At 71.7% G+C, this 56,027-nt stretch carries 55 protein-coding genes, 1 pseudogene and 1 riboswitch (1 of these 57 running past the window's edge); of the genes and pseudogenes, 42 read left to right on the top strand and 14 right to left on the bottom strand.

Annotated features, from left to right (window positions below; all coding sequences use genetic code 11):
- The 5 genes and pseudogenes from O7605_RS00005 to O7605_RS00025 form a co-directional block, all read left to right on the top strand.
- Positions 1-233 (top strand): annotated as a pseudogene (locus tag O7605_RS00005) (AAA family ATPase); the annotation flags it as partial.
- A 73-nt stretch (positions 234-306) separates the two neighbouring features.
- Entirely contained in the window at positions 307-1,575 is a 1,269-nt protein-coding gene (locus O7605_RS00010; RefSeq protein WP_269737321.1) for a cytochrome P450, read from the top strand.
- Between the two features lie 43 nt (positions 1,576-1,618).
- Positions 1,619-2,179, top strand: coding sequence for a peptide deformylase (gene def / locus O7605_RS00015; RefSeq protein ID WP_164445161.1), 561 nt, complete (start codon positions 1,619-1,621; stop codon positions 2,177-2,179).
- Between the two features lie 4 nt (positions 2,180-2,183).
- Positions 2,184-3,110, top strand: a complete 927-nt coding sequence (fmt, locus tag O7605_RS00020) for a methionyl-tRNA formyltransferase (protein WP_269737322.1) — start codon at positions 2,184-2,186, stop codon at positions 3,108-3,110.
- Positions 3,065-4,510, top strand: a complete 1,446-nt coding sequence (locus O7605_RS00025) for an RsmB/NOP family class I SAM-dependent RNA methyltransferase (RefSeq protein ID WP_443083848.1) — start codon at positions 3,065-3,067, stop codon at positions 4,508-4,510. The genes fmt and O7605_RS00025 overlap by 46 nt, the downstream gene beginning before the upstream one ends.
- Before the next feature lie 185 nt (positions 4,511-4,695).
- Here the strand turns inward: O7605_RS00025 and O7605_RS00030 are convergent, their stop codons facing one another.
- Positions 4,696-4,953, bottom strand: a complete 258-nt coding sequence (locus O7605_RS00030; protein WP_269737324.1) for a flavin reductase — start codon at positions 4,951-4,953, stop codon at positions 4,696-4,698.
- Positions 4,950-5,207: a hypothetical protein gene (locus O7605_RS00035; RefSeq protein WP_269737325.1), complete on the bottom strand. Its 258-nt coding sequence runs from the start codon at positions 5,205-5,207 to the stop codon at positions 4,950-4,952. The genes O7605_RS00030 and O7605_RS00035 overlap by 4 nt, the downstream gene beginning before the upstream one ends.
- Before the next feature lie 270 nt (positions 5,208-5,477).
- On the opposite strand from O7605_RS00035, the gene O7605_RS00040 reads away from it, so the two are divergent.
- Positions 5,478-6,224: a DUF5753 domain-containing protein gene (locus tag O7605_RS00040; protein ID WP_269737326.1), complete on the top strand. Its 747-nt coding sequence runs from the start codon at positions 5,478-5,480 to the stop codon at positions 6,222-6,224.
- Positions 6,212-6,406, top strand: coding sequence for a DUF397 domain-containing protein (locus O7605_RS00045; RefSeq protein WP_269737327.1), 195 nt, complete (start codon positions 6,212-6,214; stop codon positions 6,404-6,406). Before O7605_RS00040 ends, O7605_RS00045 begins: the two co-directional genes overlap by 13 nt.
- 353 nt (positions 6,407-6,759) lie before the next feature.
- On the opposite strand, the gene O7605_RS00050 is transcribed toward O7605_RS00045, so the two are convergent.
- Together O7605_RS00050 and O7605_RS00055 are read right to left on the bottom strand one after the other, a co-directional pair.
- Positions 6,760-7,644, bottom strand: coding sequence for a septum formation family protein (locus tag O7605_RS00050; RefSeq protein WP_269737328.1), 885 nt, complete (start codon positions 7,642-7,644; stop codon positions 6,760-6,762).
- Positions 7,645-7,730: 86 nt separating this feature from the next.
- The gene (locus tag O7605_RS00055; RefSeq protein WP_269737329.1) at positions 7,731-8,618 is read right to left on the bottom strand and encodes a septum formation family protein; all 888 of its coding nucleotides are present in this window, start codon (positions 8,616-8,618) and stop codon (positions 7,731-7,733) included.
- Between the two features lie 246 nt (positions 8,619-8,864).
- On the opposite strand from O7605_RS00055, the gene rpe reads away from it, so the two are divergent.
- The 6 genes from rpe to ribH all read left to right on the top strand — a co-directional run bounded on the left by rpe (position 8,865) and on the right by ribH (position 14,355).
- Positions 8,865-9,545, top strand: a complete 681-nt coding sequence (gene rpe, locus O7605_RS00060; RefSeq protein WP_269737330.1) for a ribulose-phosphate 3-epimerase — start codon at positions 8,865-8,867, stop codon at positions 9,543-9,545.
- 1 nt (position 9,546) lies between these two features.
- A complete protein-coding gene (locus O7605_RS00065) occupies positions 9,547-10,527 on the top strand; it encodes a response regulator (RefSeq protein WP_269737331.1) in 981 nt (326 codons plus the stop codon).
- A gap of 57 nt (positions 10,528-10,584) precedes the next feature.
- A riboswitch (FMN riboswitch) is annotated at positions 10,585-10,757 on the top strand.
- Positions 10,758-10,905: 148 nt separating this feature from the next.
- Positions 10,906-11,967 (top strand): bifunctional diaminohydroxyphosphoribosylaminopyrimidine deaminase/5-amino-6-(5-phosphoribosylamino)uracil reductase RibD, encoded by a 1,062-nt coding sequence (gene ribD, locus O7605_RS00070; protein WP_269737332.1) that lies wholly within the window; start codon positions 10,906-10,908, stop codon positions 11,965-11,967.
- A gap of 2 nt (positions 11,968-11,969) precedes the next feature.
- Positions 11,970-12,590 (top strand): riboflavin synthase, encoded by a 621-nt coding sequence (locus tag O7605_RS00075; RefSeq protein ID WP_269737333.1) that lies wholly within the window; start codon positions 11,970-11,972, stop codon positions 12,588-12,590.
- Positions 12,587-13,849: a bifunctional 3,4-dihydroxy-2-butanone-4-phosphate synthase/GTP cyclohydrolase II gene (locus O7605_RS00080; RefSeq protein WP_269737334.1), complete on the top strand. Its 1,263-nt coding sequence runs from the start codon at positions 12,587-12,589 to the stop codon at positions 13,847-13,849. Before O7605_RS00075 ends, O7605_RS00080 begins: the two co-directional genes overlap by 4 nt.
- 5 nt (positions 13,850-13,854) lie before the next feature.
- Positions 13,855-14,355 carry a 6,7-dimethyl-8-ribityllumazine synthase gene (gene ribH, locus O7605_RS00085; RefSeq protein ID WP_269737335.1) on the top strand — a complete coding sequence of 167 codons (501 nt, stop codon included), beginning with the start codon at positions 13,855-13,857 and terminating at the stop codon, positions 14,353-14,355.
- A gap of 107 nt (positions 14,356-14,462) precedes the next feature.
- Here the strand turns inward: ribH and O7605_RS00090 are convergent, their stop codons facing one another.
- Entirely contained in the window at positions 14,463-15,323 is an 861-nt protein-coding gene (locus tag O7605_RS00090) for an ABC transporter substrate-binding protein (protein WP_269737336.1), read from the bottom strand.
- Between the two features lie 137 nt (positions 15,324-15,460).
- Between O7605_RS00090 and O7605_RS00095 the strand changes: the two genes are divergently transcribed.
- The 12 genes from O7605_RS00095 to O7605_RS00150 all read left to right on the top strand — a co-directional run bounded on the left by O7605_RS00095 (position 15,461) and on the right by O7605_RS00150 (position 26,768).
- Positions 15,461-15,724 (top strand): phosphoribosyl-ATP diphosphatase, encoded by a 264-nt coding sequence (locus O7605_RS00095; protein ID WP_088947482.1) that lies wholly within the window; start codon positions 15,461-15,463, stop codon positions 15,722-15,724.
- 47 nt (positions 15,725-15,771) lie between these two features.
- Complete coding sequence (hisG, locus tag O7605_RS00100; RefSeq protein ID WP_269737337.1) at positions 15,772-16,617, top strand: ATP phosphoribosyltransferase; 846 nt, start codon at positions 15,772-15,774, stop codon at positions 16,615-16,617.
- 71 nt (positions 16,618-16,688) lie between these two features.
- The gene (locus O7605_RS00105) at positions 16,689-17,171 is read left to right on the top strand and encodes a PH domain-containing protein (RefSeq protein WP_269737338.1); all 483 of its coding nucleotides are present in this window, start codon (positions 16,689-16,691) and stop codon (positions 17,169-17,171) included.
- Positions 17,172-17,473: 302 nt separating this feature from the next.
- Complete coding sequence (gene infC, locus O7605_RS00110) at positions 17,474-18,124, top strand: translation initiation factor IF-3 (RefSeq protein WP_269737339.1); 651 nt, start codon at positions 17,474-17,476, stop codon at positions 18,122-18,124.
- A gap of 20 nt (positions 18,125-18,144) precedes the next feature.
- On the top strand, positions 18,145-18,339 hold the full coding sequence (rpmI, locus tag O7605_RS00115) for a 50S ribosomal protein L35 (RefSeq protein WP_093404274.1): 195 nt from the start codon (positions 18,145-18,147) through the stop codon (positions 18,337-18,339).
- 32 nt (positions 18,340-18,371) lie between these two features.
- Positions 18,372-18,764 (top strand): 50S ribosomal protein L20, encoded by a 393-nt coding sequence (rplT, locus tag O7605_RS00120; protein ID WP_093404272.1) that lies wholly within the window; start codon positions 18,372-18,374, stop codon positions 18,762-18,764.
- Between the two features lie 65 nt (positions 18,765-18,829).
- Positions 18,830-19,627, top strand: coding sequence for a TrmH family RNA methyltransferase (locus tag O7605_RS00125; RefSeq protein WP_269737340.1), 798 nt, complete (start codon positions 18,830-18,832; stop codon positions 19,625-19,627).
- Positions 19,628-19,840: 213 nt separating this feature from the next.
- Complete coding sequence (gene pheS, locus O7605_RS00130) at positions 19,841-20,908, top strand: phenylalanine--tRNA ligase subunit alpha (RefSeq protein ID WP_269737341.1); 1,068 nt, start codon at positions 19,841-19,843, stop codon at positions 20,906-20,908.
- Between the two features lie 36 nt (positions 20,909-20,944).
- Positions 20,945-23,521, top strand: a complete 2,577-nt coding sequence (gene pheT, locus O7605_RS00135; protein WP_269737342.1) for a phenylalanine--tRNA ligase subunit beta — start codon at positions 20,945-20,947, stop codon at positions 23,519-23,521.
- A 231-nt stretch (positions 23,522-23,752) separates the two neighbouring features.
- On the top strand, positions 23,753-24,955 hold the full coding sequence (locus O7605_RS00140; protein WP_269737343.1) for a nucleotide sugar dehydrogenase: 1,203 nt from the start codon (positions 23,753-23,755) through the stop codon (positions 24,953-24,955).
- Entirely contained in the window at positions 24,955-25,734 is a 780-nt protein-coding gene (locus O7605_RS00145) for a glycosyltransferase family 2 protein (protein WP_164445141.1), read from the top strand. The genes O7605_RS00140 and O7605_RS00145 overlap by 1 nt, the downstream gene beginning before the upstream one ends.
- Before the next feature lie 8 nt (positions 25,735-25,742).
- Entirely contained in the window at positions 25,743-26,768 is a 1,026-nt protein-coding gene (locus O7605_RS00150; protein WP_269737344.1) for an NAD-dependent epimerase/dehydratase family protein, read from the top strand.
- A 31-nt stretch (positions 26,769-26,799) separates the two neighbouring features.
- Here O7605_RS00150 and O7605_RS00155 read toward each other — a convergent pair whose 3' ends face one another.
- Positions 26,800-27,918, bottom strand: coding sequence for an IS630 family transposase (locus O7605_RS00155; protein WP_269737345.1), 1,119 nt, complete (start codon positions 27,916-27,918; stop codon positions 26,800-26,802).
- 227 nt (positions 27,919-28,145) lie between these two features.
- On the opposite strand from O7605_RS00155, the gene O7605_RS00160 reads away from it, so the two are divergent.
- The 9 genes from O7605_RS00160 (at position 28,146) to argH (ending at position 39,911) form a co-directional block, all read left to right on the top strand.
- Entirely contained in the window at positions 28,146-28,856 is a 711-nt protein-coding gene (locus O7605_RS00160) for a hypothetical protein (protein ID WP_269737346.1), read from the top strand.
- A gap of 5 nt (positions 28,857-28,861) precedes the next feature.
- Positions 28,862-32,278, top strand: coding sequence for a P-loop NTPase (locus O7605_RS00165; protein WP_269737347.1), 3,417 nt, complete (start codon positions 28,862-28,864; stop codon positions 32,276-32,278).
- A gap of 152 nt (positions 32,279-32,430) precedes the next feature.
- Entirely contained in the window at positions 32,431-33,432 is a 1,002-nt protein-coding gene (argC, locus tag O7605_RS00170) for an N-acetyl-gamma-glutamyl-phosphate reductase (protein WP_269737348.1), read from the top strand.
- The gene (argJ, locus tag O7605_RS00175) at positions 33,429-34,595 is read left to right on the top strand and encodes a bifunctional glutamate N-acetyltransferase/amino-acid acetyltransferase ArgJ (RefSeq protein ID WP_269737349.1); all 1,167 of its coding nucleotides are present in this window, start codon (positions 33,429-33,431) and stop codon (positions 34,593-34,595) included. The genes argC and argJ overlap by 4 nt, the downstream gene beginning before the upstream one ends.
- A gap of 114 nt (positions 34,596-34,709) precedes the next feature.
- On the top strand, positions 34,710-35,597 hold the full coding sequence (gene argB / locus O7605_RS00180) for an acetylglutamate kinase (RefSeq protein ID WP_269737350.1): 888 nt from the start codon (positions 34,710-34,712) through the stop codon (positions 35,595-35,597).
- On the top strand, positions 35,594-36,883 hold the full coding sequence (locus O7605_RS00185) for an acetylornithine transaminase (protein ID WP_269737351.1): 1,290 nt from the start codon (positions 35,594-35,596) through the stop codon (positions 36,881-36,883). Before argB ends, O7605_RS00185 begins: the two co-directional genes overlap by 4 nt.
- Complete coding sequence (gene argF / locus O7605_RS00190) at positions 36,880-37,806, top strand: ornithine carbamoyltransferase (protein ID WP_269737352.1); 927 nt, start codon at positions 36,880-36,882, stop codon at positions 37,804-37,806. Before O7605_RS00185 ends, argF begins: the two co-directional genes overlap by 4 nt.
- 55 nt (positions 37,807-37,861) lie before the next feature.
- A complete protein-coding gene (locus O7605_RS00195; RefSeq protein WP_269737353.1) occupies positions 37,862-38,389 on the top strand; it encodes an arginine repressor in 528 nt (175 codons plus the stop codon).
- Between the two features lie 58 nt (positions 38,390-38,447).
- Positions 38,448-39,911: an argininosuccinate lyase gene (gene argH, locus O7605_RS00200; RefSeq protein WP_269737371.1), complete on the top strand. Its 1,464-nt coding sequence runs from the start codon at positions 38,448-38,450 to the stop codon at positions 39,909-39,911.
- Between the two features lie 104 nt (positions 39,912-40,015).
- Here the strand turns inward: argH and O7605_RS00205 are convergent, their stop codons facing one another.
- The 3 genes from O7605_RS00205 to O7605_RS00215 are packed head-to-tail and all read right to left on the bottom strand — an operon-like array spanning position 40,016 to position 42,236.
- Positions 40,016-40,738: a hypothetical protein gene (locus tag O7605_RS00205; protein WP_269737354.1), complete on the bottom strand. Its 723-nt coding sequence runs from the start codon at positions 40,736-40,738 to the stop codon at positions 40,016-40,018.
- The gene (locus tag O7605_RS00210) at positions 40,735-41,520 is read right to left on the bottom strand and encodes a hypothetical protein (RefSeq protein ID WP_269737355.1); all 786 of its coding nucleotides are present in this window, start codon (positions 41,518-41,520) and stop codon (positions 40,735-40,737) included. Before O7605_RS00210 ends, O7605_RS00205 begins: the two co-directional genes overlap by 4 nt.
- Positions 41,517-42,236 carry an ABC transporter ATP-binding protein gene (locus tag O7605_RS00215; RefSeq protein WP_269737356.1) on the bottom strand — a complete coding sequence of 240 codons (720 nt, stop codon included), beginning with the start codon at positions 42,234-42,236 and terminating at the stop codon, positions 41,517-41,519. Before O7605_RS00215 ends, O7605_RS00210 begins: the two co-directional genes overlap by 4 nt.
- 124 nt (positions 42,237-42,360) lie before the next feature.
- On the opposite strand from O7605_RS00215, the gene O7605_RS00220 reads away from it, so the two are divergent.
- From O7605_RS00220 to O7605_RS00245, 6 genes are all read left to right on the top strand, one after another.
- Positions 42,361-43,221 carry a sensor histidine kinase gene (locus O7605_RS00220; protein ID WP_269737357.1) on the top strand — a complete coding sequence of 287 codons (861 nt, stop codon included), beginning with the start codon at positions 42,361-42,363 and terminating at the stop codon, positions 43,219-43,221.
- Positions 43,218-43,910, top strand: a complete 693-nt coding sequence (locus O7605_RS00225; protein ID WP_269737358.1) for a response regulator — start codon at positions 43,218-43,220, stop codon at positions 43,908-43,910. Before O7605_RS00220 ends, O7605_RS00225 begins: the two co-directional genes overlap by 4 nt.
- A 100-nt stretch (positions 43,911-44,010) precedes the next feature.
- Positions 44,011-44,628: a DNA-3-methyladenine glycosylase gene (locus O7605_RS00230; protein WP_269737359.1), complete on the top strand. Its 618-nt coding sequence runs from the start codon at positions 44,011-44,013 to the stop codon at positions 44,626-44,628.
- Positions 44,629-44,828: 200 nt separating this feature from the next.
- Positions 44,829-45,197, top strand: a complete 369-nt coding sequence (locus tag O7605_RS00235) for a DUF805 domain-containing protein (protein WP_269737360.1) — start codon at positions 44,829-44,831, stop codon at positions 45,195-45,197.
- A 174-nt stretch (positions 45,198-45,371) separates the two neighbouring features.
- Complete coding sequence (locus O7605_RS00240) at positions 45,372-46,511, top strand: LLM class flavin-dependent oxidoreductase (RefSeq protein WP_269737361.1); 1,140 nt, start codon at positions 45,372-45,374, stop codon at positions 46,509-46,511.
- Positions 46,508-47,131, top strand: coding sequence for an FMN reductase (locus O7605_RS00245; RefSeq protein ID WP_269737362.1), 624 nt, complete (start codon positions 46,508-46,510; stop codon positions 47,129-47,131). The genes O7605_RS00240 and O7605_RS00245 overlap by 4 nt, the downstream gene beginning before the upstream one ends.
- Positions 47,132-47,178: 47 nt before the next feature.
- Here O7605_RS00245 and O7605_RS00250 read toward each other — a convergent pair whose 3' ends face one another.
- The 5 genes from O7605_RS00250 to ppdK all read right to left on the bottom strand — a co-directional run bounded on the left by O7605_RS00250 (position 47,179) and on the right by ppdK (position 55,049).
- Positions 47,179-48,024 carry a universal stress protein gene (locus O7605_RS00250; protein WP_269737363.1) on the bottom strand — a complete coding sequence of 282 codons (846 nt, stop codon included), beginning with the start codon at positions 48,022-48,024 and terminating at the stop codon, positions 47,179-47,181.
- A gap of 66 nt (positions 48,025-48,090) precedes the next feature.
- The gene (locus tag O7605_RS00255) at positions 48,091-48,987 is read right to left on the bottom strand and encodes a universal stress protein (protein ID WP_269737364.1); all 897 of its coding nucleotides are present in this window, start codon (positions 48,985-48,987) and stop codon (positions 48,091-48,093) included.
- Positions 48,987-51,626: a cation-translocating P-type ATPase gene (locus O7605_RS00260; RefSeq protein ID WP_269737365.1), complete on the bottom strand. Its 2,640-nt coding sequence runs from the start codon at positions 51,624-51,626 to the stop codon at positions 48,987-48,989. Before O7605_RS00260 ends, O7605_RS00255 begins: the two co-directional genes overlap by 1 nt.
- 309 nt (positions 51,627-51,935) lie before the next feature.
- The gene (locus O7605_RS00265; protein ID WP_269737366.1) at positions 51,936-52,376 is read right to left on the bottom strand and encodes a hypothetical protein; all 441 of its coding nucleotides are present in this window, start codon (positions 52,374-52,376) and stop codon (positions 51,936-51,938) included.
- Between the two features lie 12 nt (positions 52,377-52,388).
- Complete coding sequence (gene ppdK, locus O7605_RS00270; RefSeq protein ID WP_269737367.1) at positions 52,389-55,049, bottom strand: pyruvate, phosphate dikinase; 2,661 nt, start codon at positions 55,047-55,049, stop codon at positions 52,389-52,391.
- A gap of 129 nt (positions 55,050-55,178) precedes the next feature.
- On the opposite strand from ppdK, the gene O7605_RS00275 reads away from it, so the two are divergent.
- Positions 55,179-55,679, top strand: coding sequence for a GNAT family N-acetyltransferase (locus O7605_RS00275; protein WP_269737368.1), 501 nt, complete (start codon positions 55,179-55,181; stop codon positions 55,677-55,679).
- 49 nt (positions 55,680-55,728) lie between these two features.
- On the top strand, positions 55,729-56,027 hold the start of the coding sequence (locus O7605_RS00280) for a hypothetical protein (RefSeq protein WP_269737369.1). It continues 337 nt past the right edge of the window; the window shows 299 of its 636 coding nt (coding positions 1-299); the start codon lies at positions 55,729-55,731; its stop codon lies off the right edge, out of view.

Below are 56,027 nucleotides of genomic sequence, written 5' to 3' on the forward strand. Positions count from 1 at the left end.
GCCGACTCAGCGCCGCACTGCGCAGCGGCTCCCGGCTGGTGGCGGGCCGGCTGGTCGCCGAGGTCGAGGAACCGGTGGTCGGTGGGGTGAGCGCGGTCGACTACTTCGTCGCGCAGGCCCGGCCCAGCCTGATCCACGACTGGGAGGCGGCCCACGACCTGCACCTGCCGCTGCCCGAGCACGCCCTGCTCGCCGGCGACGCGGTGCTCGCCGGCGAGAGCCCCGCCGGCTGACCCACGTCGGGTGCCGGCCGCGATGGCATCGCCCCGGCATCATGGAGCCTCCGGGACACACCGAGGAGGCCGGATGGAACTCGCTGCGGCGCTTGCCTGGCTGATGTCGCCCGAAGGGCGGGTCCACCCGTACCCGGCGTATGAGTGGCTACGCGCCCATGGGCCGATCGTGCAGGCCGATCCGGGCGTGTTCGTGGTCACCGGCTACGCAGAGGCCGACGAACTCCTGCGCGATGCCCGGATCCGGGTGCTCGATGAGCATCTGCGGGACGGCCTCCTGTCGGACTGGCGTGACAGCCCGGCCGTGTCCTCGATCGCCCGTTCGATGCTGCGGACCAACCCGCCCGACCACAGCCGGATGCGCCGGCTCGCCGCCGGAGCCTTCACCCCGCGCCGGATCGGCACCATGCGCGAGGTGGTCGCGGCGCAGACCGACGAGCTGATCGACGCGATGGCGGCGAACGGCCGGGGCGGCGTTCCGGTCGACTTCATGGCCGAGTTCGCCTACCCGCTGCCGGTCGGGGTGATCTGCGAACTGCTCGGAGTACCTGCCGCCGACCGTCCGCTGTTCCGGCGGTGGACGGCCGACCTGACCGGCGTCCTGGAGCCCGAGATCACTCCGGCGGAGCTGGCCGTGGCCGATGCGGGCGCCACCGAGCTTCGGGACTACTTCACCGAGCTGGTGGCCGCCCGTCGTCGGCACCCCGCCGACGACTTGACCACCGCCCTGGTGCAGGCGCACGACGCCGGTGACCGGCTTTCCGGCGAGGAACTGCTGGCGAACCTGGTGATCCTGCTCGTCGCGGGCTTCGAGACCACCACCAACCTGCTCGGCAACGGGCTGGCGGTACTGCTGGCCCACCCCGGGGCCGCTGACGTGCTGCGTCAGCATCCGCAGCACGCCCCGGCGTACGTGGACGAACTGCTCCGCTTCGACTCACCGGTGCAACTGACCACCCGGACCAGCGGCGAAGCCGTTCGGCTCGGCGGGGTCGAGGTGCCCGCCGGCAGTTGGCTCCTGCTGCTGCTCGGGGCGGCCAACCGGGACCCCCGGCGGTATCCCCGGCCCGAGCGGTTCGACCCGTGGCGGGCGCAACTGAATCCGCTCTCCTTCGGTGCCGGGCCGCACTACTGCCTGGGAGCGGGGCTGGCCCGACTGGAGGCGCAGGTCGCCTTCCCGGCGCTGCTGCGCCGGCTGCCCGAACTGGCGTCGGCCGGGCAGCCCCGGCGACGGATCCGGCTGACCCTGCGCGGGTACGATCACCTGCCGGTCACCGTGGGTGAACCACTGCCCGCCACGGTTGGTGGTGCGCCGGCCGGCACGGTCATCGGCAGTCCGTAGACTGGTACGGCACTACCGTCCCGCCGTGAAGGAGCCAACCCGCGTGACCGTCCAGCCCATCCGTCTGTTCGGGGATCCGGTGCTGCGCACGCCGGCCGATCCGGTGGTCGACTTCGACGTCGAGCTGCGCAAGCTCGTCGAGGACCTCACCGACACCATGCGTGAGCAGGGCGGCGCCGGTCTCGCCGCGCCGCAACTGGGTGTGGGCCTGCGGGTGTTCACCTTCGACGTCGACGACGTGCTCGGCCACCTGGTGAACCCGGTGCTGGAGTTCCCCGACGAGGAGGAGCAGGACGGCCCGGAGGGGTGCCTGTCCATTCCCGGGCTCTACTTCGACACCAAGCGCCGGCAGAACGTGATCGCCAAGGGCTTCAACGGCTACGGCGACCCGATGCAGATCGTCGGCACCGGGTTGATGGCCCGCTGCGTGCAGCACGAGACCGACCACCTCGACGGGGTGCTCTTCCTCGACCGATTGGATCCGGCCGGTCGTAAGGAGGCGATGAAGGCGATCCGTCAGGCCGAGTGGTACGACGCCGCCGCCCCGCCGACGGTCAAGCTGAGCCCGCACGCCGCCGGCAGCCCCTTCGGTCTGGGGCGGTGACCGGATGCGGGTGATCTTCGCTGGTACGCCGGCCGTCGCCGTTCCGGCCCTGGCCGCCGTGGCCGACTCCCGGCACGAGTTGGTCGCCGTGGTGACCCGGCCGGACGCGCCCGCCGGGCGTGGTCGGGGGCTGGTCCGCTCCCCGGTCGGCGCCTGGGCCGACGAGCGCGGTGTGGAGGTGCTGACGCCGGCGCGTCCGCGTGAGCCGGAGTTCCTGGACCGGCTGCGGGAGTTGGCGCCGGACTGCGTTCCGGTGGTCGCCTACGGCGCGCTGGTGCCGCCGGTCGCGCTGGAGATCCCCCGGCACGGCTGGGTGAACCTGCACTTCTCGCTGCTGCCGGCGTGGCGGGGAGCCGCACCCGTGCAGCACGCGGTGCTGCACGGCGACGAGCTGACCGGGGCCAGCGTCTTCCAGCTGGAGGAGGGGCTGGACACCGGCCCGGTCTACGGCACGCTCACCGACGAGATCCGGCCCGGGGACACCTCCGGTGACCTGTTGGAGCGCCTGGCGCACAGCGGGGCCGGGCTGCTGGTCGCGGTGCTGGACGCGCTGGAGGACGGCACCGCCAGGGCCGAGCCGCAGCCGGCCGACGGCGTCTCGCTGGCCCCGAAGCTGACCGTGGAGGACGCCCGGGTGCGCTGGGCCGATCCGGCCTTCGCGGTGGACCGGCGCATCCGCGCCTGCACCCCGGCTCCCGGGCCGTGGACGACCTTCCGGGACGAGCGGGTGAAGCTCGGCCCGGTCACCCCGGCACCGGACGCGCCCGACCTGAAGCCCGGTGAGCTGCTCGTGGAGAAGGCACGGGTGCTGGCCGGCACGGCCACCGTCCCGGTGCGTCTCGGCGAGGTGCGCGCGGCCGGCAAGCGGGCCATGCCGGCGACCGACTGGGCGCGCGGTGCCCGGGTCGGTGCCGGGGAGGAGTTCGCGTGAGGGAGACCGCCGCCCGCCGCAGCGGAGAGCGTCGGGGGCGGCCGCTGGTCGACCGGCCACGGTACGCGGCGTACGAGGCGGTCGCGGCGGTGCACCGCGACGACGCGTACGCCAATCTGGTGCTGCCGGCGATCCTGACCGACGCGGGACTTGTCGGCCGGGACGCCGCCTTCGCCACCGAACTGACCTACGGCACCCTGCGCCACCTCGGCACGCTCGACGCGATCCTGACCGATGCGGCCGGGCGGGACGTGCAGCGGATCGACCCGCCGGTCCGTGACGCGCTGCGCATCGGCGCGTACCAGCTGCTGCACACCCGGGTGCCGGCGCACGCGGCGGTCTCCTCCACCGTCGACCTGGTCCGGGCCGTCGGCCAGGGCGCAACCGGTTTCGCCAACGCGGTGCTGCGCGAGGTCGCCACCCACGACCTCGACGCGTGGGTGACAAGACTGGCGCCGGCGGTCGAGAGCGACCCGATCGGTCACCTCGCGCTGGCCTACAGCCATCCACAATGGATCGTGCGGGCGTTCAGCGAGGCGCTCGGCGGTGACCTCGGCGAGACCACCCGCCTGCTGATCGAGGACAACGAGCGCCCGCCGGTGCACCTGGCTGCCCGACCCGGCCTGGCCGACCCGGTCGACCTCGCCGACGAGGTGGGCGGCGCGCCCGGTGCCTTCTCGCCGTACGCGGTCTACCTCGCCGGTGGCGCCCCGGGCGAGCTGGCGGCGGTGGCCGACGGCCGGGCCCACGTCCAGGACGAGGGTTCCCAACTGGTCGCGAACGCGCTCGCGCTGGCACCGGTGGACGGGCCGGACGGCCGGTGGCTCGACCTGTGCGCCGGTCCGGGCGGCAAGTCGGGTCTGCTCGGTGCCCTGGCGGCGCAGCGCGACGCGCGGCTGACCGCCGTGGAGGTGGCCGAGCACCGGGCCCGGCTGGTCGCCGGTGCCACCCGAGGGCTGCCGGTGACCGTGCTGAACACCGACGGCCGGCTGGTGGGCACCGAGCCGAAACTGCCGGAGGAACACTTCGACCGGGTGCTCGTCGACGCGCCGTGCACCGGGCTGGGCTCGCTGCGCCGCCGCCCCGAGTCGCGCTGGCGGCGGCAGCCGTCCGACCTGTCCGCCCTGACCCGGTTGCAGCGCGAGTTGCTCGCCGCCGGGTTGCGGGCGGCCCGGCCGGGTGGGGTGGTGGCCTACGTGACCTGTTCACCGCACACGGTGGAGACGCACGTGACGGTGACCGAGGCGGCCCGCCGCAGCGGAGTGCCGGTCGACTTCGTTGACGCCCGCACGGTGCTGCCGGCCGGAATGCCGGGCCTGGGCGACGGGCCGACGGTGCAGTTGTGGCCGCACCGGCACGGCACCGACGCGATGTTCCTCGCCCTGCTCCGCCGCACCTGATGCGGCCCCGGTACCGCCCGGGATCCGTTCGTGGCGTGCCTGGTCGGCTGACCGGCACCGTCGTGTTTCCTGGCGTGCTGCGGACCTCGCCGCCGGGATCCGCTTGTGGCGTGCTGCGGACCGGCCGCCCGGACCCGCCCCGGCGCGGCGGTCGGGGGAAGAGCCGCAGCGACCGGGGCGGGTGGCTATTCGGCGGACCGGACGGGTACCCAGTCCGTGAACCGTCGGTGCAGATCCGGGAGCTGTTCACCGGGCGCTAGCCCGGCAAGCTGCTCGGCGGCCTCTTCGCGCAACTCCACCAGGTGCACCATGAGCGCCGGCTTGTCCTCCCGGTAGGTGGCGAGCAGATTCAGCTTCGCCGGCGAGCAGGGCCAGGCGATCCCGCAGGCCCGGCACCGCCACGTCGGGCGGGACGGGACGTGCTCCTCGATCCGGCCGTTCATCCGGTCGCGCTCGCGGCGGCGCAGCGGGGCCGGGAGCGACGCTCGGCGTACGGGACGGGCGGGACGTTGACCGGCCGCATCCCCGCCGGTCGCAGAAACAGCGCTCGTCGCTGCGTCGCGTCCCCGTGCCGGTCGAGCTGGTAGACGTCGACCCAGGCCCACCCGTCGTACGTCGTGCGGTCCAGGTGCCGGATCACCCGGACCAGGATCGGTGTGTGGAACTGCGGGGATGCTGCCCGGGTCAGCAGGTACACGCCGGGGCGGACCCGGGTATGTCGCCCTCCCGCCGGGTCACCAGCCACGCGCCGGCTCTCGCAGGGACATGGGACTTCTCCTCCGTAGTGGTTGGAGAGGGCCGCCCCGGTCTGCTCGCCCAGGGGCGACCCCCGGCGACCCGGCGAGCGGGATTGCCGTCCCAGGCCCGCGCGCGCCGCCCATCAAGACAATTGCCCACCGAATGTGGACGACTACAGGGCGTAGGCATAGGTTCTATAGACGTCAAGGACGTCATGCGGGAGGCGGGCATGAATCAGGCGCTGCGAGCAGCCATGGTGGACGCGGGCGAGACCGCCGAGAGTCTCGCCGAACAGGTCGGCGTGGATCCCAAGACGGTTTCGCGGTGGGTCGCCCCGGGACGGGTGCCGCATCCCCGGCACCGCGCGGCGGCGGCTGCGGCGCTGGGGCGCGACATCGAGGACATCTGGCCGGACGTCTTGAAGCGGCGCGAGCCGGCCTGGCTGCGCCCCTGGGTGGAGACCGAACTCCAGGCGACCGCGTTACGGTCCTTCCAGGTGGCGGTCATCCCGGGGCTGTTGCAGACGCCCGAGTACGCCTCGGCGGTGCTCAGCAGCGGGCTGCTCGCCCCCGACGAGGTGGCCGGCTACGTCGAGACCCGGATGCGCCGGCAGGCGTCGGTCCTGGAACGGCGCAAACCGCCGCTCTTCGTCGCGGTCATCGACGAGTTCGCCCTCCGCCGCGGCGCCCCGGACATCATGCACCCGCAACTGGACCACCTGGTCAACCTGGCGCGGCGGCCCAACATCCTGCTGCACGTGCTGCCGCTGGACGCCGGCCTGCACCCGGGGCAGGCGGGGCCGTTCGTCATCGCGACGACCGAGGACGGCGACGTCGCGTACCTGGACGACCAGGCCGCCGGCCGGCTGACCGACGACACCGCCGCGCTCTGGTCCATTTGGGATACGCTGCGCTCGGTGGCGCTGCCGCGCCGCCAGACCATCGACTTCCTTGAGGCACGATCATGGCTGACCTGACCGGCGCCGTGTGGCGCACCAGCACCCGCAGCAGCTCGAACGGCGGCGACTGCGTCGAGGTCGCCGACAACCTTCCCGGCGTCGTCGGTGTCCGCGACTCGAAGGACCGGACCGGTCCGGCCCTGGCCTTCGCACCGGCGGCCTGGCAGGCGTTTGTCGCCCGACTCGCCGAGCAGCCCTGACCCGACCCGTCCACAGGCGCCCGTCCCCACCGGGGGGCGGGCGCTCCACCGTGACCAAACCGAGCCGCAAGACCCACCACCGCCCGGTCACCTCCCACATTCCGAAATCCCAACGATCCGCCAAGACCTTGGACAGTTTCCGTTAGCGCCTAACGGAAACTTTCCAAGATTGCGCGCGGCACCCGCCGCGGTGACGGCATCGGCGTGCGGGGCGGGCTGCTGTGCGGGGTGAGGGGTGGGGGTGTTGTGCCGTGGGTGGGCTGTCGGTGGGGACGAGGGGCTGAGGCTGTGTCAGGGTCGCGGCTCTGCCGCCACGGCCGAGGGCCGGGGCCCGAGGGGTGTGGCCGGGGGGCTCAGGTGATCGGGAGGGCGCGGGTGCCGGCGCCCTTCACCGAGCGGGTCAGGGTGCGGTCGCTCATCCAGAGGAAACACTTCACCGACCGGTTGCCGCTGCGCCACTCGCCCTCGGCGGGGTGGTAGAAGATGGTGCCGACCCGGAACTGGAGGTTGCCGTCGTCCGGCACCTTCGCATAGCGGGCGATGGCGCCGCGGCAACCACGATGGGCGCGCGCCGGGTTCTCCAGGAACTCCGACCAAGTGCTCTCCGGCGCCTGCCACAGACCGACGAACTCGGCCCGGTGCCGCGCGGTGCACTCGACGGCGACCATCTCGATCACCTCGTCGCCCTCGGTGCGGGCATTGAAGCAGCCGTGCCGCAGCGGTGACGCCTTGTCCAACACGCCGGTCAGGCTGGCTGTGCGCCGAACCGGCACCGGGGTGTCGAGCCCGCGTAGCTCGTGGACGTCGCAGCGGAACCAGCGGGCGCCGCCGGCCCATGCCGGCGGCGAGGGCAGGACGACGGTGAGTCCGATCCGGGCAGCGCGCCAGTCGCCGCCCATGATCCGACGGACCTGCCGGTCGCACTCGCCGAACGCGACGCGCATCCCCTCGCTGCCGACCTCCGGTGGCCGATTCCCGGTCACGTCGGTGAGGGTACCGACGTGCAGGGTCTCGGCCTGGTGCGGCTCGGCGCAGTCCACCGGGGCGTACGCGCTGAGGTAACCGACCTCCTGCGGTCGCCGGTGGCAGGTGCCGGAGTCGGGAGTGAAGGACGCGGGCACCGCCATCGACGCCCAGTCGTCGACCAGGTCACCGTCGGTGCCGGCCGGTCTGGTGCAGCCGGTCGCCGCCAACGCCACCACGGCACCCAGTGCGACTCCGGTCAACCATCGCCGCATCCCCGCCGACCTCCCGCTGCCGCCCGTCGAAGCGGCAGCATACGGTACCGGGATCGGACGGTGCCGGGGACGTTCGCGCGCCGTGCTCACGTCACGGGCAGTCCCCGCGGGCCGACGCCGCGCATCGAGCCGGTGAGCTTGCGGTCGTCGCTCCACAGGATGCACCGCACCCCCCGGTCGCCCTCCTCCCACTCCCGCTGCGAGGGCGGGTAGAAGATGGAACCGGCGCGGTAGGGCAGGTCGGCGTTGTTGGGCACGTCCGCGAAGGCGGCGATCAGCTCCATGCACCGTTTGTGGGCCCGGCCGGCCGAGGCGACGAACTGTTCCCAGCTCATGTCCTGCTCGACGTAGACACCGACGAACTCCGCGCCGTGCGGCTCGGTGCACAGCACCGGTGCCATGTAGTTCAGGCTGTCGCCGATCAGTTTCGGGTCGAAGCAGCGATGCACCAGCGGTGAGTCGCCGATCAGCGCGCCACGCAGGCTGCCGGTGCGGTTGACCGGCCGGGTGTTGTCGATGCTGTCGGTCTCGCTCAGGTCGCACCGGAACCAGCGGGCGCCGCCGTTCCAGGCCGGCACCGACGGCAGGGCGATGTTGAGCGTCAACCGGGCGGTGTGCCAGTCACCGCCGAGCACCAGCCGGGCCCGCTGATCGCACTCCGCCCGGGCGGTACGCAGCGCCGCCGACCCCGGCTCCGGACGCTCGCCCTCGGCGTCGTCGTCGGTGAACGTACCGACGTGGATGGTCTCGGCGAGGTGGTTGCGGGCGCAGTCCACGGTCTCGTACGTGCTCGCCTGCACGACCGAGGTGATCCGGGGCAGGCAGGCGTCGGTGGCCGGGACGAACATCGTGGGTGCCCGCAGTGTCTGCCAGTCGTCGGTGAGGTCGCCGTCGGTTCCGCCCGGCCGCACGCAGCCGCCGAGCACCATCGCAGCCACACTGGCCAGCGCCAGTGCCGCGAGCCACCGTCGCATCGTCCGCCCTTTCCGGGAGCTGCCGCCCGGCTGCCGGCTCCCGCGCCCACCGGCCTGCACGATACCGTCACCGTCCCCGATGGAGTGTTGCCGCGAATGGGTCGTCTGGCCAGTGGAAGCCGAGCTTCATTCCGTTTCACCGGTTCGAAGGGGGTCATTCTGCACCATTGGTCACCTCCGGGTCACCAGGCGTCCCGGTTGCTGGCACGCTGCCGTGGCCGCTGGCCACGTTCGTACACTGGCTCCGTGACCGTACCGCCGCCGATCGTCGCGCCCAGCATCCTCGCCGCCGATTTCTCCCGTCTCGCCGAAGAGGTGCGTGCCGTCGAGGACGCCGCGGACTGGCTGCATGTCGACGTCATGGACAACCACTTCGTGCCGAACCTGACCATCGGGCTGCCCGTGGTGCAGAGCCTGCGGGCCGCCACCAAGCTGCCCTTCGACGTACACCTGATGATCACCGACCCGCGGCGTTGGGCGCCTGGCTACGCCGACGCCGGGGCGTACAACGTCACCTTCCACGCCGAGGCCTGCGACGACCCGGTGGCGTTGGCCCGCGACCTGCGGGCGGCGGGCGCCAAGGCGGGGCTGGCGATCGACCGGGACACCCCGATCGAGCCGTACCTCGACCTGCTGCCGAGCTTCGACACGCTGCTGGTCATGACCATCAAGGCCGGGTTCGGCGGGCAGCGGTTCCTCCCGCAGTTGCTGGACAAGGTCCGCGCCGCGCGCCGGCACGTCGACGCCGGCCACCTGGAGCTGCGCATCGAGGTCGACGGCGGGATCGCCGCCGACACCATCGAACAGGCGGCCGAGGCAGGTGCCGACGCCTTCGTGGCCGGCACCGCCGTCTACGGCGCCGACGACCCGGCCGAGGCGGTACGCCGGCTGCGCGGGCTGGCCGAGCGCGCGGCGACCCGGGCCTGACGTGGAGACCTCCGACGATCGCAAGGACGTGATCCTCGTCGTCGACGACGACGAGGACATCGCCCGCTTCGTCGAGTTCAACCTGCGTCTGCAGGGCTTCGACGTGATCCTCGCCGCCGACGGCCAGGAGGCACTGGAGCTGATCGAACGCCAGCGGCCGGACCTGGCCGTGGTCGACCTGATGATGCCCCGGGTGGACGGGCTGGAACTGACCCGACGTCTGCGCGCCGACCCGATGACCGCCGCCCTGCCGGTGATCATGTTGACGGCTAAGGGAATGACCCAGGACAAGGTTCACGGGCTCAACGCCGGCGCCGACGACTACCTGGTCAAGCCCTTCGACAACGCCGAGTTGGTCGCCCGGGTCAGCTCCACGCTGCGGCGCAACAAGGAGTTCCGGGAGGTCTCCCCGCTGACCGGCCTGCCGGGCAACAGCCGGATCCGCCGGGAGATCGCTGACCGGGTCCGTGGCGGCGCGGACTACGCCGTCGGCTACATCGACATCGACCGGTTCAAGAGCGTCAACGACCGGTACGGGTTCGTCCGGGGCGACGGCTTCATCTCCGCGCTGGCCCGCAGCCTGCACCGGGCGGTGGTCGCGGTGGCCCTGCCGCCGGCCTTCCTCGGCCACGTCGGCGGCGACGATTTCGTCTTCGTGTGCACGCCCGAGCAGGTGCGGCCGCTCACCCTGCGGGTGTCGGCGGACTTCGAGAAGGCTGCGGACGCCCTCTACGATCCCACCGACCGGGAACGCGGTTACGTGGAGTTGAAGGACCGGCGCGGCAACATCCGCCGGGCGGCGCTGGTCACCCTCTCCATCGGGGTCGCGATCTCCGACACCGACAAGCGCATCACCGATCCGCTGGAGGCGATGACGGTCGCCTCCGAGATGAAGACCGTGGCCAAGAGCCAACCCGGCTCGTACGTGGCGGTGGACCGTCGTCGCGGTGTCGCCGACCCCGGTCACCGTCATGTGAAGTAGCTCGCCCGGGTGCCCCGACGCCCCGGCGGGCGTGTAAGACTTTGCTCAGTACCCACCACGCGCTGGCGGGACTCGGTGTAATTCCGAACCGGCGGTGATCCACGGTCCGACCGTGGTAAGCCCGCGACCCGGGAGCGGTTCGTCCGCCCGGTGGACCTGGTGAGAATCCGGGGCCGACGGTTGGGGGCGGCTCGTCCGCGCCCAGACAGTCCGGATGGGAGACAGCGCGCGGGACGGAAGGGGGCCGTGTGGCTCGCCGGGCTCCGGCGTGCGCGCGTCCCGACCGGGGCGGCTGTGCCGTACCCGGACTCCGCCTGCCCGTGGCCACCTGGCCGAACTCCCCGCCCGCGCGTACGAGCGAGAGGGCAACGGCAGGCGATGGCGAGCGTCTCCGTGGACGAGGCGATGCGTCGGGCGATCGAACTCGCGGCGCGCGGGCTCGGCACCACAAGTCCCAATCCCGTCGTCGGCTGCGTGCTGCTCGACGCCGACGGTGAGGTGGTCGGCGAGGGCTTCCACGCGTACGCCGGGGGACCGCACGCGGAGATCGTCGCGCTGGCCCAGGCCGGCAAGCGGGCCAAGGGTGGCACGGCGGTGGTCACCCTGGAACCCTGCGACCACGTCGGCCGCACCAGCCCCTGTAGCACCGCGCTGGTCCAGGCGGGGGTGGCCCGGGTCGTCATCGCGGTGCCGGATCCCAACCCGGTCGCCACCGGCGGCGCGGCCACGTTGCAGTCCGCCGGCATCCGGGTCGACGTCGGCGTCCGCGAGGCCGAGGCGGAGGCCGGCAACGTGGCCTGGCTGACCGCCATGCGCCGAGGCTGGCCGTACGTGATCTGGAAGTACGCGGCGACCCTCGACGGTCGTTCCGCGGCGGCCGACGGCACCAGCATGTGGATCACCTCCGAGGCTGCCCGGATGGACGTGCACGCGCTGCGCGCCACCGTCGACGCGGTGGTCGTCGGCGTCGGCACGGTCCTCGCCGACGATCCCCGGCTCACCGTGCGCAACCTGCGCGACGGCAGTCTGGCCATCCGGCAGCCGCTGCGCGTGGTGGTCGACTCGGCCGGGCGTACCCCGGACGACGCCCGGGTCCGCGACGGCGCCGCCCGCACCTGGGTGGCCACCGCCGCCGAGGTGGGCACCGGCCCGGACGGCGGGGTGGACCTGCCGGCGCTGCTCGCCGCCCTGCACACCCGGGGGATACGGGCGGTGCTGCTGGAGGGCGGCCCCCGGCTCGCCGGGGCGTTCCTCGCCGCTGGCCTGGTCGACCGGGTGGTCGGCTACCTCGCACCCCGGCTGCTCGGCGCCGGGCCAGCCGCGCTCGTCGACGCGGGTGTGAGCACCATCGCCGAGGCGATCGACCTGGAACTCACCGACGTTACGCAGGTCGGTCCCGACCTGCGGATCACCGCGCTGCCCCGGAAGAGGGAGGGCTAGGCATGTTCACCGGCATCGTCGAGGAACTGGGCGAGGTCGTCGGGATGACCCCGACGGCGGAGGACTCGACCCTGGTAGCGGTCCGTGGCCCACTGGTCACCTCCGACGCACGGCACGGCGACTCGATCGCGGTCAACGGCGTCTGCCTGACCGTCGTCGAGGTCGACGGCGGGGTGTTCACCGCCGACGTGATGGGCGAGACGCTGCGCCGCTCGGCGCTGGGCGCGCTGGGTACCGGCGACCGGGTCAACCTGGAGCGGGCCGCCGCGCTGGGCGGCCGCCTCGGCGGTCACCTGGTGCAGGGGCACGTGGACGGCGTGGGCGAGGTGCTCTCCCGCGAGCCGGCGGCGCGCTGGGAGACGGTCCGGTTCCGGTTGCCCGCCGCGCTGTCCCGCTACGTGGTGGAGAAGGGCTCGATCACCGTCGACGGGGTTTCGCTGACCGTCGCCGAGGTGGGCGACGACTGGTTCACCGTCGGCCTGATCCCCACCACCCTGTCGGCGACCACCCTCGGCAGCCGGTCCGTCGGTGATCCGGTCAACCTGGAGGTGGACGTGCTGGGCAAGTACGTCGAGCGGCTGCTGGGCGCTCGCGCGGCCGACGGGGCGGAGGTGCCGGCATGACCTTCGCCGACATCGAGCAGGCCCTGGCCGAGATCGCCGCCGGCCGCCCGGTCGTGGTGGTCGACGACGCCGACCGGGAGAACGAGGGCGACCTGATCTTCGCGGCCGAGCTGGCCACCCCGGAACTGCTGGCCTTCACGGTGCGGCACACCTCGGGCTTCATCTGCGTACCGCTCACCGAGAGCGAGTGCGACCGGCTCGACCTGCCGCCCATGCACCACACCAACCAGGACCGGCGGCAGACCGCGTACACGGTGACCGTCGACGCGCGGGAGGGGGTGACCACCGGCATCTCGGCGGCCGACCGGGCGCACACCATCCGGCTGCTCGCCGACCCGGCCACCGGATCGACGGACCTGGCCCGTCCCGGGCACGTGGTGCCGCTGCGGGCCCGTCCGGGTGGGGTGCTGCGCCGTCCCGGGCACACCGAGGCGGCCGTCGACCTGACCCGGCTGGCCGGGCTGCGCCCGGCCGGGGTGCTCTGCGAACTGGTCAACGACGACGGCACCATGATGCGGCTGCCGGACCTGGAGAAGTTCTGCGCCGAGCACTCGCTGACCCTGGTCACCATCGCGGATCTGATCGCCTACCGGCGGCGTACCGAGAAGCAGGTCGAGCTGGTCGCCGACGCCCGGATGCCCACCGAGCACGGAGTGTTCCGGGCGCTGGGCTACCGCAGCGAGTACGACTCGGCCGAGCACGTGGCGTTGGTGATGGGCGACCTCGGCGACGGCCGCGACGTGCTGGTCCGGGTGCACTCGGAGTGCCTGACCGGTGACGTCTTCTCGTCGGTGCGCTGTGACTGCGGCCCGCAGCTCAACGCCGCCCTGGACCGGGTGGCTCGCGAGGGACGGGGCGTGGTGCTCTACGTGCGGGGCCACGAGGGGCGCGGCATCGGGCTGCTGCACAAGCTCCAGGCGTACCAGTTGCAGGACCAGGGCCGGGACACGGTGGACGCGAACCTCGACCTGGGGCTGCCGGCCGACGCGCGCGACTACGGCACCGGCGCGCAGATCCTCTACGACCTCGGGGTGCGCTCGATGCGACTGCTGACCAACAACCCGGCCAAGCGGGCGGGGCTGGAGGGCTACGGCCTGACCATCACCGGCCGCGAGGGGCTGCCGGTGCGCCCGCACCCGGAGAACGTACGGTACCTGCGGACCAAGCGGGACCGGATGGGGCACCTGCTGGACCAGCTGGACGAGGCCGCCGAAGCGCCGATGGGGCGTACGGTGCCGGGCACAGAGATCGGAGCGTAGGCGAGATGGCGGGTTTCGGGGAGCCGGGTTCGGCTCCGGTCGACGCGGCCGGGATGACCGTCGGTGTGGTCGCCGCAAAATGGCACGGTGACCTGACCGACCACATGCTCGACCGGGCGGTGGCCGCCGCGCAGGCGTGCGGCGCCCGGGCGGTGGTGGCCCGGGTGGCCGGCTCGGTGGAACTACCGGTGGTGGCGCAGGCGCTGGCGCGGCGCTGCGACGTGGTGGTCGCCCTCGGCGTGGTGGTGCGCGGTGCCACCGCCCACTTCGACTACGTCTGCCGGTCGGTCACCGACGGGCTGACCCGGGTCGCCCTGGACGAGGGCAAGCCGGTCGCCCACGGCGTGCTGACCGTGGACACCATCGAGCAGGCCCGCGACCGCGCCGGCCTGCCCGACTCCGCCGAGGACAAGGGCTGGTCGTCGACGGTGGCCGCCCTCGACGCCGCCCTGGCCATCCGCCAGGTCGCCACCTCCGCCAATCAGCGCGTCGGCTTCACCTCCTGACCCCCACCCCCTGCCCGGTTGATCAAGAAGTTCGCGTCAAGAAACCGTGCTCGGGCGACGAAAACTTCTTGATCAACACTTGAGGTGGAGGGCGGGGGAGGGCCGAGTCAGGTGAGGTCGGGGGCCTTGGCGGCCTGGGTGAGCCACTGTTGTTCGAGTTGTTCGAGGACGCCCTCGGCGGCGAGTTGCCCGACCGCCGCGCTGACGCAGCCGGCCAGCGGCGAGTCCTTTGCCAGCAGCAGTCCGAACGCCTCCGGGCTGCCCACCTGGGGCAGTTGTCCGACGACCACCGCGTCGTCGATCTCCCCGCCGGTGAGGTCGAACGCGGTGGGCAGGTCCACCACCAGGCCGTCGATCCGCCCGCCGCGCAGCGCCTTCGTGGCCTCGTCGTCGGACTTGTAGGTCCTCGGTTCGGATTTCGGCCGGACCAGATCGGTGATGGCCTGGTAGCCGGCCGTGCCGGTCCGGGCGCCGAGCCGGGCGTCCCGCAGCTCGGTCAGCGCCCTCCGGTCGGCGATCTTGGAGGACTCCAGCGCGACCACCGCCTGCCGGACCAGGTAGTACGGCGCGGAGAAGTCGACCGCCTGCCGGTGCTCATCGGTCATCGGGTACCTGTCGATGCCGAAGTCGAAGGTCTTCGGCCCGGCGGCGACGGCGGCGTCGGACGGCACCCGGGTCCAGGTGACGTCGTCGCGGGCGTAGCCGAGCTGCTCCGCCACCGCGTAGGCGACGGCGGACTCGAAACCCTTGCCGTTGGCCGGCTGGTCGTCGACGAACCACGGCGCCTCGGCCGGCTCGCCGGTGGCGACGGTGAGGGTGCCCGGCGACTGGGTGGGCAGGCTGTCCTTGGCGCACGCCATCGACACGGTCGGCATGGGCGCGGGCTGGGCCTGCGGCGTGCAGGCGCTGGCCGCGAGCAGGACGGCCGCCGCGGAGGCGAAGGCGAGGGTACGCGGGGTGGTGACCATGGCGGACAGCGTACGACCAACATAGGCGAGGATCGAAGGGTTGTCCCACCGCTCCGCCAGGTGCGCCGGTCCCGTCCACCGGTCACCACCGACCCGGTGCTCGGGGCGACCCTCGGCGACTGCGAGAATCCGTCTCCGTGAAGACGTTCGAGGAGTTGTTCGCGGAGTTGCAGGCCAAGGCCGCGGCCGGCACCCCCGGCTCGGGCACGGTCGCCGCACTGGAGAAGGGCGTGCACTTCATCGGCAAGAAGGTCGTCGAGGAGGCCGCCGAGTCGTGGATGGCCGCCGAGCACGAGGGGCCCGAGCGCACCGCGGAGGAGATCTCCCAGCTGCTCTACCAGGTCCAGGTGCTGATGCTCGCCAGTGGTCTGGACCTGAAGGACGTCTACCGACATCTGTGAGTGCCCCCGCCGTCGACCAGAGACCCGATCGAAGGAGCACTCCCGTCATGCTGCGTGTCGCCGTACCCAACAAGGGCGCGCTGGCCGATTCGGCCGCCCAGATGCTGCGTGAGGCGGGCTACCGCCAGCGCACCGACACCAAGGACCTGGTCTGCCGTGACCAGGCGAACGACATCGAATTCTTCTACCTGCGCCCGAAGGACATCGCGACCTACGTCGGCTCCGGTGACCTGGACGTCGGCATCACCGGCCGGGACCTGCTCATCGACTCCGGTGCGCCGGCCGAGGAGGTGGTCGACCTGAACTTCGGGCGGGCCACCTTCCGGTTCGCCGCCCGTCCGGACGACGTCGACGACGTACGGGAGCTGGGCGGGCACCGGATCGCCACCGCGTACCCGGGGCTGGTCGAGCGGCACCTCGCCGAGCTGGGCGTCAAGGCCGACGTCATCCGGCTCGACGGTGCGGTGGAGAACGCCATCCGGCTGGGTGTCGCCGACGTGGTCGCCGACGTGGTCGAGACCGGAGCCACGCTGCGTCAGGCCGGTCTGGTGGTCTTCGGTGAGCCCCTGCTGAAGTCCTCGGCGGTGCTGGTCCGCCGCACCGGCGCGGCGGCGCACCCGCAGGCCGAGCAGCTGATGCGCCGGCTGCACGGGGTGCTGGTGGCCCGCCGCTACGTGATGCTCGCCTACGACGTGCCGGCCGGGCTGCTGGACCGGGCCAGCTCGCTCACCCCGGGTATCGAGTCGCCGACGGTCTCCCCGTTGCACCGGGAGGGCTGGGTGGCGGTGCAGGCGATGGTGCTCCGCGACGACGTGCACCGGATCATGGACGAACTCTACGAACTGGGCGCCCGCGCGATCCTGGTCACCAACATCCACGCCTGCCGGCTGTGACCGGTGGGTGGGCCGGTACGTCGCTGTGTGGCGGCGGCCGCCCGGGTACGACCGGATGGCAGACTGGTGGGGTGAGTGACACCGACGTGGTCCGGGTGCGGCCCCGGCGAATCCGGCTGGTCTGCTGGGTGTCGGCCATCCTGCTGGTCGTGGTCTTCGCCCTGGTCGCCACCACCCTCACCGGCCCCACCGGTAACGGGTACGGCACCTTCCAGCGCGGCGACCAGTTGGCCATGATCGGGCTCGGGATCATGTTCGCCCTGGGCACCCTGCTGTTCACCCGACCCCGGGTCGAGGCGGACGTGCGGGGGGTGCGGGTCCGCAACATCATCGGCTCGTACGAGCTGCCCTGGGAGGTCGTCCGCGGCGTCCGGTTCGACCGTGGGGCACCCTGGGCGGCGCTGGAGCTCTACGACGACGACCTGCTGCCGGTGGTCGCCCTCCAGGCCGCCGACAAGCAGCTCGCCGTCGACGGGGTACGCGCCCTGCGCCGCCTGCACCAGGCGCACCTGACCGCGCTCGCTGAGCGGGCAGCGGGCCGGCGCCCGGTTTGAGGAGCCGCTGGCCGAGGGTGTAGTGTTGTCGAGTCGACCAGGCTGTCCTAACCGTTAGGACGGCCGTGAAAGCGGAGCGCCTGCTCCCACCCGAGTCGCCGCCTGTGGCGTCCGGGTCCGGTCACCGGTTCCGGGCACGTCCCGGCGCCGGATGCGCGATCCTGTGATCGTGCCGACCGGTCGAGCGGGCCCTGGCATACGCCGGGGCCTTCTACTTTCCGGGCCGGCTCCCACCGGGAGCCGCCGGGTCGGCCACGCATGAAGATCCGACTCGAGGAGGCCCCATCAGCGTCGAACCACGCGTGAACGAGCAGATCCGGGCACGTGAGGTCCGACTGGTCGGCCCCGAGGGTGAGCAGGTGGGCATCGTCCCGCTGGAGCGCGCCCTTCAGCTGGCCGCGGACGTCGATCTGGACCTGGTCGAGGTTGCGCCGATGGCGCGCCCGCCGGTGTGCAAGCTCATGGACTTCGGCAAGTTCAAGTACGAGAGCGCACTGAAGGCGCGCGAAGCGCGGCGTAACCAGCAGCAGACCGTCATCAAGGAGATGAAGCTCCGGCCGAAGATCGATCCGCACGACTACGAGACCAAGAAGGGTCACGTGGTGCGGTTCCTGAAGGCCGGTGACAAGGTCAAGGTGACGATCATGTTCCGCGGTCGCGAGCAGAGCCGCCCGGAGCTGGGCTACCGGCTCCTGCGCCGGCTCGAGTCCGAGATCACGGAACTGGGATACGTGGAGTCCGCTCCGAAGCAGGACGGCCGAAACATGATCATGGTTCTCGCTCCGCACCGGGCCGTTAAGGCCTCCGCGGTCGCCGCCACGGCGTCCCGCGGTGGACCCCGGGAGCGGACCGCGGAGGAGCCCGCCACCGCCGCGGCCGCCGAACCTGCGGTGACCAGTGAGAGCGCAGCAGCCGGTGAGACCGGCACGACCGCTGACACCAGCGGTCAGTAACAGGGGAGAAGACGTTCCACATGCCGAAGATGAAGAGCCACACGGGGATGGGCAAGCGGGTCCGCGTGACCGGCAAGGGCAAGATCACGAAGCAGCAGGCCGGTCTGCGTCACAACCTCGAGAAGAAGCCCTCCACCCGCACCCGCCGGCTGACGGGCGTGGTCGAGGTGGCCAAGGCTGACGTCAAGCGCATCAAGAAGCTGCTCGGCCGCTGACGCGCGCCACCTGAATCCAAGAAGGAGTTGAGATGGCACGCGTCAAGCGGGCTGTTAACGCCCAGAAGAAGCGCCGTACCCTGCTGGAGACCGCGAGCGGATACCGCGGTCAGCGCTCCCGGCTGTACCGCAAGGCCAAGGAGCAGGTGCTGCACTCGATGCAGTACGCCTACCGGGACCGTCGCGACCGCAAGGGCGACTTCCGGCAGCTGTGGATCCAGCGGATCAACGCGGGTGCCCGCGCCAACGGGATGACCTACAACCGGCTGATCCAGGGCCTGCGCCTGGCCGGCATCGAGGTCGACCGCAAGATCCTGGCTGACCTGGCCGTCAACGACGCCGCCGCGTTCGCGGCGATCGTCGAGCTGGCCCGGGCCGCCGTGCAGGCCGAGGGCACCGGCGGCGCGCCCGCCCAGGCCGCCTGAGTCCCACGCAGCGCAGCGAGGCGTCCCTCGGCAACGGGGGACGCCTCGCGCGTGCGGCCGAGACCATGCTCTTCACACCGCGTACGCCCCGGGTGGTGGCCGCGCGCCGACTCCAGCGTCGCCGCGACCGCGAGGCCGCGGGTCGGTTCCTCGCCGAGGGACCGCAGGCGGTCCGGGAGGCGCTGAGCCGACCCCGCACCGTGCTGGAGCTGTTCGGCACCCCGGCCGCCCTCGACCGGTACGCCGATCTGGCGGCGAGCGCCGCCGGCGGCGACGTGCCCGTCTCCGAGGTGACCGACGAGGCCTTGGCCGCGCTCGCCGAGACCGTCGCCCCGCAGGGGCTGGTCGCCGTCTGCCGGCACCTCGACGTGTCCCTGGAGGTCGCGTTGTCACGCGTCCCCCGGCTGGTGGCCGTGCTCGCCGGCATCCGTGACCCGGGCAACGCCGGCACCGTGCTGCGGACCGCCGACGCGGCCGGCGCCACCGCGGTGATCTTCGCGGGTGACGCCGTCGACCCGTACAACGGCAAGTGCGTCCGGTCGTCGGCCGGCAGCCTCTTCCACGTCGACGTGGTACGCGAACGCGACCCGGCCGCAACGCTCACCGCCGCCCGGGCCGCCGGACTGACGGTGCTCGCCGCCACCGGCCACGGCGAATCTGACCTCGACGAGCTGGTCGACGCCGGCCGGCTGGCGGCACCGACCGCCTGGCTGTTCGGCTCCGAGGCGCACGGCCTGCCCGTCGACCTGGCCGAGGCCGCCGACGCCCGGGTCCGGGTGCCGCTGCACGGGCGGGCCGAGAGCCTCAACCTGGCTGCGGCGGCGGCCGTCTGCCTGTACGCTTCGGCCAGAGCACAGCGCTGACCCGAGGTCAGGCGCGCATGACGGAGGAGACGCGGCCCCCATGGTGAACGCACCACGGCGTTCGTTTAGCCAGCCCGCCGGTGTCGGCGGGCGGCGGGCCTGACCTGCTCTCCACACGACTCCCACCGGCGGGCTGCGGCACAGCCGCGCGTCCGTAGACTCGCCTAGCCGCCCGCGAGGGCCGGCGCCGTCGTGAGGGAGTGCCCGTACGCCATGACTTACCGCAACGATCCGTACGACCCGAAGCAGGTCGCCCTGCTGGACCCGGCCGCGCTGGCCGAGGCCGTGACCGAGGCCGAGAAGGCGTTCGCCGCCGCCGGTGACCCGGACGCGCTGGCCGCGGTGCGCCCGGCGCACCTGGGCGACCGGGCCCCGGTCTCGCTGGCCCGTCGCGAGATCGGCGCGCTGCCGCCGGCCGCCAAGGCCGACGCCGGCAAGCGGGTCAACGAGGCCCGCCGGGCCATCGAGCAGGCGCACGCCGCCCGGGCCGAGGTGCTGGAGCGCGAGCAGGCCGAGCGGGTCCTGGTCGCCGAACGAGTCGACGTGACGTTGCCGTACGACCGGCGCCCGCGTGGCTCCCGACACCCGATCACGCTGCTGATGGAGCAGATCAGCGACCTGTTCATCGGGATGGGCTACGAGGTGGCCGAGGGCCCCGAGGTCGAGCTGGAGTGGACCAACTTCGACGCGCTGAACATCCCCGCCGACCACCCGGCGCGGGGGCTGATGGACACCTTCCACATCGCACCGGAGGGTTCCGGTCTGGTGCTGCGTACGCACACCTCACCGGTGCAGGCACGCACCATGCTCAGCCGCAAACCGCCGATCTACGTGGTGGTGCCCGGCCGGGTCTACCGCACCGACGAGTTGGACGCCACCCATTCCCCGGTCTTCTACCAGGTGGAGGGTCTGGTGGTGGACAAGGGCATCACGATGGCGCACCTGCGGGGCACCCTCGACCACTTCGCCCGGGCGATGTTCGGCGCGGGGGCGAAGACCCGGTTCCGGCCGCACTACTTTCCGTTCACCGAGCCGTCGGCGGAGTTCGACGTGTGGTTCCCGGAGCACCGCAAGGGCCCGCAGTGGGTCGAGTGGGGTGGCTGCGGCATGGTCAACCCGCGGGTGCTGCGGGCCTGCGGCATCGACCCGGAGGTCTACTCCGGCTTCGCCTTCGGCATGGGCATCGACCGGACGGTGATGTTCCGGCACGGAGTGGGCGACATGCGGGACCTGGTCGAGGGCGACGTCCGGTTCACCCGGGCGTTCGGCCACGGGGCTTAGTGCGGGCGCGAGTTACGGAGACGGTGGTTACCCATAATGCGAGTTTCTCTCAGTTGGCTGCGGGAGTACGTCGACGTACCCGACCTGCCCGTCGACGAGCTGGAGCGGGCCCTGGTCGACCTCGGCATCGAGGTCGAGTCCATCGTGGACCTGTCCGGCACGGTCACCGGGCAACTGGTGGTCGGCGAGGTCCTGGAGATCGAGGAGCTGACCGGCTTCAAGAAGCCGATCCGGTTCTGCCTGGTGAACGTGGGCGCCGCCAACGGCACCGGTGAGCCGCAGGAAATCGTCTGCGGTGCCCGCAACTTCGCCCCGGGTGACCGGGTGGTGGTGATCCTGCCCGGCGGCGTGCTGCCGGGTGGCTTCGCCATCGGTGCCCGCCGCACGTACGGGCGCAACTCCAGCGGCATGATCTGCTCGGCCCGGGAACTGGGCCTGGGCGACGACCACTCCGGCATCCTGGTGCTGCCCGAGCACGTGGTGGCGGCGCCCGGCGACGACGCCCGTCCGGTGGTCGGCCTCGACGACGTCATCGTCGAGGTGGAGATCACCCCGGACCGGGGCTACCAGATGTCACTGCGCGGGCTCGCCCGCGAACTGGCGCACGGCCTCGGCCTCGACTACTCCGACCGGGGCCGGATGCCCGCGACGCCCGGCACGGCCGAGCCGGCGTACCCGGTCGAGGTGCGCGACCCGGTCGGCTGCGACCGGTTCGCGGCCCGGATGGTGCGCGGCGTCGACCCGGCGGCGCAGACCCCGGACTGGATGCGGCAACGGCTGACCATCGCCGGCATCCGCAGCATCTCGTTGCCGGTGGACATCACCAACTACGTGATGCTCGAACTCGGCCAGCCGATGCACGCCTTCGACGCCGACCGGATCGCCGGCCCGCTGGTGGTGCGCCGGGCGGTACCGGGGGAGAAACTGACCACGCTCGACGGGGTGACCCGCGCCCTCGCCCCCGAGGACATGGTCATCTGCGACGCCGGGCTGCCGAACCCGGTCGCCGCCGAGGGTGACGGCATGCCGATCTCACTGGCCGCCGTGATGGGCGGCGAGACCAGCGAGGTGCTGCCGGGCACCGTCAACGTGCTCTTCGAGGCCGCGCACTGGGACCCGGCGATGGTGGGTCGCACCGCGCGCCGGCACAAGCTGTTCAGCGAGGCGGCGAAGCGTTGGGAGCGCGGGGTCGACCCGGCGCTGCCGCTGGTCGCCCTGGACCGGGCGGTCGGGCTGCTCACCTCGTACGCGGGCGGCACCGCCGGCGAGGAGGTGCTGGACATCAACCACGTCCGGCCGCGTACCCCGGTCACCCTGCCGGCGGACCTGCCCAGCCGGCGGGTCGGTGTGGACTACCCGCCGGCCCGGGTGGTCGCGCTGCTGGAGCAGGTCGGCTGCACCGTGGCGCGCGGCACCGACCGGCTGGCCGAGGAACCGGGCTCGGTGGGGGTGGCCGCCGGAGACGGCGAGGCGCTGAGCGTCACCCCGCCGACCTGGCGGCCCGACCTGACCGATCCGGCGGACCTGGTCGAGGAGGTGGTCCGCCTCGACGGGTACGACAAGGTGCCGTCGGTGCTGCCGACCGCGCCGCCCGGCCGGGGCCTGACCTGGCAGCAGCGACGCCACCGGGCGGTGTCCCGTTCCCTGGCCGAGCGCGGCTACGTCGAGGTACTGGCGCACCCGTTCGTCGCCACCGAGCTGGCCGACCAGCTCGGCCTGCCCGCCGACGACCCGCGCCGCCGGGCGGTGCGGCTGGCCAACCCGCTGTCGGAGGAGGAGCCGCTGCTGCGCACCACGCTGCTCGGCCCGCTGCTCGGCATCGTCCGGCGCAACCTCGGCCGTGGCCTGCGGGACCTGTCCCTCTACGAGATCGGCACGGTCTTCCAGCCTCGGGTGGATGCCGGCAGCCCGCCGCCGATGGGCGTGGACCGGCGTCCTACCGACGCGGAGTTCGCCGCCGCCGACGCGGTGGTTCCGCACCAGCCCCGGCACGTCGCCGTCGTGCTGACCGGTGAGATCGAGCCGGCCGGCTGGTGGGGCGGCGGGCGGGCGGCCGGCTGGGCGGACGCCGTCGAGGCGGGCCGCGCGGTGCTCGCCGCCGCCGGGATACCGGACCGGCAGGTCGAGGTGCGCTCGGCCGAGTACGCCCCCTGGCACCCGGGCCGCTGCGCGGCGCTGCTGGTCGACGGTGCGGTCGTCGGCCACGCCGGTGAGCTGCACCCGCAGGTCGTGGCGACGCTCGAACTGCCGAGGCGGACCTGCGCCATGGAGCTGGACCTGGACGCTCTGCCGGCACCTGCGGTGACGGCCGCGCCCGCTGTCTCCGGCTACCCGCCGGCGCTGATCGACGTGGCGCTGGTGGTGGCCGAGTCGGTACCGGCGGCGCAGGTCCGGCAGGCACTCGTCGAGGGTGCCGGCGAGCTGCTGGAGTCGGTCAGCCTGTTCGACGTGTACGCCTCGGAGCAGCTCGGCACCGGACGCAAGTCACTGGCCTACAAGTTGACCTTCCGGGCTCCGAACCGCACGTTGACGGTCGAGGAGGCGGTGGCCGCCCGCGACGCCGCCGTCGCCCGCGCCGCCGAACGCTGCGGCGCCGCCCTCCGCGGCGCCTGAGCGGCGGGCAAGGGCCCCTTCCCGACGCCTCGTGCGGGGAAGGGGCCCTTGCTCACTGCGGGAGTGGGAGCGGTGTGCGGTCGGTGACGGCGGCAAGGGGGTAGGTGCGGGATCGACCGAAAGGTCAACACCGGTGGCTGTTTGGTTACCCGCGAGTCACGTCTGAGGGGTTAGCCTGCTGTATCCCGACGACCCTGGGATCACACCCGCCACCCCCACGGGAGCCCCCTCATGTCCGATGATCCGCCCGCCTCGGTCGACGTCTGCATCGTCGGTGGTTGTGGCCGGGTGGGCCTGCCGCTGGGCATCGCCTTCGCCGCCCGCGGGCTGTCCGTCGTGCTGTACGACATCAACGCCGAGGCTGTCGCGGGCGTCAACGCGGCCACCCTCCCCTTCGCCGAGCCCGGCGCGGCCGATCCGCTGGCCGAGGCGGTGGCGGCCGGCCGGTTGCGCGCCACCACCGACCCCGCTGCCGTCGGGATCTCGGACCACCTGGTCGTCGTGGTCGGTACGCCGGTCGACGAGCACCTCAACCCGGATCTCGGTGCTGTGCCCCGCGCGTTGGAACGCTGCGCCGAACACCTGCGCGACGGTCAGTTGATCGTGCTGCGCAGCACCGTCTACCCCGGGGTCACCGCGCTGACCGAGAAGTTGCTGGCCGGCAAGGGCCTGCGCGCGGACGTGGCGTTCTGCCCGGAACGGATCGCCGAGGGCCGGGCGATGACCGAGCTGTTCACGCTGCCGCAGATCGTCGCCGCGCGGACCCCGGAGGCGCTGGCGCGGGCGGAAGAGCTGTTCCGGCACCTGACCGACCAGATCGTCCCGCTCGAACCCGAGGAGGCCGAGCTGGCGAAGCTGTTCACCAACACCTGGCGGTACATCAAGTTCGCCACCGCGAACCAGTTCTGGATGATGGCGAACGACTTCGGGCTGGACTTCGCCCGGATCCGGCACGCAGTGGCGTACGACTACCCGCGTGCGGCCGATCTGCCGATGCCCGGTTTCGCCGCCGGGCCGTGCCTGTTCAAGGACACCATGCAACTGGCCGCGTTCAACCGGAACAACTTCGTGCTCGGCCACTCGGCGATGCTGATCAACGAGGGGTTGCCGCTGTATCTGGTGTCCCGCCTGGAAGACCGGTTCGACCTGGCCACCTCGACGGTGGGCATCCTCGGCATGGCCTTCAAGGGCGGCAGCGACGACCCCCGGGAGAGCCTGGCGTACAAGCTGCGCAAGATCCTGGCGTTGAAGACCCGGGAGACGCTCTGCACCGACCCGTACGTGGCCGACGACCGCTTCGTCGACCTGGACGAGGTGTTGCGCCGGGCCGACCTGCTGGTCATCGCCGCACCGCATGAGCAGTACGCCCGCCTGGACACCGACAAACCGGTGATCGACATGTGGGGTCTGACCGGGCAGGGGGTACGGGTGTGATGAATCCCCGGGTCTCGGTGATCGTGCCGGTCTACAACGAGGGCGAGGCGATCATCCGCTGCCTGGAGCGGATGCTGCGTGAACTGATGCTGCCCGCCGAGGTGCTGATCGTGCACGACATGCCCGAGGACACCACGGTCCCGTACGTCGAACGGATCGCGCGTACCGACCCCAGGGTCCGGGCGGTGCTCAACACCTACGGCCGGGGCCCGGCCAACGCGATCCGGTTCGGCATCGACGCGGCCCTGGCACCGGTCGCGGTGGTGACGATGGCCGACGGGTGTGACGATCCCCGGCAGATCGACGAGTTGGCCCGGTTGGTGGACCGGGGGGTGGTGGTCGCCGCGGCCTCCCGGTACATGCCGGGTGGTCAGCAGGTCGGCGGGCCGAGGCTCAAGCGGATGATGTCCCGCTGGGCGGGACGAAGTCTTTACACCTTCGCCCGGGCCGGCACCCGCGACGCCACCAACAGCTTCAAGGCGTACGACACGGCGTTCGTCCGGGAGGTCGGCATCGAGTCGCGGACCGGCTTCGAGATCGGGCTGGAACTGACCGCGAAGGCCACCCGGCTGCGCCTGCCGGTGGCGGAGATTCCGACCATCTGGCTGGACCGTCCGCTCGGCGAGTCCCACTTCGACCTGGGCCGCTTCCTCCCCGGCTACCTGCGCTGGTACCTGTTCGCCTACGGTCGACGGCTGAGCCGGGAGAAGTTGACCGCCCGGGTGCGGACGGCGGCCGTGCCGGCTCCGCGTGGCACCGAGTACGAGAAGACGGCATAGGAGCGTTCGTGGCGAAGATCCTGGTAACCGGTTCGGCCGGCTTCATCGGCGGCTATCTCGTCGCGGAGCTGCTGGACCGCGGCCACGAGGTGGTGGGTGTCGACAACTTCTCGAAGTACGGTCCGGTCGCCCAGAGCCACGAGGGGAACCCCCGGTTCCGGTTCGTGGAGGGGGACGCCCGCGACACCGAGCTGCTGACCGGGCTGCTCGACGGCTGCGACCACCTGGTCGCCGGGGCGGCGATGATCGGCGGGATCTCCTACTTCCACGCGTACGCCTACGACCTGCTCGCCACCAACGAGCGGATCATGGCGGCGACCTGTGACGCGGCGATCCGAGCCCACCGCGACGGCCGGCTGTCCAAGGTCACCTACCTCTCCTCCTCGATGGTGTTCGAGTCCACCGAGCACTGGCCCAGCCGGGAAGGCGACGAGCGACGTGTCCCGCCGCCGCTGTCCTCGTACGGCTTCCAGAAGCTGGCCGTGGAGTACTACGCCCGCGCGGCCTGGGACCAGTACCGGTTGCCCTACACGATCGTGCGGCCGTTCAACTGCGTCGGCGTGGGGGAGGGGCGGGCGCTGGGCCAGGCCGAGGTGCTCTCCGGCAACGTCAAGCTGGCCATGTCGCACGTGGTGCCCGATCTGGTGCAGAAGATCGTCAAGGGGCAGGATCCGCTGCACATCCTCGGCGAGGGCGACCAGGTGCGGCACTACACCTACGGCGGGGACCTGGCCCGGGGCATCGCGCTGGCCATCGAGCATCCGGCGGCGGCCAACGAGGACTTCAACCTCTCCACCGCTGAGTCGACCACCGTGCTGGAGTTGGCCGAGCTGATCTGGCGCAAGATCAAGGGACCGGACGTGCCGTTCCGGTACGTCAGCGACGACCCCTTCCAGCATGACGTACAGAAGCGGGTGCCGGACACCACGAAGGCCCATGAGGTGCTCGGCTTCACCGCCACCACATCCCTGGATGAGATGCTCGACGAGGTCATCCCCTGGGTGACCGACGCGGTCGCCGAGGGCCGCCTCTAGTGCCTTGACCACGAAGGTTCGCGGTGTTGGGTCAGGCTGCGAGGGCGGCGGGTTGGCCCCAGCGTTGTTGGCGTTCGCTGCGGATGCGGGCTCGTTCGCGGCGTTGGGCGGCCAGGACGTCGGGGTGGCGGGCGTTGGCGTTGCGCCAGCGCAGGTAGGTCTGCAGCTTTCGAGTCAGCGCCGGGTGGTTCGGGTGGTTGGAGCCGGCGATGACGAAGGTGCGTAGCGGCCCGAACTGGGCTTCGATCGGGTTGGCCCAGGAGGCGTAGGTCGGGGTGAAGCAGAGCTCGACCTTGTTGCGGGCCGCCCATGCCCGGATCTTGCGGCCTTTGTGCGCGGACAGGTTGTCCAGGATGACGTAGATCGGTGCCCCGTCCGGGCGGGCGGCGCGGATCGACGTGAGTGCGGCCAGGGTGTTCGCGGCGCTCTTGCGGCGCCGGACGACACCCCAGAGCTGGTCGTCGCCGACGGAGTAGCAGCCGTGGAACTGCCGGACGCCGTGCAGCTTGTGGTAGTTCGCGGGCAGCCGGTGCGGATGGCCTGCGGGTGCCCACCCGGCGCCGGGCTGGGGGCGGATCACGAGGGGTCCGAACTCGTCGAAGGCGAACACCCGTTGTGGGAAGTGGGTGCTGACGTACTCGATCCGGGCGAGTTCGGCATCGCGCTGCGGGTCGGTGGACTCCTTCCACGTCTTGGTCCGCTGGAAGGTGATCCGGTGCCGGTGCAGGATCTGCCGCAACCGTTCCCGCCCGATCCGGACCCGGCGGGTGGCATGCAGGCGCAGGTGGTCGGCGAGCTTGCGGATGCTCCACCGGGTGAACGGCCGCCCCAGCTTCTCGGGGCGGGTGTTGGCCGTCTCGACGATGAACTGCTCTTCGTCGCTACTGATGTGGCGGGGACGGCCACCCGCCCACTGAGGGTCCAGGCTGGCCATCCCCATCTCGTTGAACCGGTGAATGACCTGCCGGATCGTGTCCTCATCGGCTTGGACCAAGCGGGCGATCGCCGGCACCGTGTTCCCACCGGCCGAGGCGAGCACGACCATCGCCCGCCGTAGTCGGATCGGAGAACCGGTTCCCCGGCGGGTGATTCTGAGCAGCTGCTGACCTTCCTGGTCACTCAGCCGCCGCACGCGTACAAGATCTGCCACCGCCACAGCCTGACCCGCACAACGCCGCCCGCCCGACAGGCCGCGCGGCGTGTCAACCAACACCGTGAACGTTCGTGGTCACGGCACTAGGTCTCAGAAGGGCCTCCCGCTATGCCTGAGACATAGCGGGAGCCTGCCAAACAGCAGCCGAGAGCTCCCTGTCTTATGATTGTGTCGGTCTTTTTACACTTCCAACCCGTCAGTAGAGCAACCGCCTACAGTCCTTCGTGAACAAGAACGAGGGACTTCTTCATATGCCGGAACCGTCCTCTGATCCGTTGCTGGGCTCGGTCCAAGAGGCCGTCGTTCATGCTTATTATCCGGACCGAGTTCGTACCGCAAGTGGGGCTCGGACCAGGGCACAGGCGGGACAGTCGGTGGTCACCGTGTTCGCCGGGGCACTGGTGGCGACCTTCACCCTGACATCATTGGCGAACGCCCCGCAGTTAACTCGTGCCGGCGGATGCGTTGCCGTGGGTCTGTGGCTACTTGCCGCCGTCCTATACGTGCGTGCGATCGCCACTTCCGTGCCGGTAGGACCTGAAGCCGCGCCAGCGGCACGTGACGCTCGTTCGCTCATCGAGGAGGTCCTCAAGCGTGCTGACCGCGAGGCGCTGCAGATAGATCGGCGGCAGAGCATGGCGAATATCGTATCCGTGCTCGCGCTGGTGGCCACGGTATTCACCTTCACCACCGCACTTCTCATGGAACAACCGGACAAGTCGCGGCGTGGAGTCCTCATTCTCGGTGCGGAGGGCCAAGGGTTGCTTGCCACGCTATGTAACGCCCCATTAGAGCGCCTCGAAGGCGACATCGACGTGACGACATTGGGTGGCCAGTACGTCGCGATCACAGTTCCTCGCTGTGGCACCGATGGGCAGGTGACCTTACGGATCCCGCGCAGCGCGGTGGCAGGGACACTGACTAGGGAGGGCTAGCCAGCATGGCATTGGGGCACGATCCGGCGATCCTGCTGTTGTGCGGCGAACCCGCCCTGTCAGCGGTTGCCACGGACATCATTGAGGCGGCCGTCAACGCGATTGGGCGTTTGCACGAGGAGGGTGGCTCGCTTGATTCCATCGTTCTTGTCGGTGACCTGACCACGAATGCTTCTGCGCCTGAGTTTGAGACCCTCACCGCGCTGGTCGACCGCGTTCTGCGCGAATGCCTCGAGGCGCCTGGACTCCAGGAACTGCCTGTCGTCCTAGCGGCGCCCGGGCCTCATGATCGGCAGCCGCGGGCCTCCTCGCTGGTGACCGTGCGGTCGTTGACCGACTGGTGGCCACAGGTACAGGAGAGCTTTTGGGCAGGCGAGACCCCCGATGTGGAAGAGGTCATCCGGGACAGTTTCGCCCACTTCATCAGATGGTACGAGCATTACCAGCCAGAGTCGGGACGGTGGGATGGCACGCTTCCCGGCGACGTAGGGGTGGTACTTGATGCGGGCGGGGTACGACTTGGACTGGCAGTGGCTAACACCGCATTCCGGATGCTTGCCGTCGATGCCGGTGAGGATCTCGCCACGCTTCATCCGATGCAGATGCCGGCATTCCTGAGAGACACGAACGGGCAGCCGCCAGTAGACGCCTTCGCGCTCGTAACAGCGTTGGCCCCGGCAAATTTCGCGCCGGTTGCGCCGGTTCCCGCTTTTCCGATCGTCGGACGCCCAAGACCGACGTCCGCTGCCGGTTGGAACATGGCTCAACCAGGGGTCAGCCTTCTCATCGCAGGTCGAGACGGGGCCGGGAACGTCCGGTTGACCGACCAGATGCGAGTCCATCGCCTCGACGTGATGGCACCGGTCTCGAATGAGTCGGCAAGCCCGGCACAACCTAAGGTGCAGCCTTCCTCCTCGGTTAACGACGGCGGCGAGCCGTTGCGAACGACTAACGAGGAGCTACTCGGCCTGCTCGGAGCCCTTGATCAATCCATCGCTACCGGCAACGCGGTCCTTGTGGTTACTTCCGGGATCGAGGCCGAGTCGTGCGGCGAGTGGGAGACTGAACTGAGCACTCCTGACGCTCTTTTCGAGGCGTTAGCAGAGTACCTACCAGCGCAGACCGACGGGCGGGTTGCTCTCGCTGAGGTCATGAACCGGCTGCGACAGGTGGATCCAGCCCTTGTCCGCCGCACCGTTGCCGGCATGCTGGTCGACACCGGCTCGGCGATCAACAAGACGGCCATGCGTCTGCTGCTGGCACCGTGGTACCGCATCTACGACTGCACCGGAACGAACATCTTCGCGGCAATAGCGGAACGCGTGCAGGTAGGCGCGGACGTGGTGGTGGTCGACGCTCACGGAGAGGCACCCGGCAGCCTCCGTCCGGAGCTTGAGGTGGTGGCCATGAACGGCATCGCCCCGGGCACCCCTGTCGCTCCGGTGGTCTTCGACATCGACGATCGGGGTCGGGGATCGCGCGCGCGGTGGTTTCGCCAGATGAAGGCGGATCTGATCACGCACCCGGTGGTGTTCGTGTCTAAAGAAATCAACAGCCGGCACATGTCGCTGTACCTGGACGCGCTTGTTGGGGAGGATGGTCCTGCGACGGGACAACCGCCGAGGTTTGTGATCGCGCCGGGGAATGATCCGATAGTCGCCTGGAAGCTTGCTGGCGCTGGTTTTGCACAACTACCGGTCGGGATCACCGAGTTGGCGCGGCACCAACTCGGTACGAGCCGTGAGCCGATCCGTCGCGGCATTCAGCTACGCGCCCGTATGCGAGCTGTGCAGGACCGCAATGCGGGGGTGCAGATGGTCTCCGCCCTGTTGGAGGCGGCACCTGAAGGCGATCCATTCTATCTTAGGGGCACGGACCCGACCTGGGGGGATGTCAAAGAGGCCATTCCCGCGTCGCTGTCGACACTGAGCACGATGCTGAAGGCGGCCGAGGCATCCGTCCCCCAGCGGCCTGTGCTGGTGCTCAACGACCGGTCGGGCACCGGCAAATCGACGACGTTGATGCAGTTCGCGATGGCCCTGCACACGAAGGGTCTAGCGGTGGGGTGGGTAGACCGGGCTACGACTAAGTCTAGCCAGGACGTGTTCGAAGAGTGCATTGCCCTCGGCCTGGATGCCGTGCTCATCGACGACGTCGACATCTTCGGTGCCGAAGCCGCCCGACTTATGACCCGGCTCGGCCGTCGAGGAAATGTGCTCGTCGCCGCGACGATCCGGAGCACCCGCGGGCATCTCCTAGACGAGGTACCCGGTTTGACTCAGGTGCCGCCACTGCGGCTGACCGACGAGGATCTGGACGCGTTGGTGCGCCGCCTCGATACGTATCGCCAGCTCGGCAAGCTCAAGAAGCTGAAGCTGCACGCAGCCAGGATCGAGCGACTGCGCCAAGTCTGTGACCGAGATTTGATGGCAGCGATGGTGGAGGTGATAACCGGTTACCGCTTCGAGCAGCGAGTAAACAGCGAGTTCGACCAACTCGACCAGCGGGAGCGCAACATATATGCCACCGTTTGTATGTTCGAGGCGCTGCAGTATGAGGATCGCTCCCTGACGCTTCCGCAGAATGCGCTGCTTCAGATCGCTTCGGACGGTCCGCCCGACACTGCCGTTAACCGCGCAATCGAGGGCCTAATCAGTTCGCGGCGAATGCTGGTCAGGCGAGAGTCTGGTCACATTAGGACGCGACACCGCGTAGTGGCGGAGGCGATGGAGAAGTCCCTCCGCGGGGACAAGGCGTATTTTCGTCAGCTTTTCGAACAGTTGCTTCTTTTCTACGTGCAACGTGGTTCCGGCATAACGGATCGTAATGATCCCACGCGCCGTGCTATGGTAGCGTTGATCAACCATCGAGTTATGATCAAGTCTGGGTTGTCTGTCAAGACCGTTCGTGAGGTGTACAGCGAACTGCACGATTACCTCAAGGACGACTTCCACTATTGGTTGCAGTGTGGTTCTTACGAATTGGAGAAGCGGAACCTTGACTTGGCGGCAACCTACTTGGAAACCGCGAGGGGTTGCGAGGGTGGCTTAGACCACTTCAAGGTCGTTACGACCTGGGGGATGGTGTGCCTGCGTCGGGCCAATGAGAGCCCTGCGGACAGTGTGCTGCACGCGGAGGCTGCGGAGGCGTTCAAGGAACTTGAACGGGTGGCCTCGCAGGAGGGCGATCGCTCGCCACACACCTTCGCCACCATTGTGCAGGACGGGACGCTGTGGTTGCAGCGTGGAAGCTTCTTCACGGTTGACGAGCGACAGGACATCGCGCGCCGTATTCTCCGCTGGATCGAGATCGGGCGTCGGCTGCTTAATCTGAACGTTCACTTCCGCTCCGTGGCGGATCAATACTCGCCCGCGCTGAAGAAGATGGTGGAGGCTGAGGAGGACCAGGCCATTCCCTTGTGAGTGGCGACGGCCCGTCGCCAGCGGCATTGGGTCGGCCCTGGCGGACGTGGAGGTCGTGGGCAACTTCTCATGGTAATGCATCACCACGCATGAACTTGCGATGACCGTTGCGTTGCTGCTAGCCTCGTATGCATATTCATGCGGAGGTGGGTATGGGGATTCGGGCTGCGGTCGCCGGGGCGAGCGGGTACGCCGGTGGTGAGCTGCTCCGTCTGCTCGCCGGGCACCCCGAGTTCGACCTGGTCGCCGCGACCGCGCACAGCCAGGCCGGGCAACCGGTCGAGGCCGTTCACCCGCAGCTGACCGGGCTGGACATCACCCTCGGCGGGACCACGCCGGAGGTGCTGGCCGAGGCCGATCTGGTCTTCCTCGCGCTGCCGCACGGTGAGTCCGCCGCCCTGGCGGCGCGACTGCCCGCCGGGGTCCGGATCGTCGATCTCGGCGCCGACCACCGGCTCGCCGACGGCGACGCCTGGGCCCGTTACTACGGCGGCCCGCACGCGGGCGCGTGGACCTACGGCCTGCCCGAGCTGCCCGGCCAGCGGGCGCGGATCGCCACCGCCGAACGGGTGGCCAGCACCGGCTGCTACGCGGCGACGATCACCCTGGCGCTGGCGCCGCTGATCGCCGCCGGTGCCGCCCGACCCGACGACGTGGTGGTCGTCGCCGCGTCCGGCACCTCGGGTGCGGGCCGGGTGGCCAAGGCTCACCTGCTGGCCAGTGAGGTGATGGGCGACCTGTCGCCCTACAAGGTGGGCGCACACCAGCACGTACCCGAGATCAAGCAGGCCACCGGGGCGACCGGGCTGTCGTTCACGCCGGTGCTGGCGCCCATGCCGCGCGGCATCCTGGCCACGGTCACCGCGCTGCCGACCGGCGAGGCCGACCCGCGCGCGGTGCTGGCGCGGGCGTACGCGGACGAACCGTTCGTGCACCTGCTGCCCGAGGGGCGGTGGCCGCACACCGCCGCCACGCTGGGCGGCAACTCCTGCCACCTGCAGGCCGGCGTCGATGTCGACTCCGGCCGGCTGATCGTGGTCGCCGCGCTGGACAACCTGGGCAAGGGTGCCGCGGGCCAGGCGGTGCAGAACGCCAACCTGATGTTCGGTCTGCCCGAAACCACGGGCCTGTCCGTGTGGGGGACCGCGCCATGACCGTGACCACTCCCGAGGGATTCCGGGCGGCCGGGGTCGCCGCCGGCCTCAAGACCAGCGGTGGGCCGGACGTGGCGCTGGTGGTCAACGAGGGCCCCGACACCGCCGTCGCCGGGGTCTTCACCACCAACCGGGTCAAGGCCGCGCCGGTGCTCTGGTCCCAGCAGGTGGTCCAGGGTGGCCGCGTACGGGCGGTGGTGCTCAACTCCGGCGGTGCGAACGCCTGCACCGGCCCGGCCGGCTTCCAGGACACCCACGCCACCGCCGAGCACACCGCCGCCGCGTTGACCTCAGCCAACGCGTACCAGGTCGGTGCCGGTGAGGTGGCCGTCTGCTCCACCGGCCTGATCGGCGAGCGGCTACCCATGGACCGGCTCCTGCCCGGGGTCGCCGCTGCTGTCGAGAGCCTGGGTGACCACGGCGGCGTCGCCGCCGAGGCGATCATGACGACGGACACCCGGCCGAAGACCACCGTTGTCTCCGGTGCCGGCTGGACCGTCGGCGGCATGGCCAAGGGCGCGGGCATGCTCGCCCCGGGGATGGCCACGATGCTCTGTGTCCTCACCACCGACGCGGTGGCCGGGCCGGCGACGCTCGACGCGGTGCTGCGGGCGGCCACCCGGGTCACCTTCGACCGGGTGGACTCCGACGGCTGCATGTCGACAAACGACACGGTGCTGCTGCTGGCCAGCGGTGCCTCGGGTGTCACGCCGAGCGAGGCGGAACTGACCTCGGCGGTCACCGCCGCCTGCCACGACCTGGCCCGGCAGCTGCTCGCCGACGCCGAGGGGGCCACCAAGGAGATCGCCATCGAGGTGGTCGGCGCCGCCGACGAGGACGACGCGGTCGAGGTGGGCCGGTCGGTGGCCCGCAACAACCTGGTCAAGACCGCGCTGTTCGGCAACGACCCGAACTGGGGCCGGATCCTCGCCGCTGTCGGCACGACCGCCGCCGCCTTCGAGCCGGACGCGGTCGACGTGGCGGTCAACGGTGTCTGGGTCTGTCGGGCCGGCGCCGCCGCCGAGGACCGCTCGAAGGTCGACCTCTCCGGCCGGGACGTCACCATCCGGATCGACCTGCACGCCGGCACCGCCGAGGCGACGGTGTGGACGAACGACCTGTCGCACGCCTACGTGCACGAGAACTCGGCCTACTCAACGTGAGCGCGAGGAACGCAGCGCAGCGGAGTCCCGCAGTCGCGAGCGGAAGGTTAGCCCGGTGAGCGCGAGGAACGCAGCGCAGCGGAGTCCCGCAGTCGCGAACGGAAGGCGGATCCGGTGAATCTTAACTCCGATCTGGCCCTGGCCCAGGCCAAGGCGGCCACGCTGATCGAGGCGCTGCCCTGGCTGGCCCGTCTGTCCGGTGCCACCGTCGTGATCAAGTACGGCGGCAGCGCGATGGTCGACCCGGAGTTGCGGCGGGCCTTCGCCGCCGACATGGTCTTCCTGCGCTACGTCGGCCTCAAACCGGTGGTGGTGCACGGCGGCGGACCGCAGATCTCGGCCATGCTCGGCCGGTTGGGCATCGCCAGCGAGTTCCGGGGTGGCCTGCGGGTGACCACCCCGGAGGCGATGGACGTGGTCCGGATGGTCCTGTTCGGGCAGGTGGGCCGCGAACTGGTCGGGTTGATCAACGCGCACGGTCCGTTCGCGGTCGGCCTGTCCGGTGAGGACGCCGGGCTGTTCCGGGCGGTGCGGCGGTCCGCGTACGTCGACGGGCAGCCGGTCGATGTGGGTCAGGTCGGCGACGTCGAGTCGGTGGACGTCTCGGCGGTGGACGACCTGATCGCGGCCGGCCGAATTCCGGTGATCTCCACGGTGGCGCCGGACGCGGACGGGGTGTTGCACAATCTGAACGCCGACACCGCCGCCGCCGCGCTCGCGGTCGCGTTGCGGGCGCGCAAGCTGGTCGTGCTCACCGACGTGCCCGGCCTGTACGCCGACTGGCCGGACAGGTCCAGCCTGCTCAGCGAGATCAACACGGACGAGTTGGCGAAGCTGCTGCCGTCGCTGGAGTCGGGCATGGTGCCGAAGATGGAGGCGTGCCTGCGGGCCGTCGACGGAGGAGTGCCGGCCGCACACGTCGTGGACGGTCGGGTCGCCCATTCCACCCTGCTGGAAGTGTTCACCCCGGAAGGCTTCGGAACGATGGTGATTCCCTCATGAGCGCCCTGGTCAGCCGGTGGCGGCAGGCGATGATGGACAACTACGGCACGCCGCCGTTGGCGCTGGTGTCGGGTTCCGGCGCCGTCGTGGTCGACGAGGCCGGCCGGGAGTACGTCGACCTGCTCGGCGGCATCGCCGTCAACTCTCTCGGGCACGCGCACCCGACGGTGGTGGCGGCCGTGTCGAAGCAGGTCGCCACGCTCGGCCACGTCTCCAACCTGTACGTCTGCGAACCGCCGGTGGCGCTCGCCGAACTGCTGCTGGCCCTCGCCGGCCGGCCGGGCCGGGTGTTCTTCGCCAACTCCGGAGCCGAGGCCAACGAGGCGGCGTTCAAGCTCTCCCGGTGCACCGGCCGCACCGGGGTGGTGGCCACCGTCGGCGGCTTCCACGGGCGGACGATGGGCGCTCTCGCCCTGACCGGTCAGCCGGCCAAGGCCGACCCGTTCCGGCCGCTGCCGGGCGAGGTGACCCATGTCCCCTACGGTGACGTGGCCGCGCTGGCCGCGGCGGTGACCGACGCCACGGCCATGGTGATCCTGGAGCCGATCCAGGGCGAGAACGGTGTGGTCGTCCCGCCCGCCGGCTACCTCGCCGCGGCCCGCCGGATCACCGCCCGGCACGGTGCCCTCCTGGTGCTGGACGAGGTGCAGACCGGCGTCGGCCGGACCGGGCACTGGTTCGCCCATCAGGCCGACGGCGTCGAACCGGATGTGGTGACCCTGGCCAAGGGGCTTGGTGGCGGGTTGCCCATCGGCGCGACGCTCGCCTTCGGCCCGGCCGCCGACCTGCTCGGCCCCGGTTCGCACGGCAGCACCTTCGGCGGCAACCCGGTCAGTTGCGCCGCCGCGCTGGCCGTCATCTCCACGATCGCCAGTGAGGGGTTGCTCGACCACGTCAAGCGGCTCGGTGAGCGGCTGCGTCGGGGGATCGAGGCGCTCGGTCATCCGCTGGTGGCCGGCGTACGCGGTGCGGGGCTGCTGCTCGGCGTCACCCTGACCGCACCGTTGTCCGCCGCGCTCGCCGGGGCGCTGCGCGAGGCCGGCTTCCTGGTCAATCCGATCCAGCCCGACGTGATCCGGCTGGCCCCGCCGTTGATCCTCACCGCCGCTCAGGTCGACGCCTTCCTGGCGGCGCTGCCGGCCGCCCTGGCGGCGTCCACGGGTGTCCCGGATCGGGTTGCCCCGGTCGCGCCGTCCGGCGGTGCGATTCCGGTCGCCCCGGTCGACGGGAGTGCGCCGACCAGTTTCTCGACCAACCCGGTGGCGCCGAGGGAGGCTTCCGCGTGATCCGGCATTTCCTGCGTGACGACGACCTGTCGCCGGCCGAGCAGTCCGCGGTGCTCGACCTGGCCGGCCGGATGAAGGCCGACCGGTTCGCGTTCGCGTCGTTGGCCGGGCCGCGCTCGGTGGCGGTGCTGTTCGACAAGCAGAGCCTGCGCACCCGGATCTCCTTCGACGCCGGCATCGCCGAACTGGGTGGTCACCCGCTGGTGGTGGACACCCAGGTCACCCACTTCGGCCGGGGTGAGTCGCTCGGCGACGCCGGCCGGGTGCTGTCCCGCTACGTGGCCGCGATCGTGCTGCGTACCCATGGCGACGACCGGATCGCGGAGGTCGCCGCCGGAGCCACCGTGCCGGTGGTCAACGCGCTCACCGACGGGTTCCACCCGTGCCAGTTGCTCGCCGACCTGCTCACCATCCGCGAGTGGTTTGGTGGCACGGTGGGGCGGACGCTCGCCTACGTGGGGGACGCGGCGAACAACATGTCCCACTCGTACCTGCTGGCCGGCGCGACCGCCGGCATGCACGTGCGGGTCGCCGGTCCGGCCGGTTTCCACCCGCACGCGGAGGTGGTGGCCCGGGCCGAGGCGATCGCCGCCGGCACCGGCGGTTCGGTCCGGGTGCTCACCGACCCGGTCGCCGCCGTCCGCGACGCCGACGTGGTGGCCACCGACACCTGGACCTCGATGGGACAGGAGGCCGACGGCATGGACCGCAGCACCCCGTTCCTGGCGTACCAGGTCAACAAGGCGCTGCTCGGGCACGCCGCGCCGGAGGCTATCGTGCTGCACTGCCTGCCGGCACACCGCGGCGAGGAGATCACCGACGAGGTGCTCGACGGCCCGCGCAGTGCCGTCTTCGACCAGGCGGAGAACCGGCTGCACGCCCAGAAGGCGCTGCTGACCTTCCTGTTGCAGGAGTCCCGGTGAGCGCGAGGAACGCAGCGCAGCGGAGTCCCGCAGTCGCGAACGGAAGGTTGGCCCGGTGAGCGCGAGGAACACCGCACCGCTGACCCGGGGTGCCCGCCACGCCCGCATCGTCGAGTTGATCCGCGACCGGGCGGTCCGTTCGCAGACCGAGCTGGCCGAGTTGCTCGGCGCGGAGGGCGTCCAGGTCACCCAGGCCACCCTGTCGCGGGACCTGAAGGAGCTGGGCGCGGTCACCGCGCGGGGCGGTGACGGCCGCGCCGTGTACGTGATTCCCGAGGATGGTCACCGGCCGCTGCGCGACGCCGAGGCGGCACCGGCCCGTCTGGTGCGGCTGTTGCGTGAGCTGCTCAACGAGGTCGATTCCAGCGGCAACATCGCGGTCCTGCGTACTCCGCCGGGGGCCGCCCACTACCTGGCCAGCGCGTTGGATCGGGCGGGCCTGTCGGAGGTCGTCGGCACCATCGCCGGCGACGACACCATTTTCGTCGTGGCACGTGCCGCCGACGGTGGCGCCGCGCTCGGTGAACGGCTCGCCAGCTGGGCCCGCCGGGACGACAGTGCCGAAGGGAGCGGTACGCAGTGAGCGAGGTCGTGTCGGACGTGGGTGCCCGGTGGGGAGGCGGCTGATCGTGGGGACCACAATTGACCGGGTGGATGACAAGAGCCTGACCGAGAACAGCGCAGCGGCCAACCGGACGAGCCTGTGGGGAGGGCGGTTCGCCGGTGGCCCGTCGGAGGCCCTGGCCCGCCTGTCGGTCAGCGTGCAGTTCGACTGGCGGCTGGCCCCGTACGACATCGCTGGTTCCCGGGCGCACGCCCGGGTGCTGGCCGGTGCCGGCCTGCTCGACCCGGAGGAGCTGGGTCGCATCCTCGCCGCCCTCGACGACCTGGAGGCGGCCTGCGCCTCGGGCGCGTTCCGTCCCACGGTCGACGACGAGGACGTGCACACCGCTCTGGAGCGTGGCCTGCTGGAACGGCTCGGCAGTCTCGGCGGCAAGCTGCGCGCCGGCCGGTCCCGCAACGACCAGGTCGCCACCGACCTGCGGCTCTATCTGCGCGATCACGCCCGGGGCGTGGCCGCGCGGCTGGTGGAGCTGGCCGAGGCGCTGGTCGAGCAGGCGGGGCGGCACGTGGACACCGCCGCGCCGGGCATGACGCACCTGCAGCACGCCCAGCCGGTCACCTTCGGCCACTGGCTGCTCGCCCACGTGCAGCCGTTGCTGCGGGACCTGGAGCGGCTCCGCGACTGGGACCACCGGGCGGCGGTAAGTCCGCTCGGCGCGGGGGCGCTCGCCGGTTCGGGCCTGCCGCTGGACCCGGTGGCGGTCTCGAAGGAGCTGGGGTTCCGGACGTCCTTCGCCAACTCGATGGACGCGGTCGCCGACCGGGACTTCGTCGCCGAGTTCCTCTTCGTCACCGCGATGATCGGGGTGCACCTGTCCCGCCTCGGTGAGGAGGTGGTGCTCTGGACGTCGCAGGAGTTCGGCTGGGTGGAGCTGGACGACGCCTTCGCCACCGGCTCGTCGATCATGCCGCAGAAGAAGAACGCGGACATCGCCGAGCTGGCCCGGGGCAAGTCGGGTCGGCTGGTCGGCGGGCTGGTCGCGGTGCTGACCATGCTCAAGGGCCTGCCGATGACGTACGACCGGGACATGCAGGAGGACAAGGAGCCGGCTTTCGACGCGGTCGACACCCTGGAACTGCTGCTGCCGGCGCTCGCCGGAATGATCTCCACGATGACGGTACGCGTCGACCGCCTGGTCGCCGCCGCGCCGGTGGGCTTCTCCCTGGCCACCGAGGTGGCCGACTGGCTGGTGCGCAAGGGTGTGCCGTTCCGCGACGCGCACGAGATCACCGGCAAGTTGGTGGCGCTCTGCGCGGCCCGGGACTGTGCCCTCGACGAGGTCTCCGACGCCGACCTGGCCACCGTCAGCGAACACCTCGACCCGGCCGTACGCGACGTGTTGTCGGTCCGCTCGGCGCTGGCCGCCCGCATCACCCCCGGCTCGACGGGCCCCGGCCCGGTAGCCGACCAACTCGCCACCGCCGCCGACCAGCTGACCACCTGGCGCGAGTGGTCCGCCGAGCAGGTCGTCCCCCGCTGACCCGCACCCCTTCGCGATCTCTCGTGCAGTTTCGGGGAAACTGTCGCCGCCAGGCACGCCGAGGCGACAGTTTCCCCGAAACTGCTGCCTCGACGCGCCCGGACTCAGGCGTCGCGGCGGCGGAAGGCGGCCACCGCCCCACTGCCGATGACAACGACCCAACCGAGCAGAACGAGCAGGCCGGTGGCGGGCGTCAGGACCTGTGCCGGGTCGGGAAGGTAGAGCAGGCCACCAGCCCGATCCGGCAGGTAACGAGCGTGCGGGGTGACGGCGTCCAGCAGCGGCGAAACGACCAGCACCAGGCTGAGCGTGACGACGAGAGCGGAGACGACGGCCCGCAGGAGCGCGGCAAGAGCCAGCCCGAGCAACCCGATGAGCGCGAGGTAGACCGCCGCGCCGACGACGTTCCACGGGAGACCGTCGGTGACCACCGGGACGTTCCGCGCGGCCAGCGCGATTCGGGCCGTGAGCAGCCCGACGCCGAGCGCCGCGACGGCGGTTGCGGTAGCCCAGGCCAGGTAGGCGAGGGTCTTGGCGACCGGCACGGCCAGGCGGTCCGGCACGCACCGCAGGGTGGTGTGTATCTGCCCATCGGCGTACTCGGTCCCGACCGCGAGGACGCCGAGCGAGATGGTGCCGGCCTGGAGGTACGGCACCGCCTGGAGGACGACTGCGACCGGCTCGTCCACCCGGGCCGGCGAGGCGGCCAACGCCCCGGTGACGGCGACGGCTGCGCCGATCGTGCCGAAGACCGCCGCCAGCACCGCCGGCAGGCCGGACAGCTTGGCCAACTCCGCGGCGGTGGCACGGGCGCAGGAGCGGATCATGCGTCCCGCCGCAGGAAAACCGCACTGGCCAGCGCGAGCAGCGCTGCCGTCCAGGTGGCCATGACCAGGCCGCCGGTGACCGGGGCGAGCGCGTCGTCGAACGCCAACAGGTCACCGGCGAACATGCTCATGCCCGCGAGATCGGGCAGGAACCGCGCGAGCGGGGTGAGGTGCGACAGCAGCACGGAGACCGAGACGAGGCTGCTGTTCACCACGAGCACGATGATCGGGACGATCCCGTTGCGGGTGAAGACCGTGACCGCGAGGGCGATCAACGCCGTGAGCATCCAGTAGATCCCGGCACCGACGCAGCGGGACAGCACCCCTTCCGGTGCCGGTGGAGCGTCGGTGCCGACTATCCCGCCGGCCAGCGCCAACGAGGCGGGAATCACCACCAGAGCCGCGACCGCGACCAGCAGGACGACGGTGACGACCTTGGCGGCCAGCACACCGAGGCGGTTGGGGATGGCGGTGAGGGTCGTGGTGATCTGCCGACCGCCGCCGATCCGGGCACTGTTCGCGGTGTACTCGCCGGCAACGGCGACGACGCCGAGGACCACCGCGCCGACCGTGCCGATCGGCACCGCGGAGAAGACCGCCTCGACCGGCGAGGTGTAGGCCGTCAGCTCGGTCCGGCCGCTGCGCAGCGCGGCGCGGACACCGACGGCGTTGATCAGAGTGATCGCGACCGGACCGAGCACCGTGACAGCCAGCGCGACAGTGGTCGCCGGCAGCGTCGCCGTCTTGCGAATCTCGGCGACGACCGTGTCGACGAAGGTCATCGCCCACCTGCCGTCGGCCCGGTGAGGGCGAAGAAGGCATCCTCCAGGGTCGGGTAGCCGGCCGTGACGTCTCGGATCGGACCCGCGGCGACGACCCGGCCGTTGGCGATGACGACCAGGTCGTCGGCGATCTCGTCCACCTCCCTCATCAGGTGGCTGGAGAGCAGCACGGTGCCACCGGCGTCCGCGTGCCCGCGCAGCAGAACGCGGATCCAGCGGATGCCCTCCGGATCGAGCCCGTTCACCGGCTCGTCGAGCACGAGTGCACGAGGTTCGCCGAGCAGCGCGGCGGCCAGCCCGAGCCGCTGGCACATGCCGAGTGAGAACCGGCCGACCCTGGTTCCCCCGGCGGCACCGAGCCTGACCTGATCGAGCACCTCGGTCACCCGCCGGATCGGGATGCCGTTGCTGCGCGCCATCCAGGTGAGGTGGTTGCGCGCGGTACGGGAGCGGTGTGCGCCGGAGCCGTCCAGCATCGACCCGACGGTGCGTAGCGGCTGGCGCAGGCGCCGGTACGGTTGGCCGTCGACCAGGGCCGTGCCGGCATCCGCCCGGTCCAGGCCCAACAGGATGCGCAGGGTGGATGACTTGCCCGCACCGTTCGGCCCCAGCAGACCTGTCACCCGGCCCGGTGTGGTCCGGAAGGTGACATCGGTGAGGATCTCGCGGGAGCCGCGCCGCTTGACCAGACGCTCGACTGACAGCATGAGCACCATGTCAGCGCAGCGTGCCGGTCCGCGTCATCGGACCAGAGCCGGGACTTCCGCCAGCCCGCCCACCTCAGGTCGCTCCGACCCAGGTCCGATGTCAGGCCACGGTCCGGGTTCCTAGACTCGCAAGATGGCACCTGACGGGCGACCGACACGGCGGCCCTGGCTGTCCGCCGTCGCCGCCTCGGTGCCGGTGGCTCTGCTCCTCTGCCTGATGACCGCGGGCACCGTGGGTCCGGCCGGGACGCTCCTGTTGACGGTGATCACCACGACCGCCGTCGCGGCGTTGCTCTGGGCGGTGATCGGCGCCCGTCAGCAACGGCGGGTGTACGAGGACCGGCTGACCGCATGGGCGGCTGAGCGGGCCGCGGCGGCGGAACGGTTGCGCATCGCCCGTGAGCTTCACGATCTCGTCTCGCACGGCCTGGGCCTGGTCACCGTGCGTGCCGCCACGGCAGCTCGGGTGACCGGGCCGACCGGTGAGGCCGAACGGGTGAACGCCCTGTCCGACATCGAACAGGTCGGTCGGCAGACCACGGCCGAACTGCGGCGGATGCTCGATGTGCTCCGCGCACCTGGCGCCGAGCCCGCTCCCTTACGACCGCCCGACACACTCGACGCCCTACCGGAGATCGTGCGGTCCACGACCGCCGCCGGGACCGCCGCCACTGTCGAGGTGCGGCGGGTCGGTGAGGTGCCACCCGGCGTGCAGCTCGCCGTGTGCGCGATCGTCCGGGAGGGCCTGAGCAACACGGCCCGGCACGCCGGGCCGACCTGCGTGCACGTCACCGTGGATCGCGACGGCGACGCGATCGTGGTGGAGGTACGGGACACCGGTCCCCGCCCCGGCTGGCGACCCCGCCCCGGTGCCGGCCACGGCCTGGATGGTCTGCGCGAGCGAGTGAGCATGCTCGATGGTGTCTTGCGCGCCGGCCCGGTCGGGCCGGGCTTCCAGCTCACGGCGCGCCTGCCGGCCCGGCGGTCCGGATGACAACCGGATCAGCGGGCCGATCCACAAGCATCCGGGTGCTCGTCGCGGACGACCAGCCGCTCCTGCGGCACAGCCTCGCCCTGCTCATCGACGGCACCCCGGGCCTCACCGTCGTCGGTCAGGCCGCCACCGGACACGAGGCCGTGTCGCTCACCCGGGAACGCCGACCCGACGTCGTCCTGATGGACATTCGGATGCCCGACGGCGACGGCATCGAAGCGACCGGACGCATCGCCGCCGCCACCGACCTGAGCGGTACCAGGGTTCTCGTGCTCAGCATGTTCGCACTCGACGAGTACGTGGCTGCCGCGCTGCGCGCCGGGGCGCACGGCTTCCTGCTCAAGGACGCCCACCCGGACCAACTCGTCGACGCCATCCGACGGACCCACGCGGGCGAGTCCCTCTTCGCGCCCAGCATTCTCACCCGCTTCGTCGCGCACTACCTCGACCGGCCCGGCCCGCCCGAGGTCCGTAAGATCGACAGGCTGACCGGCCGCGAGACCGAGGTGCTGTCTCTCGTGGCCCGCGGCCTGTCCAACGACGAGATCGCCCGGACACTCACCATCTCGATCAAAACCGTCAAGACGCACGTCGGCAACCTGCTCACCAAGCTCGAAGCCCGTGATCGAGCTCAACTCGTCATCGCCGCCTACGAGAACGATCTTGTCGCGCGTCGATCCTCGGAGTAAGTTCCGCCTCCTCCCTGCCGGACGTCGCGGCTTCGGCCCGACCGGATCAGCGGGGGAGTGCCGCTTGCCGGTTGGGCTCCGGGCCGGGTTACCTGGACGGATGGACCATCCCTGGCTTACCGCCCCCGCCGCCGACGTCGCGTGGACCGCGCGGACGCTCCTCGGTGCCGAGGTGGCGGCGAACGGGGTGCGGATCAGGCTGACCGAGGTCGAGGCGTACGCCGGAACCGGTGTGGATCCCGCCTCGCACGCGCATCGCGGGCCAACACCCCGGACCGAGGTCATGTTCGGTCCGGCGGGCTACGCCTACACGTATTTCGTCTTCGGGATGCACTGGTGCCTCAACGTCGTCTGCGGCGATGAGAGAGAGGCGGCAGCGGTCCTGCTCCGCGCCGGCGAGGTGATCGACGGTGTGGACCTGGCCCGCAAGCGGCGTGGCGAGGTGCCCGACCGGGATCTCGCGCGCGGACCGGCACGGCTGGTGGTCGCGCTCGGCGTCGACGCGTCGGCAAACGGCACCAGCGTTGTCGACGGCACCGGGCCGCTGCTGCTGACGCCGCCGACCCACCCGGTCGCGCCATCGGCCGTCTCCGCTGGCCCGCGCGTCGGCGTGGCCGCCGCGCACGACGTGCCCTGGCGCTTCTGGATCACCGGCGACCCGACCGTCAGCCCGTACCGCCGGCACGTGCCACGAAGGCGTCGGCCGTCAGGTCGGTGACCCGTCCTCCTGGGCGGGTGCGGAGCTGGCGGGCAGGCGAGACGGGTTTCTCGGATCTGTCGGCCATCACTGGCGTGGCAACGGCCGGGTCCGCTGGCCCGCCGGCCGAATCTCGAGGCCGATCGTGTGGAACAACGCGGTGTGACGCGACGACGTACCCTGCTGGCACCAGCGAGGCTCTATTGTGGAACGGGGATGTCATGTCTTTCGCCGATGCGGTTCGTTCTGTTCTGTCGCAGTACGCTACCTTCCAGGGCCGGGCTCGTCGCTCCGAGTACTGGTGGTTCTCGTTGTTCCTCCTTCTGGTTGGAATTGCGGCCCGGGTCGTCGACAGTGCGCTGGGCGTCGACTTCGAGGCGTCGGGCGGACCTGTTTCCTTGGTCGTCAATCTGGCACTTCTGCTGCCGTCGCTGGCTGTCTCCGTACGGCGTCTGCACGACCTGGACCGTTCCGGTTGGTGGTTGTTGCTCGCCCTGATCCCGATTGTCGGGTGGATTGTGCTGCTGGTGTTCGCCGTCCAGAACGGTACGCCCGGTCCAAACCGCTTCGGCCCCAGCCCGAAGTCATAGACGAGCATCCGCTCACGAGCCGTGCCACGCGTTGATCCGCCGCATCAGCGTGGATGGGACGGCCGTGACGGGGGACACTGACGCGAGGCGGGCTCGCGGAATAGTTGACTCGTCAAATATGTTGTCGGGGGCGTCGGGCACCACCGCCCGGTCGGACGACACGAGGGAGCGGTCATGCAGTTCGGAGTCTTCACCGTCGGCGACGTCACGGTCGACCCGACGAACGGCCGGGAGCCCACCGAGGCCGAACGGATCAAGGCGATGGTCACCATCGCGTTGAAGGCCGAGGAGGTCGGCCTCGACGTCTTCGCCACCGGCGAGCACCACAACCCGCCGTTCGTGCCCTCGTCGCCCACCACCATGCTGGGCTGGATCGCCGCCCGCACCGAGCGGCTGCTGCTGTCGACCGCGACCACGCTGATCACGACCAACGACCCGGTGAAGATCGCCGAGGACTACGCGATGCTCCAGCACCTCGCCGACGGCCGGGTCGACCTGATGATGGGCCGGGGCAACACCGGGCCGGTCTACCCCTGGTTCGGGCAGGACATTCGCAATGGCATCCCGCTCGCCATCGAGAACTACGACCTGCTGCGCCGGCTGTGGCGCGAGGACGTGGTCGACTGGAAGGGGAAGTTCCGCACCCCGTTGCAGTCGTTCACCTCGACGCCACGCCCGCTCGAGGGCGTACCCCCGTTCGTGTGGCACGGCTCCATCCGCAGCCCGGAGATCGCCGAGCAGGCCGCGTACTACGGCGACGGTTTCTTCGCCAACCACATCTTCTGGCCCGCCGAGCACACCCGGCGGATGGTCGGCCTGTACCGGCAGCGCTTCGAGCACTACGGCCACGGCTCCGCCGACCAGGCGATCGTCGGTCTCGGTGGCCAGGTGTTCATGCGCCGCAACTCCCAGGACGCGGTGCGTGAGTTCCGCCCCTACTTCGACAACGCGCCGGTCTACGGTCACGGCCCCTCGCTTGAGGAGTTCACCGCCCAGACCCCGCTGACCGTGGGTAGCCCGCAGCAGGTCATCGACCGTACGCTCGGCTTCCGCGACTACGTGGGCGACTACCAGCGGCAGTTGTTCCTCGTCGACCACGCCGGGCTGCCGTTGAAGACCGTCCTGGAGCAGCTGGATCTCCTCGGCGAGGAGGTCGTGCCGGTGCTGCGCAAGGAGTTCGAGTCGCTGCGGCCGGCGCACGTGCCGCTGGCGCCGACCCACGCCTCGCTGCTGGCCGCCGCCGGTGGTGGCGGTGACAGCACCGTCCACGCCGTCGACGACGTCACCGGCCGGGCACCGGAGGCCGCCCGATGACCGTGCGTACCCTCGCCGTGGTCTCGGCCGGTCTCAGCCAGCCCTCGTCGACCCGGTTGCTGGCCGACCAGCTCGCCGCGGCCACCCGCGACGAGCTGACCCGGCACGGCGAGCAGGTCGAGCTGCGCCCGGTCGAGCTGCGCGAACACGCCCACGACATCGTCAACCACCTGCTCACCGGCTTTCCGGCGGAACCGCTGCGGCGGGTGCTGGACGAGGTCACCGGCGCCGACGGGCTGATCGCCGTCAGTCCGATCTTCAACGCCTCGTACAACGGGCTGTTCAAGTCGTTCTTCGACCTGGTCGACGCCGACGCGCTCGGCGGCCGTGCCGTCCTGATCGGAGCGACCGGCGGCACCGCACGGCACTCCCTGGCGCTGGAGCACGCGCTGCGTCCGATGTTCACCTACCTGCGGGCGGTGGTGGCGCCGACCGCCGTCTTCGCCGCACCGGAGGACTGGTCCGGCGGGACCGTCGACGGCGCGCTGCGCGCCCGGATCGAGCGCGCCGGCCGGGAACTCGCCGAACTGGTACGGCGCAGCGCCCCGTCCAGCGGACCCACCGACCCGTTCGCCCTCACCACCAGCTTCGACCAACTGCTCCACGGCCGCGACGGCTGATCCCGCCGGCCGGGCCGCCACTTGGCGGCGGCCCGGCCGGCGGGTGGTCACTGCTCCGGCTGGTACGGGTGGGCGATGAGCACCGGGCAACGGGCGTGGTGCACGAGCGTCTGGCTGACCGAGCCGAGCAGCAGCCCGGCGAAGCCACCCCGACCACGGGATCCGGCCACCACGAGCGCCGCGTCCCCGGTCGCCTCGATCAACGCCTGGTCCGCCTTGGGCGCGACGATCAACCGTTCCCGCACGGTCAGCCCCGGGCGGCTACCGCGCGCCGCCGCACCGGCGGTGGCGAGCAGGGCCTCGGCCTCCCCGGTGTCGTCGCCGTCGGCGGCGACGTGCACCAGCACCAGCGTCCCACCGCGCCGGCCGGCCTCCTCGGCGCCGTACCCGACGGCGAGTTCGGCCGACTCCGAACCGTCCACGCCGACCAGCACCGGCCCCTCGGTGGGCAGCGGACGGTCGGGCGGGCGGATCACCAGCACCGGGCAGTGACCGTGCGCGGCGACCTGGGTGCCGACCGAGCCGAGCAGCAGCCCGGCGAAGCCGCCCAGGCCCCGGCTGCCCACCACCACCAGCTCCGCCCGCCGGGACTCCTCGACGAGCGTCGCACCCGGCCCGCCGGCCACCTGACGCACCTCGACCGTCAGCCCCGGCCACCGGTCGACCAGCTCGGCGGCGGTCTGTTCGAGCATCTTGCGGCCGTCCTCCGACGCCGCCGGCACACCCACCTCGTACGGGTTGATCGGCACGCCGTAGCCGAGCGGGTGCAGGTATCCGTGTACCAGGTGCAGCGGGCGGGAACGCCACACCGCCGCCTGTGCCGCGTGCTCCGCGGCCACCAGGCTCGGCGGCGATCCGTCCACCCCCACCACGACAGGTCGGGTCATCGTCACTCCATCGGTCGGTCAGGGTTCATTGTCGACGCCTCCCGCCGCCGGTACGCGTCGACACACCACCGGTCAGGTCCCCTCGACCGTACGCAGCTTCCGGACGATCGCCAGCGGGCAGTGGGCGTGGTGCAGCACGGCGTGGCTGACCGAGCCGAGCAGCAGCCCGCCCAACGCGCCACGTCCCCGCGCGCCGACCACCACCAACTGGGCGGTGCGTGACTCCTCCACCAGCGCCCGACCCGGGGAACCGCGCACCAACCGCCGCCGCACCGGCACCTCCGGATACCGCTCGGACCAGCCGGCCACCGCCTCGGCGAGGACGCGCTCCTCCTCGTCCCGGAAGGCGTCCAGGTCGTAGACCAGGGGCAGGATGTCACCGGGACCGACCGGCGTCGGATAGAGCCAGGCGTGCACCGCGACCAGCTCGGTGCCGCGCCACGCCGCCTCCTCGAAGGCGAACCGGACGGCCTCCTGGGACAGCTCCGAACCGTCGACGCCGACCACCACCGGGCCGTCCGCGCGCGATTCGCCGCGTACCACCAGCACCGGCCCGTCGGCGTGGGCGCTGACCTGGACGGCCACCGAACCGAGCAGCAGCCCGGCGAAGCCGCCCAGGCCCCGGTTGCCGAGGACGACAAGCGCCGCGTCCCGGGCCTCGGCGAGCAGCACGCTGCTCGCCGACCCGTCGACCAGCTCGGCGGTCACCGGCACCTCCGGGGCGATCTTGCCGGCCTCGGCGACGGCGTCGGCGAGGTGCCGCTCGGCCTGGTTGCGTAGCCCACCATCGGCCGGCGCACCCGGCGCGGGGCCCAGCGGCACGCCCATCAACGGCCAGATGAACGCGTGCACGACGCGCAGCGGGCGGTGCCGGTACGCGGCCTCCCGCGCGGCGGCGCGCACCGCGTGCAGGGCGATCTCGGAACCGTCCACGCCCACCACGACGGGGGCACCGGTGTTGCTGGTCATCACATCTCCTTCTCGACTCCGCTGTCAGCCTCGCGTACCGACGGCGTCAGGGTGGACAGATCGGTTGCCGCCGTACGCCGGGTCAGCCGCAGCGCCAGGCCGGGCAGGACGCTCACCGCGGCACAGGCCAGCAGCTCGGTGCCGCCGAGGACCTCGGTGCCGAGCAGCTCCCGCAGCGGTGGCAGCAGCACCCCGGCCACCTGGAGCAGCGCGGAGGCGGCGACCGCGAGCGGCAGCGCCAGGTTGCCCCGCCGCTGTCCGGCCGGTCGTGGCGCGCGGACCGCCAGCGCGACCCCGAGCTGCGCCAGGCCGAGAACGATGAAGATCACCGACTGCCAGGGCCGGTCCCAGTGGGCGGCGAGCACGCCCGCGCCCAGGGTCACCGCCGCGATCAGCGCGCCGCCGACCAGGATCTGCCGGCCCAGCCCCGCGCCGAGCACCGACTCCTGCGGCGAGCGTGGCACCCGGCGCAGGGAGCCCGGCTCGGCCGGTTCGGCGCCCAGCGCCACCCCGGGCACCCCGTGGGTGAGCAGGTTGATCCAGAGGATCTGGGCCGGCAGCAGCGGCACGGGCAGGCCGAACAGCGGCCCGAGCAGCATCACCGCGATCTCGGCCACCCCACCGGAGAGGGCGTAGCGCAGGAACCGGCGGATGTTGTCGTAGATCCGGCGACCCTCACCGATCGCGGCGGTCACCGTGGACAGGTCGTCGTCGACCAGCACCAGGTCGGCCGCCTGCCGGGCCACCTCGGTACCGCCACCCATCGCCACCCCGATGTCGGCCCGGCGCAACGCCGGCGCGTCGTTGACGCCGTCGCCGGTCATCGCCACCACATGACCCCGGGACTGCAACCCGGCGATGATGTCGAGCTTCTGCTCCGGCTGCGTACGCGCGTACACCCGGGTCGCCGGTGGTGCCGCGGCGGGATCACCGTCGTCACCGCGTACCACCGGGTCGCCCTCGCTCCACAGCCCCAGCTGACCGGCGATGGCCGCCGCGGTGGCCGGATGGTCGCCGGTGACCAGCACCAGCCGCACGCCGGCGTCGGCGAAACCGTCGGCGATGTCCGGCGCCGCGGCGCGCAGCGGATCGCCGACCGCGACCAGACCCAGCGGGCGCAACCCCTCGGGACGCGCGGGGTCGGCCGGCGCGGTGTCCAGCACGGCGGCGGCCAACGCCAGCACCCGCAGCCCGGCACCGGCCAGCCGGTGCGCGGCGGCGGTCAGGGCGGCCAACTCGTCGGCGTCGGCGTCGAGCAGCGGCGCGGTGAGCACGTTCTCCGGGGCGCCCTTGCACACCACCAGGTAGCGACGGTCGCAGGAGCGGTGCACCGTGGTCATGCGGCGTAGCTGCTGGTCGAAGGGGTGCTCGGCGACCCGGGGCCAGGCGTTGCGGATGGTCTGCGGATCCAGGCCGCAGCGGGCCGCGAAGGCCACCAGGGCCGCCTCCAGCGGATCGCCCACCGCACCCCAGCGGGGTCGCTGCTCGGTCGGCGGGGCGAGGGTCGCGTCGTTGCAGAGCAGCCCGGCCCGGGCCAGCCGACGCAGCTCGTCCGGCACCGCCACCGGCGCGCCGTCGCGGTGCACCGTGCCGTGCGGGGCGTACCCGCTGCCGGTGACCCCGAACACGGCACCGTCGCCGGTGACCGCCGACTGCACGGCCATCCGTCCCTCGGTCAGGGTGCCGGTCTTGTCCGAGGCGATCACGGTGACCGAGCCGAGCGTCTCCACCGCGTGCAGCCGGCGGGGGATCGCCCGGGCCGCCGCCATCCGACGTGCCCCCAGCGCCAGCGCCAGCGTCACCACCGCCGGCAGCGACTCCGGCACCGCGGCGACCACCAGGCTCACCGCGGTGACCGCCATGTCCACCAGGGGACGACCGCTGAACACGCCGACGGCGAAGACCAGCCCGGACAACACCACGGCGACGACGCCGAGGATCCGGCCGAGCGAGGCGAGCCGGCGCTGCAACGGGGTCGCCGTCGGCCGGGTGCTGGCCGCCAGGGTGGCGATCCGGCCCAGCGCACTCGTCGCGCCGGTGCGCACCACCGTGCCGACGGCCCGACCGGTGGTCACCACCGTGCCGGCGCTGGCCTCCTCGCCCGCCGCCCGGGACACCGGCACCGACTCGCCGGTCAACGCCGACTCGTCCAGGTGCAGCCGGCTCGCGTCGTGCAGCAGCAGGTCGGCCGGGACCACGTCGCCGGCCTCGACCCGGACCAGGTCGCCCCGGACCAGCTCGGTGGCGGGCAGCACCGCGTCCCGGCCGTCCCGCACCACCCGGGCGGTCGGCGCGGCGAGCTGGTCGAGCGCGGCGATGGCCCGGTCGGCGCGTACCTCCTGCACCACCCCGATCGCCGTGTTCACGGCGACCACGAGCAGGATCACCACGGTGTCGGGGTAGTCCCGCAGCACCGTGGTGACCACGGCGGCGGCCAGCAGCAGGGCGACCAGGGGATCGGAGAGCTGGTGCAGGACCCGCGTCGCCAGATGCCGGCGGGGCGGTGTCGCGGCGGCGTTGGGGCCGTCCGCCTGTAGCCGCCGGGCGGCCTCGGTCGAGCTGAGCCCGGTGGCGGGTGCCGTCACGACGATGCTCTCCCCGCGTACGCCACCGTCCGCGACCTGGACCTGTCCGGTCACCGTCCGCTCCGCCCTGTGCGTCGGGCGCACCCCGACGGCCCGCCCCTTCGACACCAGCCTCGCCGAGGCCGGCGCCGCCCGGCAGGGGCGATCCGCCCGCGCGCCCCGGGACCAACGGCCCTGCCAGCCCGTCCCACCGTGGTGTCGGTGATGCCGCGCGCAGCTGGCCCGTCGGGCCCGTACCGACTGCCGCCCGAGCGACATCGGTCATGATCCGAGCAGCATCCGTGCTGCTGCTGCCTCCGTCCGGTCCGAGGCAGCAGCAGCACCGAAAGTGCTCGCCGTGGCGTACCCGCCCGACGCTGCGGCTCAGCGTTCGGCGACCAGGCGGCGGGCCCGCAACAGGCGGGCCCACCAGGGGCGGGCAGCCCGGGGAGCCGGAGCGCGTACCCCCCGGAAGCTGACCCAGCCGCCCGGGCCCATGGTCAACCGCGCGACCGCGGGTGGCCTGCGCCGACCCAGCACCGTCACCCCGGCGGTGACCAGCCCGACGGCCAGCACCCCGGCGGTGGCGACCAGCAGTCGATCCGGGTCGGGCAGCGGCCGGTACCGCACGCGTCCGGCGGTCGCGACGAACACGCCGACCGGGCGTCCGTCGCGGGTCACCGGCACCAGAGCGGCCGGCGGCGTGCCGGGCAACTCCAGCACCGGCCCGACCGACAGCGGCGGTGCCGGCTGCTGCGCCGTTTCCGGGGCCGGTCGGGGCTGGGCCAGCGGCACCGACCCGGTGGCATTGAAGATGGCGGTCATCTCAGGCACCTCCTATCGGGCGTCGGAGCCGACGCAGTCCGGCGTCACCGCGGCCCGGCCGGCGGCCAGGCGGGCGATCGGCACCCGGTACGGCGAGCAGGAGACGTAGTCGAGTCCGGCCTCGGCGAAGAACTCCACCGACTCCGGGTCACCGCCGTGCTCGCCGCAGACCCCGACCGTCAGCCCGGGTCGCGCCGCGCGGCCCTCGGCCACCGCCAGGCGGACCAGCCGGCCCACCCCGGCGACGTCGACGGTCTCGAACGGTGACGCCTCGACGATGCCCCGCTCCAGGTAGTCACCGAGGAACGAGCCCTCCCCGTCGTCGCGGGAGAACGCCCACGTGGTCTGGGTCAGGTCGTTGGTGCCCAGGGAGAAGAACTCCGCCTCGCCCGCGATCGCCCCGGCGGTCAGCGCCGCGCGCGGCGTCTCGACCATCGTGCCGACCGGGATCGGCGGCGCACCCGGCACGGTGGCCAGCACGTCGGCCACCTCGGCCCGCACCGCCGCCAGCTCGTGCACGTCGACGACCAGCGGCACCATGATCTCCGGGCGCGGGTCGCCGCCCTCGGCCACCCGCCGCGCCGCCGCCTCCGCCACGGCCCGGACCTGCATCGCGAACAGGCCCGGCACCACCAGACCCAGGCGGACCCCGCGCAGGCCCAGCATCGGGTTGCTCTCCTGCATCCGGCGGACGGCGGCCAGCAGCACCGCGTCGCGACCCGGCTGCTGCCCGAGCGCCTCCGCCCGGGCCACCCGCGCGGCCAGTTCGGGCAACGGGGGGAGGAACTCGTGCAACGGCGGGTCGAGCAGCCGGATGGTCACCGGCAGGCCGTCCATCTCCGCGAGGATCGCGACGAAGTCCTCCCGCTGCAACGGCAGCAGCTCCGCCAGCGCGGCGTGGACCTCGTCCAGCCCGTCGGCCAGGATCAACCGCTCCACCAGGGCCCGGCGGGCACCGAGGAACATGTGCTCGGTCCGACACAGCCCGACCCCGTCCGCGCCGAGCGCCCGCGCCCGCGACGCGTCGGCGGGAGTGTCGGCGTTGGCGCGTACGCCGAGCCGGCGCACCGAGTCCGCGTGCCGCAGCAGCCGGTCCACCGCCGAGACCAGCCGGTCGGACTGCGGCGCCAGTTCACCGGCGAGGTAGCGGGTCACCGGGGAGGGCCGCACCGGCACCTCGCCGAGATAGATCCGCCCGGTGGTGCCGTCGATGGAGACTAGGTCACCGGCCCGGACCGTGGTGTCGCCGACCCGGAACTCGCCGCGCTCCGGGTCGATCTGCAGCGCCTCCGCGCCGCAGACGCAGGTACGCCCCATGCCCCGGGCGACCACGGCGGCGTGCGAGGTCTTGCCGCCCCGGGCGGTGAGGATCCCGGCGGCGGCGATCATGCCGGGCAGGTCGTCGGGGTTGGTCTCCCGGCGGACCAGGATCACCGGCCCGTCCGCCGCGGTCGCGGCGGCGTTGTCGAAGACCACCCGGCCGGCGGCGGCCCCGGGGGAGGCACCCACGCCCGTGGCGAGCGGCTCGGGCGTGGCCTGCGGGTCGAAGGTGGGGAACATCAGCTGGGCCAGTTGCGCCCCGCTGACCCGGGTCAACGCCTCGTCCCAGCTGATCAGACCCTCGTCGGCCAGTTGGGCGGCGATCACGAACGCCGCCGCCGCGGTGCGCTTGCCGACCCGGGTCTGCAGCATCCACAACCGGCCCCGTTCGATGGTGAACTCCACGTCGCACAGGTCCCGGTAGTGCCGTTCCAGCGTCGTCATGATCCCGGTCAGCCGCCGGTAGCTGGCCGGGTCGAGCCGCGACAGCTCGTCCAGCCCGACCGTGTTGCGGACTCCGGCCACCACGTCCTCGCCCTGGGCGTCGGACAGGTAGTCGCCGTACACGCCGGGCGCGCCGGTGGCCGGATCGCGGGTGAACGCCACCCCGGTACCCGAGTCCGGGCCCAGGTTGCCGAAGACCATCGCCATCACGTTGACCGCCGTGCCCAGGTCGTCGGAGATGTGCTCGCGGCGTCGGTAGAGCACCGCCCGGGAGGCGTTCCACGACTCGAAGACCGCCCGGATCGCCAGGTACAGCTGCTCGTGCGGGGCCTGGGGGAACTCGTGACCGACCCGGTCGGCGAACACCTTCTTGTACGTCTCGACCAGGCCGTGCAACTGCTCCGCGGTCGGGCCGTCCGGCCCGGCGGTGGCCCGCAACGCGTCCAGTTCCCGGTCGAACTCCTCGGCCGGCACGCCGTGCACCGTCCGACCGAACATCTGGATCAGCCGTCGGTACGAGTCCCAGGCGAACCGCTCGTCGCCGCTGATCCGGGCCAGCCCGGTCACGGTGGCGTCGTTGAGCCCGATGTCCAGGATCGTCTCCATCATCCCGGGCATCGAGTAGCGCCCGCCGGAACGGACGGCCAGCAGCAGCGGTTCGGCCGGGTCGCCGAGCCGCCGGCCCAGCCGCACCTCGACCTCCCGCAGATGAGCGTTCACCTCGTCGAACAGTCCGTCGGGCACCGCCTTGTCGGCGAGGTACGCCCGGCAGGCGTCCGTGCTGACGGTGAATCCGGGCGGCACCGGCAGCCCGAGCCGGGTCATCTCGGCGAGGTTGGCGCCCTTGCCGCCGAGCAGGTCGGCCATCTCTCGGCCACCCTCGATGAAGTCGTACACGTACCTGGTCATGACCCGGCCTCCACTTCGCCGTCGATGCCTCTGCCTCGTTGGTAGCAACGCCGCATCCCGCGGGGGCAGGGCCGAAAGCCGATCCGAACCGGGCCGGTGGTCCCCACCCGCAACGCGTATGGTCGGCCGGTGACCGATGACCTGCGGCTACGCCCGGTACGCGAGGACGACCTGGTGGAGTTCTTCGTCCACCAGCTCGACCCGGAGGCCAACCGGATGGCCGCCTTCGGCGCCGAGGATCCGACGGACCGGCGGGCGTTCGCCGCGCACTGGGTCCGCATCCTCACCGGCCCGGAGAACCTGGCCCGCACGGTGACCGTCGACGGCACCGTGGTCGGTCACGTGCTGGCCTTCCCGGTCGGCGACGAGTTCGAGGTCAGCTACTGGATCGACCGGGCGCACTGGGGCCGTGGGTACGCCACCCGGGCCCTGACCGCGCTGCTGCGGGACGTCACCCGCCGGCCACTGTTCGCGCGAACGGCCACCGACAACGCCGCGTCGCTGGCGGTGCTTCGCCGCTGCGGCTTCGTCGTCCGGGGGACCGAGCGGGCGTACGCCCCGGGCCGCGGCCACGAGATCGACGAGTACGTCCTGGAACTGCCGCCGTCAACCGGCACCGACCCGGCGTGATCCGCCCCCTGAAACCGGGGCTGACCAGGGCGGCGACTACCCTCGCGGGGTGAACTGGCTGGAACTGGTCGGCTGGGCCGGCTCCGCGTTGCTGGTCTGGTCGCTGCTGCAGACGCGCATCCTGCGGCTGCGCGCCCTGAACCTGGTCGGCTGTGCCGTCCTGATCGGCTACAACGCCACGATCCGGGTGTGGCCCATGGTCGGGCTGAACGTGGTGCTGGCCGTGATCAACATCTGGTACCTGCGGCGGCTGCTCACCACCCGCCACGACGAGCAGACCTACCAGGTGGTGGAGGTGGGTGCCGACGACGCGTTCCTGGCCCACACGCTGCGGGTGCACGCCGCCGA

This window comes from Verrucosispora sp. WMMA2121 (assembly GCF_027460185.1).
Taxonomy (GTDB): domain Bacteria; phylum Actinomycetota; class Actinomycetes; order Mycobacteriales; family Micromonosporaceae; genus Micromonospora; species Micromonospora palythoicola.

What these genes read in the sequence shown, in the direction of transcription:
- O7605_RS00010 (WP_269737321.1), top strand. Translation starts at nt 307, where the DNA reads ATGGAACTCGCTGCGGCGCTTGCCTGGCTGATGTCGCCCGAAGGGCGG.
- fmt (WP_269737322.1), top strand. Translation starts at nt 2,184, where the DNA reads ATGCGGGTGATCTTCGCTGGTACGCCGGCCGTCGCCGTTCCGGCCCTG.
- O7605_RS00030 (WP_269737324.1), bottom strand. Translation starts at nt 4,953, where the DNA reads ATGAACGGCCGGATCGAGGAGCACGTCCCGTCCCGCCCGACGTGGCGG.
- O7605_RS00040 (WP_269737326.1), top strand. Translation starts at nt 5,478, where the DNA reads ATGAATCAGGCGCTGCGAGCAGCCATGGTGGACGCGGGCGAGACCGCC.
- O7605_RS00045 (WP_269737327.1), top strand. Translation starts at nt 6,212, where the DNA reads ATGGCTGACCTGACCGGCGCCGTGTGGCGCACCAGCACCCGCAGCAGC.
- O7605_RS00050 (WP_269737328.1), bottom strand. Translation starts at nt 7,644, where the DNA reads ATGCGGCGATGGTTGACCGGAGTCGCACTGGGTGCCGTGGTGGCGTTG.
- O7605_RS00055 (WP_269737329.1), bottom strand. Translation starts at nt 8,618, where the DNA reads ATGCGACGGTGGCTCGCGGCACTGGCGCTGGCCAGTGTGGCTGCGATG.
- ribD (WP_269737332.1), top strand. Translation starts at nt 10,906, where the DNA reads ATGGCGAGCGTCTCCGTGGACGAGGCGATGCGTCGGGCGATCGAACTC.
- O7605_RS00075 (WP_269737333.1), top strand. Translation starts at nt 11,970, where the DNA reads ATGTTCACCGGCATCGTCGAGGAACTGGGCGAGGTCGTCGGGATGACC.
- O7605_RS00080 (WP_269737334.1), top strand. Translation starts at nt 12,587, where the DNA reads ATGACCTTCGCCGACATCGAGCAGGCCCTGGCCGAGATCGCCGCCGGC.
- ribH (WP_269737335.1), top strand. Translation starts at nt 13,855, where the DNA reads ATGGCGGGTTTCGGGGAGCCGGGTTCGGCTCCGGTCGACGCGGCCGGG.
- O7605_RS00090 (WP_269737336.1), bottom strand. Translation starts at nt 15,323, where the DNA reads ATGGTCACCACCCCGCGTACCCTCGCCTTCGCCTCCGCGGCGGCCGTC.
- hisG (WP_269737337.1), top strand. Translation starts at nt 15,772, where the DNA reads ATGCTGCGTGTCGCCGTACCCAACAAGGGCGCGCTGGCCGATTCGGCC.
- rpmI (WP_093404274.1), top strand. Translation starts at nt 18,145, where the DNA reads ATGCCGAAGATGAAGAGCCACACGGGGATGGGCAAGCGGGTCCGCGTG.
- rplT (WP_093404272.1), top strand. Translation starts at nt 18,372, where the DNA reads ATGGCACGCGTCAAGCGGGCTGTTAACGCCCAGAAGAAGCGCCGTACC.
- O7605_RS00125 (WP_269737340.1), top strand. Translation starts at nt 18,830, where the DNA reads ATGCTCTTCACACCGCGTACGCCCCGGGTGGTGGCCGCGCGCCGACTC.
- pheS (WP_269737341.1), top strand. Translation starts at nt 19,841, where the DNA reads ATGACTTACCGCAACGATCCGTACGACCCGAAGCAGGTCGCCCTGCTG.
- pheT (WP_269737342.1), top strand. Translation starts at nt 20,945, where the DNA reads ATGCGAGTTTCTCTCAGTTGGCTGCGGGAGTACGTCGACGTACCCGAC.
- O7605_RS00140 (WP_269737343.1), top strand. Translation starts at nt 23,753, where the DNA reads ATGTCCGATGATCCGCCCGCCTCGGTCGACGTCTGCATCGTCGGTGGT.
- O7605_RS00145 (WP_164445141.1), top strand. Translation starts at nt 24,955, where the DNA reads ATGAATCCCCGGGTCTCGGTGATCGTGCCGGTCTACAACGAGGGCGAG.
- O7605_RS00165 (WP_269737347.1), top strand. Translation starts at nt 28,862, where the DNA reads ATGGCATTGGGGCACGATCCGGCGATCCTGCTGTTGTGCGGCGAACCC.
- argC (WP_269737348.1), top strand. Translation starts at nt 32,431, where the DNA reads ATGGGGATTCGGGCTGCGGTCGCCGGGGCGAGCGGGTACGCCGGTGGT.
- argJ (WP_269737349.1), top strand. Translation starts at nt 33,429, where the DNA reads ATGACCGTGACCACTCCCGAGGGATTCCGGGCGGCCGGGGTCGCCGCC.
- O7605_RS00185 (WP_269737351.1), top strand. Translation starts at nt 35,594, where the DNA reads ATGAGCGCCCTGGTCAGCCGGTGGCGGCAGGCGATGATGGACAACTAC.
- O7605_RS00205 (WP_269737354.1), bottom strand. Translation starts at nt 40,738, where the DNA reads ATGATCCGCTCCTGCGCCCGTGCCACCGCCGCGGAGTTGGCCAAGCTG.
- O7605_RS00210 (WP_269737355.1), bottom strand. Translation starts at nt 41,520, where the DNA reads ATGACCTTCGTCGACACGGTCGTCGCCGAGATTCGCAAGACGGCGACG.
- O7605_RS00215 (WP_269737356.1), bottom strand. Translation starts at nt 42,236, where the DNA reads ATGGTGCTCATGCTGTCAGTCGAGCGTCTGGTCAAGCGGCGCGGCTCC.
- O7605_RS00220 (WP_269737357.1), top strand. Translation starts at nt 42,361, where the DNA reads ATGGCACCTGACGGGCGACCGACACGGCGGCCCTGGCTGTCCGCCGTC.
- O7605_RS00225 (WP_269737358.1), top strand. Translation starts at nt 43,218, where the DNA reads ATGACAACCGGATCAGCGGGCCGATCCACAAGCATCCGGGTGCTCGTC.
- O7605_RS00230 (WP_269737359.1), top strand. Translation starts at nt 44,011, where the DNA reads ATGGACCATCCCTGGCTTACCGCCCCCGCCGCCGACGTCGCGTGGACC.
- O7605_RS00235 (WP_269737360.1), top strand. Translation starts at nt 44,829, where the DNA reads ATGTCTTTCGCCGATGCGGTTCGTTCTGTTCTGTCGCAGTACGCTACC.
- O7605_RS00240 (WP_269737361.1), top strand. Translation starts at nt 45,372, where the DNA reads ATGCAGTTCGGAGTCTTCACCGTCGGCGACGTCACGGTCGACCCGACG.
- O7605_RS00245 (WP_269737362.1), top strand. Translation starts at nt 46,508, where the DNA reads ATGACCGTGCGTACCCTCGCCGTGGTCTCGGCCGGTCTCAGCCAGCCC.
- O7605_RS00255 (WP_269737364.1), bottom strand. Translation starts at nt 48,987, where the DNA reads ATGACCAGCAACACCGGTGCCCCCGTCGTGGTGGGCGTGGACGGTTCC.
- O7605_RS00265 (WP_269737366.1), bottom strand. Translation starts at nt 52,376, where the DNA reads ATGACCGCCATCTTCAATGCCACCGGGTCGGTGCCGCTGGCCCAGCCC.
- ppdK (WP_269737367.1), bottom strand. Translation starts at nt 55,049, where the DNA reads ATGACCAGGTACGTGTACGACTTCATCGAGGGTGGCCGAGAGATGGCC.